General features: G+C 47.1%; 55 protein-coding genes and 3 tRNA genes (2 of these 58 cut by a window edge). 49 read left to right on the top strand and 9 right to left on the bottom strand.

Going from position 1 to position 57,671, the window contains the following annotated elements:
* The 5 genes from C3B52_RS06020 to C3B52_RS06000 all read left to right on the top strand — a co-directional run.
* Nucleotides 1–41, top strand: partial view of an RluA family pseudouridine synthase gene (locus C3B52_RS06020; RefSeq protein ID WP_103105179.1) — the 3' end only. It extends 865 nt beyond the left edge of the window; only the last 41 of its 906 coding nucleotides appear in the window; its start codon lies beyond the left edge, outside the window; the stop codon is at nt 39–41.
* 62 nt (nt 42–103) lie between these two features.
* Nucleotides 104–1,222 carry a YheC/YheD family endospore coat-associated protein gene (locus tag C3B52_RS06015; protein WP_103105178.1) on the top strand — a complete coding sequence of 373 codons (1,119 nt, stop codon included), beginning with the start codon at nt 104–106 and terminating at the stop codon, nt 1,220–1,222.
* 271 nt (nt 1,223–1,493) lie between these two features.
* Nucleotides 1,494–2,006: a hypothetical protein gene (locus C3B52_RS06010; RefSeq protein WP_103105177.1), complete on the top strand. Its 513-nt coding sequence runs from the start codon at nt 1,494–1,496 to the stop codon at nt 2,004–2,006.
* Nucleotides 2,007–2,038: 32 nt separating this feature from the next.
* Nucleotides 2,039–4,231: an ABC transporter transmembrane domain-containing protein gene (locus C3B52_RS06005; RefSeq protein ID WP_103105176.1), complete on the top strand. Its 2,193-nt coding sequence runs from the start codon at nt 2,039–2,041 to the stop codon at nt 4,229–4,231.
* Complete coding sequence (locus C3B52_RS06000) at nt 4,215–4,745, top strand: GNAT family N-acetyltransferase (protein ID WP_103105175.1); 531 nt, start codon at nt 4,215–4,217, stop codon at nt 4,743–4,745. The genes C3B52_RS06005 and C3B52_RS06000 overlap by 17 nt, the downstream gene beginning before the upstream one ends.
* Nucleotides 4,746–4,916: 171 nt before the next feature.
* Here the strand turns inward: C3B52_RS06000 and C3B52_RS05995 are convergent, their stop codons facing one another.
* A complete protein-coding gene (locus C3B52_RS05995) occupies nt 4,917–5,837 on the bottom strand; it encodes a LysR family transcriptional regulator (RefSeq protein ID WP_103105174.1) in 921 nt (306 codons plus the stop codon).
* Between the two features lie 167 nt (nt 5,838–6,004).
* On the opposite strand from C3B52_RS05995, the gene C3B52_RS05990 reads away from it, so the two are divergent.
* Together C3B52_RS05990 and apgM are read left to right on the top strand one after the other, a co-directional pair.
* Nucleotides 6,005–7,492, top strand: a complete 1,488-nt coding sequence (locus tag C3B52_RS05990; protein WP_103105173.1) for an SLC13 family permease — start codon at nt 6,005–6,007, stop codon at nt 7,490–7,492.
* Between the two features lie 14 nt (nt 7,493–7,506).
* Entirely contained in the window at nt 7,507–8,748 is a 1,242-nt protein-coding gene (gene apgM / locus C3B52_RS05985; protein WP_103105172.1) for a 2,3-bisphosphoglycerate-independent phosphoglycerate mutase, read from the top strand.
* A 65-nt stretch (nt 8,749–8,813) separates the two neighbouring features.
* On the opposite strand, the gene C3B52_RS05980 is transcribed toward apgM, so the two are convergent.
* Nucleotides 8,814–9,266 (bottom strand): GNAT family N-acetyltransferase, encoded by a 453-nt coding sequence (locus tag C3B52_RS05980; RefSeq protein WP_103105171.1) that lies wholly within the window; start codon nt 9,264–9,266, stop codon nt 8,814–8,816.
* Between the two features lie 316 nt (nt 9,267–9,582).
* On the opposite strand from C3B52_RS05980, the gene C3B52_RS05975 reads away from it, so the two are divergent.
* The 4 genes from C3B52_RS05975 (at nt 9,583) to C3B52_RS05960 (ending at nt 14,871) form a co-directional block, all read left to right on the top strand.
* Nucleotides 9,583–10,947 carry a D-serine ammonia-lyase gene (locus C3B52_RS05975; protein WP_103105170.1) on the top strand — a complete coding sequence of 455 codons (1,365 nt, stop codon included), beginning with the start codon at nt 9,583–9,585 and terminating at the stop codon, nt 10,945–10,947.
* Nucleotides 10,948–11,147: 200 nt separating this feature from the next.
* Complete coding sequence (locus tag C3B52_RS05970; RefSeq protein ID WP_164684712.1) at nt 11,148–12,737, top strand: serine hydrolase domain-containing protein; 1,590 nt, start codon at nt 11,148–11,150, stop codon at nt 12,735–12,737.
* Between the two features lie 293 nt (nt 12,738–13,030).
* Nucleotides 13,031–13,480, top strand: a complete 450-nt coding sequence (locus tag C3B52_RS05965; protein WP_103105168.1) for a hypothetical protein — start codon at nt 13,031–13,033, stop codon at nt 13,478–13,480.
* Between the two features lie 173 nt (nt 13,481–13,653).
* Entirely contained in the window at nt 13,654–14,871 is a 1,218-nt protein-coding gene (locus tag C3B52_RS05960) for a hypothetical protein (RefSeq protein WP_373419713.1), read from the top strand.
* Between the two features lie 88 nt (nt 14,872–14,959).
* Here C3B52_RS05960 and C3B52_RS05955 read toward each other — a convergent pair whose 3' ends face one another.
* Nucleotides 14,960–16,408 carry an amidase family protein gene (locus tag C3B52_RS05955; RefSeq protein WP_103105167.1) on the bottom strand — a complete coding sequence of 483 codons (1,449 nt, stop codon included), beginning with the start codon at nt 16,406–16,408 and terminating at the stop codon, nt 14,960–14,962.
* Nucleotides 16,409–16,560: 152 nt separating this feature from the next.
* The gene (gene trhO / locus C3B52_RS05950; RefSeq protein WP_103105166.1) at nt 16,561–17,505 is read right to left on the bottom strand and encodes an oxygen-dependent tRNA uridine(34) hydroxylase TrhO; all 945 of its coding nucleotides are present in this window, start codon (nt 17,503–17,505) and stop codon (nt 16,561–16,563) included.
* A 219-nt stretch (nt 17,506–17,724) separates the two neighbouring features.
* Between trhO and dut the strand changes: the two genes are divergently transcribed.
* On the top strand, nt 17,725–18,261 hold the full coding sequence (dut, locus tag C3B52_RS05945; RefSeq protein ID WP_103105165.1) for a dUTP diphosphatase: 537 nt from the start codon (nt 17,725–17,727) through the stop codon (nt 18,259–18,261).
* A gap of 96 nt (nt 18,262–18,357) precedes the next feature.
* Here the strand turns inward: dut and C3B52_RS05940 are convergent, their stop codons facing one another.
* Nucleotides 18,358–18,654, bottom strand: a complete 297-nt coding sequence (locus C3B52_RS05940) for a DUF3846 domain-containing protein (RefSeq protein ID WP_235615626.1) — start codon at nt 18,652–18,654, stop codon at nt 18,358–18,360.
* Nucleotides 18,655–18,777: 123 nt separating this feature from the next.
* On the opposite strand from C3B52_RS05940, the gene C3B52_RS05935 reads away from it, so the two are divergent.
* The 8 genes from C3B52_RS05935 to C3B52_RS05900 all read left to right on the top strand — a co-directional run bounded on the left by C3B52_RS05935 (nt 18,778) and on the right by C3B52_RS05900 (nt 28,888).
* Nucleotides 18,778–20,019, top strand: coding sequence for an NAD(P)/FAD-dependent oxidoreductase (locus C3B52_RS05935; protein WP_103105163.1), 1,242 nt, complete (start codon nt 18,778–18,780; stop codon nt 20,017–20,019).
* Nucleotides 20,020–20,111: 92 nt separating this feature from the next.
* A complete protein-coding gene (locus C3B52_RS05930) occupies nt 20,112–20,480 on the top strand; it encodes a cytochrome-c oxidase (RefSeq protein ID WP_103105162.1) in 369 nt (122 codons plus the stop codon).
* Between the two features lie 315 nt (nt 20,481–20,795).
* Nucleotides 20,796–22,730 carry an FUSC family protein gene (locus tag C3B52_RS05925; RefSeq protein ID WP_103105161.1) on the top strand — a complete coding sequence of 645 codons (1,935 nt, stop codon included), beginning with the start codon at nt 20,796–20,798 and terminating at the stop codon, nt 22,728–22,730.
* Nucleotides 22,731–22,984: 254 nt separating this feature from the next.
* Nucleotides 22,985–24,040 (top strand): sulfate ABC transporter substrate-binding protein, encoded by a 1,056-nt coding sequence (locus C3B52_RS05920; RefSeq protein ID WP_103105160.1) that lies wholly within the window; start codon nt 22,985–22,987, stop codon nt 24,038–24,040.
* Between the two features lie 30 nt (nt 24,041–24,070).
* Nucleotides 24,071–24,907 carry a sulfate ABC transporter permease subunit CysT gene (cysT, locus tag C3B52_RS05915; protein ID WP_103105159.1) on the top strand — a complete coding sequence of 279 codons (837 nt, stop codon included), beginning with the start codon at nt 24,071–24,073 and terminating at the stop codon, nt 24,905–24,907.
* Between the two features lie 12 nt (nt 24,908–24,919).
* Nucleotides 24,920–25,786: a sulfate ABC transporter permease subunit CysW gene (gene cysW / locus C3B52_RS05910; RefSeq protein ID WP_103105158.1), complete on the top strand. Its 867-nt coding sequence runs from the start codon at nt 24,920–24,922 to the stop codon at nt 25,784–25,786.
* Nucleotides 25,783–26,904: a sulfate/molybdate ABC transporter ATP-binding protein gene (locus C3B52_RS05905; RefSeq protein WP_103105157.1), complete on the top strand. Its 1,122-nt coding sequence runs from the start codon at nt 25,783–25,785 to the stop codon at nt 26,902–26,904. Before cysW ends, C3B52_RS05905 begins: the two co-directional genes overlap by 4 nt.
* 370 nt (nt 26,905–27,274) lie before the next feature.
* Entirely contained in the window at nt 27,275–28,888 is a 1,614-nt protein-coding gene (locus C3B52_RS05900; protein ID WP_103105476.1) for an ABC-F family ATP-binding cassette domain-containing protein, read from the top strand.
* Nucleotides 28,889–28,973: 85 nt separating this feature from the next.
* Here C3B52_RS05900 and C3B52_RS05895 read toward each other — a convergent pair whose 3' ends face one another.
* Complete coding sequence (locus C3B52_RS05895) at nt 28,974–29,156, bottom strand: hypothetical protein (protein ID WP_103105156.1); 183 nt, start codon at nt 29,154–29,156, stop codon at nt 28,974–28,976.
* A gap of 176 nt (nt 29,157–29,332) precedes the next feature.
* Here C3B52_RS05895 and C3B52_RS05890 point away from each other — a divergent pair, with 176 nt between their 5' ends.
* The 15 genes from C3B52_RS05890 (at nt 29,333) to C3B52_RS05825 (ending at nt 42,502) form a co-directional block, all read left to right on the top strand.
* Nucleotides 29,333–30,598 carry a M20 family metallo-hydrolase gene (locus C3B52_RS05890; protein ID WP_103105155.1) on the top strand — a complete coding sequence of 422 codons (1,266 nt, stop codon included), beginning with the start codon at nt 29,333–29,335 and terminating at the stop codon, nt 30,596–30,598.
* Nucleotides 30,599–30,713: 115 nt separating this feature from the next.
* Nucleotides 30,714–31,571, top strand: coding sequence for a carbon-nitrogen hydrolase family protein (locus tag C3B52_RS05885; protein WP_103105154.1), 858 nt, complete (start codon nt 30,714–30,716; stop codon nt 31,569–31,571).
* A 37-nt stretch (nt 31,572–31,608) separates the two neighbouring features.
* A complete protein-coding gene (locus C3B52_RS05880; RefSeq protein WP_103105153.1) occupies nt 31,609–32,274 on the top strand; it encodes a GNAT family N-acetyltransferase in 666 nt (221 codons plus the stop codon).
* A gap of 50 nt (nt 32,275–32,324) precedes the next feature.
* The gene (locus tag C3B52_RS05875; protein ID WP_103105152.1) at nt 32,325–32,996 is read left to right on the top strand and encodes a GNAT family acetyltransferase; all 672 of its coding nucleotides are present in this window, start codon (nt 32,325–32,327) and stop codon (nt 32,994–32,996) included.
* A gap of 109 nt (nt 32,997–33,105) precedes the next feature.
* Complete coding sequence (locus C3B52_RS05870) at nt 33,106–33,351, top strand: hypothetical protein (protein WP_103105151.1); 246 nt, start codon at nt 33,106–33,108, stop codon at nt 33,349–33,351.
* A complete protein-coding gene (locus C3B52_RS05865; RefSeq protein ID WP_235615613.1) occupies nt 33,348–34,460 on the top strand; it encodes a sigma-54 interaction domain-containing protein in 1,113 nt (370 codons plus the stop codon). The genes C3B52_RS05870 and C3B52_RS05865 overlap by 4 nt, the downstream gene beginning before the upstream one ends.
* On the top strand, nt 34,375–34,650 hold the full coding sequence (locus C3B52_RS38150) for a helix-turn-helix domain-containing protein (protein ID WP_373419712.1): 276 nt from the start codon (nt 34,375–34,377) through the stop codon (nt 34,648–34,650). Before C3B52_RS05865 ends, C3B52_RS38150 begins: the two co-directional genes overlap by 86 nt.
* 180 nt (nt 34,651–34,830) lie before the next feature.
* Nucleotides 34,831–35,700 (top strand): energy-coupling factor transporter ATPase, encoded by an 870-nt coding sequence (locus C3B52_RS05860; RefSeq protein WP_103105150.1) that lies wholly within the window; start codon nt 34,831–34,833, stop codon nt 35,698–35,700.
* Nucleotides 35,697–36,563: an energy-coupling factor transporter ATPase gene (locus C3B52_RS05855; RefSeq protein WP_103105149.1), complete on the top strand. Its 867-nt coding sequence runs from the start codon at nt 35,697–35,699 to the stop codon at nt 36,561–36,563. Before C3B52_RS05860 ends, C3B52_RS05855 begins: the two co-directional genes overlap by 4 nt.
* A gap of 11 nt (nt 36,564–36,574) precedes the next feature.
* Complete coding sequence (locus tag C3B52_RS05850) at nt 36,575–37,411, top strand: energy-coupling factor transporter transmembrane component T family protein (protein WP_103105148.1); 837 nt, start codon at nt 36,575–36,577, stop codon at nt 37,409–37,411.
* 60 nt (nt 37,412–37,471) lie between these two features.
* A complete protein-coding gene (locus C3B52_RS05845; RefSeq protein ID WP_103105147.1) occupies nt 37,472–38,029 on the top strand; it encodes an ECF transporter S component in 558 nt (185 codons plus the stop codon).
* A 4-nt stretch (nt 38,030–38,033) separates the two neighbouring features.
* Entirely contained in the window at nt 38,034–38,993 is a 960-nt protein-coding gene (locus C3B52_RS05840) for a P1 family peptidase (protein ID WP_103105146.1), read from the top strand.
* Nucleotides 38,994–39,044: 51 nt separating this feature from the next.
* A complete protein-coding gene (locus C3B52_RS05835) occupies nt 39,045–40,262 on the top strand; it encodes a M20 family metallopeptidase (protein WP_103105145.1) in 1,218 nt (405 codons plus the stop codon).
* 111 nt (nt 40,263–40,373) lie between these two features.
* Complete coding sequence (locus C3B52_RS05830) at nt 40,374–42,161, top strand: M3 family oligoendopeptidase (protein ID WP_103105144.1); 1,788 nt, start codon at nt 40,374–40,376, stop codon at nt 42,159–42,161.
* A 92-nt stretch (nt 42,162–42,253) separates the two neighbouring features.
* Nucleotides 42,254–42,502: a hypothetical protein gene (locus tag C3B52_RS05825; protein ID WP_103105143.1), complete on the top strand. Its 249-nt coding sequence runs from the start codon at nt 42,254–42,256 to the stop codon at nt 42,500–42,502.
* 118 nt (nt 42,503–42,620) lie between these two features.
* Here the strand turns inward: C3B52_RS05825 and C3B52_RS05820 are convergent, their stop codons facing one another.
* Entirely contained in the window at nt 42,621–43,526 is a 906-nt protein-coding gene (locus C3B52_RS05820; RefSeq protein ID WP_103105142.1) for a C40 family peptidase, read from the bottom strand.
* 189 nt (nt 43,527–43,715) lie between these two features.
* On the opposite strand from C3B52_RS05820, the gene C3B52_RS05815 reads away from it, so the two are divergent.
* The 3 genes from C3B52_RS05815 to C3B52_RS05805 all read left to right on the top strand — a co-directional run bounded on the left by C3B52_RS05815 (nt 43,716) and on the right by C3B52_RS05805 (nt 44,004).
* Nucleotides 43,716–43,792, top strand: a tRNA-Asp gene (locus C3B52_RS05815).
* A 43-nt stretch (nt 43,793–43,835) separates the two neighbouring features.
* Nucleotides 43,836–43,911 (top strand) — tRNA-Thr (locus C3B52_RS05810).
* A 6-nt stretch (nt 43,912–43,917) separates the two neighbouring features.
* A tRNA-Leu gene (locus C3B52_RS05805) sits at nt 43,918–44,004 on the top strand.
* Between the two features lie 157 nt (nt 44,005–44,161).
* On the opposite strand, the gene C3B52_RS05800 is transcribed toward C3B52_RS05805, so the two are convergent.
* Nucleotides 44,162–44,941: a nuclear transport factor 2 family protein gene (locus C3B52_RS05800; RefSeq protein ID WP_103105141.1), complete on the bottom strand. Its 780-nt coding sequence runs from the start codon at nt 44,939–44,941 to the stop codon at nt 44,162–44,164.
* Between the two features lie 287 nt (nt 44,942–45,228).
* On the opposite strand from C3B52_RS05800, the gene C3B52_RS05795 reads away from it, so the two are divergent.
* The 8 genes from C3B52_RS05795 (at nt 45,229) to C3B52_RS05760 (ending at nt 53,554) form a co-directional block, all read left to right on the top strand.
* Entirely contained in the window at nt 45,229–45,825 is a 597-nt protein-coding gene (locus C3B52_RS05795) for a TetR/AcrR family transcriptional regulator (RefSeq protein WP_103105140.1), read from the top strand.
* 394 nt (nt 45,826–46,219) lie between these two features.
* Nucleotides 46,220–46,834, top strand: coding sequence for a VanW family protein (locus C3B52_RS05790; protein WP_103105139.1), 615 nt, complete (start codon nt 46,220–46,222; stop codon nt 46,832–46,834).
* Nucleotides 46,835–46,988: 154 nt separating this feature from the next.
* Nucleotides 46,989–47,510, top strand: a complete 522-nt coding sequence (locus tag C3B52_RS05785) for a hypothetical protein (RefSeq protein ID WP_103105138.1) — start codon at nt 46,989–46,991, stop codon at nt 47,508–47,510.
* Nucleotides 47,511–47,704: 194 nt separating this feature from the next.
* Nucleotides 47,705–48,901 (top strand): serine hydrolase domain-containing protein, encoded by a 1,197-nt coding sequence (locus C3B52_RS05780; protein ID WP_103105137.1) that lies wholly within the window; start codon nt 47,705–47,707, stop codon nt 48,899–48,901.
* 101 nt (nt 48,902–49,002) lie between these two features.
* The gene (locus C3B52_RS05775; protein WP_103105136.1) at nt 49,003–49,629 is read left to right on the top strand and encodes a fumarylacetoacetate hydrolase family protein; all 627 of its coding nucleotides are present in this window, start codon (nt 49,003–49,005) and stop codon (nt 49,627–49,629) included.
* A 286-nt stretch (nt 49,630–49,915) separates the two neighbouring features.
* Nucleotides 49,916–50,821 (top strand): C40 family peptidase, encoded by a 906-nt coding sequence (locus C3B52_RS05770; protein ID WP_103105135.1) that lies wholly within the window; start codon nt 49,916–49,918, stop codon nt 50,819–50,821.
* A gap of 202 nt (nt 50,822–51,023) precedes the next feature.
* Entirely contained in the window at nt 51,024–52,628 is a 1,605-nt protein-coding gene (locus tag C3B52_RS05765) for an acyl-CoA synthetase (RefSeq protein ID WP_235615612.1), read from the top strand.
* Between the two features lie 107 nt (nt 52,629–52,735).
* Nucleotides 52,736–53,554 carry a transglycosylase domain-containing protein gene (locus tag C3B52_RS05760; RefSeq protein ID WP_103105133.1) on the top strand — a complete coding sequence of 273 codons (819 nt, stop codon included), beginning with the start codon at nt 52,736–52,738 and terminating at the stop codon, nt 53,552–53,554.
* Between the two features lie 128 nt (nt 53,555–53,682).
* Here C3B52_RS05760 and xerS read toward each other — a convergent pair whose 3' ends face one another.
* Entirely contained in the window at nt 53,683–54,795 is a 1,113-nt protein-coding gene (gene xerS, locus C3B52_RS05755) for a tyrosine recombinase XerS (RefSeq protein ID WP_103105132.1), read from the bottom strand.
* Between the two features lie 167 nt (nt 54,796–54,962).
* On the opposite strand from xerS, the gene C3B52_RS05750 reads away from it, so the two are divergent.
* The 3 genes from C3B52_RS05750 to C3B52_RS05740 form a co-directional block, all read left to right on the top strand.
* Nucleotides 54,963–55,340 carry a (2Fe-2S) ferredoxin domain-containing protein gene (locus C3B52_RS05750; protein WP_103105131.1) on the top strand — a complete coding sequence of 126 codons (378 nt, stop codon included), beginning with the start codon at nt 54,963–54,965 and terminating at the stop codon, nt 55,338–55,340.
* 308 nt (nt 55,341–55,648) lie between these two features.
* The gene (locus tag C3B52_RS05745; RefSeq protein ID WP_103105475.1) at nt 55,649–56,842 is read left to right on the top strand and encodes a glycine C-acetyltransferase; all 1,194 of its coding nucleotides are present in this window, start codon (nt 55,649–55,651) and stop codon (nt 56,840–56,842) included.
* Nucleotides 56,839–57,671 carry the 5' portion of an L-threonine 3-dehydrogenase gene (locus C3B52_RS05740; protein WP_103105130.1) on the top strand. The gene runs 130 nt beyond the window's last position, so only the first 833 of its 963 coding nucleotides appear in the window; it begins with the start codon at nt 56,839–56,841; the stop codon falls past the right edge of the window. Before C3B52_RS05745 ends, C3B52_RS05740 begins: the two co-directional genes overlap by 4 nt.

Below are 57,671 nucleotides of genomic sequence, written 5' to 3'. Positions count from 1 at the left end.
CTTTGCCAGAAGACCTGTTAGCCCTGGAAAATAAGCTGTAGGAAGCGCCAACTGGTGAGTAGCTGAATAAACTGCCAGGGAGGAAACGAGAGAGGGTGCAATCATGAAACGACCCATCATCGGAATCCTGACCTGGCGAGAAGGCAAAAAATTTGCAGAGCCAGCTTACTTTCGGCGTCTACTCCGGGCAGGACATGAGCTGGGCAGTACAGTTTTCCTGTTTTCCCCAAAAGATGTGCTAGCATCAGGCAAGCAGGTCAGGGGGTATGTACTGGATGCTGGCGGAAAATTTAAGGGACGTATTTTTGATCGGCCGGATGCGGTTTTTGACCGCTATCGGTACACGCCCACCCAAGCTTTCAAAGATTATGTAGCTTTTCGCCGTACGAGCAATTTTTTGTATGCGAATAACCGCTTGGCTAACAAATGGCGGGTCCATGAGGTTCTTCATCGTGATACCCGTATGCATCGGTGGCTACCGGAAACCTGGCTGTACAACCGAACCAATCTGGTCAAAATGCTGGGAAGGCATTCACTCCTCTATGTAAAGCCTTTGAATGGAACAGGCGGGCGAAACATCCTCAGCATTGAGAAGACGTCGGAGGGGTATCGCTTGTTAGGCAGGGACAAACAACGGGCAAAGGTCGCGACGGTGTTAAAGCAGGCATCATCTGTTCAGCGTTGGGTCGATCGTTGGACGAGAAGCGAGAAGTACATCGTTCAGCAAGGGTTGAGACTGCAGCTCGTTCCGGCTCGTGCAGTAGACATGCGTCTTTTGATCCAAAAGGATGGCCAAGGCGACTGGCGAATTACGGGTCATGGGATTCGGGTAGGCGGTGAGCGCAGCGCAACCTCCAACCTGCATGGCGGTGGCAAAGCCATTCCTGTGGCCACCTTTTTGCAGCCCAGGTTTGGAGCGGAGCGTTCTACCCAAATTGTAGAGGATTGTGAACAGCTTGCTTTTCAGACAGCAGAGACGCTAGAGAACCACTTTGGGAGAATGGTGGAATTCGGGTTGGATATCGGGATTGACGTCAATGGGAGAGCTTGGCTAATCGAAGTCAATCCGAAGCCCGCACGGGAAATATTCCGCGAGATGGGAGCTGTGCAGCAGTATAAGCAAGCCATTTCCAGACCACTTGAATATGCGATGTACTTGGCGAAAACGAAAGGGCAGGACAGCCGTGAGACCAGGCTCTCCGCGAAAGCAGCCAATCGCTAATGAAGAATGGGTAGAGTATCAGTAAAATCTGAGCTCTATCCATTTCCTTTTTACAAAAAAATCGAAAAATGTAACATGGATCACAATAACAAAAAACATTTGCCATTATACTATTAACAGGAAGGATACAAGATGGGCTAAGGCGAAGAAGAATGTGGAATCTGGTACCTAAGTCCCACTGTACGTTTGGAACTACTGACAAAACGGGTAATAACATGTCAGGGAGAAATGACCGCTTTGGCTAGTGAAAGACTGAGGGAGTAGAAATGAGATGAGCTATTATTTTTCGATTTGTGCTTCAGAGTTTTATCAGCAGAAATACGTTGAATTTCTGTTGGAGAATTACGAGCAGTTGCAGCTGCCATATGCTTTCCCTGTGGCACTTAGTTATATTGTCAGTCCTATTTTGATGACCCATGAATCCTTTCTCTGTTTCAATGACGATGATGAAGTAGTCGGAGCATTTGGCTGCATCTATGGAACGGGAGAAAAGGGGTATGAAGATACCGATATTGTACAAATCCAGGTAATTTTTTTAGCAAACCAATATAGGGGAACCCTTCTTTTCGCTCGAGCGCTTCAATTTTTCACAGAATACCTCGAACAATTGGACAGGGAAGTAAAAGAATTGCATTTCTGGGCCCCTGCGGATGCTTACTTACAAAAGCTTTTTGTAAAAATAGCTACAAAAACAGCATCCGCCCACACCGAGCATGGGATGCTGGACGAATATCGCTGTTCGCCATCCGATCTACTCACGTTCGTACAGAAAATGCGTCAATAAAGGTTTATTGCTAGCTCGAAGGAGACTACTAGATGATCTTCGTTATTAAAAATCTGCTTACTTACATCAGACCTTATAAAAGACTGACAGCTTTCTTCTTAATTACTCTTTTACTCGATCTTGCTTTCGTCTCTTTGGCGCCTCTTAGCTTTAAATACATTATCGACAACGCAATCGAACCCCGAGATTTCCAATACTTTTATCTTTTCTTGACTGTGTTTGGAATCTGCGCAGTCATTTGTATTTCCTCCGGGCTGGCTAGTGATGTATTTTTGGCCAAATTAATCACAAAAGTACAAACAGATTTGCGAAAACGCTTATTCGAACACCTGCAGCACATACATGTAGGATATTTTCAAAAAAAGCGGTCAGGGGAACTAGTCTCGCATTTCACCGTTGATTTACCGGCGATTGAAAGCGCCTTGTCCGTGGTGCTTACAACGGGAATTCAGTCACTTGTCGTGGTCGTGTTCAGTACAGCGGTCTTGTTTACGTTGGAGTGGAGAATGGCACTTTTGATTATAGCAGGGGCCTTCATCATTTTCACCGGACCTTACTTCCTGAACAGGCGAGCGCATGAGGCAAATAATCATTACTTTGAGCAGGTTGGCCTCTTAGTGAGTGACGTCAATGAAAATATAAAAGCCCAAAAGGTAATCAAAGGCTATCATTTGCAGGCATCGATGATTCATAAGTTTCAATCAAGGCTGCAAGCTTTCTCGATTGCGAATTATCACAAACAGGTAATGGATGCACGTCTGGAACGATTTCCGATGGCAAGCCTGCTTCTTGTCAACTTCGCTATCGTCGCGTTCGGATCGTATTTGGCACTGCAAGGCCATATTACCGTTGGCGCTTTGGTCGGGTTTTTCACGATGTACACCTCTATGGGAAATGCGGTCTTTAACCTGACGTATACGATACCGGCTGTGACGGAGGCATCTGTCAGCTTGGAGCGCCTTGCGCAAGTATTTGACCAACCAAAGGAAAAGACAGGCTCAATTCATGCCATGGGCGACAACGACAGTGGGCAAATGGTACTTTCGGCAGAAAATGTAACTTTTGGGTATGATGAGAATCATCCTGTACTCAAGCAAATCACCCTGGATATTCCATTCGGGTCAAAGGTCGCTTTCGTTGGTTCGAGTGGTTCTGGTAAAAGCACTCTGCTTCAGCTGTTAATCGGATTTTATCATCCGGAGCAGGGTCAAATTCGAATCAACGGTAAGGAAATGCAACACATAGATCAAGGCACATATCGCGAACGAATCGGGATCGTTTTTCAGGATAACTTCTTATTCAAAGGTACCATCTTGGAAAATATTCACTTGGGTCGTCCCGAAGCATCCTTGGAAGAGGTCATGGAAGCTGCAAAAATGGCGGAAATTCATGAATATATTACGAGCCTGCCAGATGGTTATCAGTCAGAAGTGCTGGATGAGGGCAGTAATTTCTCGGGTGGGCAAAGGCAGAGAATTGCGATTGCCAGAGCCATTCTGCGAAATCCATCGATTTTGTTTTTGGACGAAGCGACTTCTGCTTTAGACCCAATCGCTGAGTCCTCTCTGAACCAAACGTTTCATGATCTCTCACAGAACAGGACAGTCATTTCCGTTACACACAGGCTCGCATCGGTCACAGAAATGGATCAAATTTTTGCCTTTGACAAAGGGAAGCTGGTCGATCGTGGAAGTCATCATGAAATGATTGCAAATGGCGGTTTTTATCAGGAGCTTTGGGAAAAGCAAAATGGTCTATCTATCTCCGAGAGCGGCAAGGAAGCTACGATTGATGGCGAGCGACTCTCAAGACTTCCTTTTTTTCGTGGCGTGGATCAATCTGTTCTGGATGATATCGCCGGTCTATTTCAAACAGAAGCTTTTTCAACGGGTGAGGTGATCATTCGTGAAGGGGAAAAAGGCGAGAAGTTTTATGTCATTGTAAGGGGTAGAGTAGAAGTCACCAAAGCCACAGCCGAAACAGAAAATGGCTCAATCCAAGTGGCTGTGTTGGAGGATGGTGATCATTTTGGAGAGATTGCCCTACTCGATCATATTCCGAGAACCGCTACCATTACAGCTCTGACGCCGTGTATTTGCGTATCGTTGCAGCGCAAAGTACTCCAGTACATTTTAGCAAGCAATCCAACAATCGATGAATACGTTAGGGAAAAACTGAAGGGACGTAGAACGACGGAGGTACTAAGCCATGCGGGCGACATTTAGAAACTGTGTAAGCGCTGAAGACTATGCCCAGTTCACCTTATATTTTATTCGAAATCGACAGGATTTTAGCGTGGAATTCACCTTGTGCGATACCTTGTTTCATATCATTGATTCGATCGATCAATCCCAGATCATTTTGATTTTCGATCCGATGAACACCGTCATCGGCTGGGGGCATTACCGCTATGTCAATACACAAAACCAACACGATCCAGCAGGAGAGATCGTATTTGTGGAGTCAGTGATCGTGTCTAAAGAATATCGAAGCACTCGTTTGTTTGTAACGGGGCTGTGTTACTTGGTTAATCAAATTGCGAGAGAGAATACACACATCAAGCTGGTTCAATTTCGTGCACAGGAGCAGAACGTGTATCTGAATCGTCTCTACTCCAAATTTGCCCAAATAAGTGGTCAGCATGAGGGCAATTATGGAATGGAGAATCTATATTCTAGTGAATTCCAACGATTACAGAGCTACTTGAATAGAGTGAATAAAGCACCGATACTGAATTGACCGAAGAAACGGTGAAGGGAGGTGACATACATGATACCAATGATCCCAAGATTGGACAAGAAAAACGGCACAAAACTCACTAAGATTCTCATGATGAATGAGCAACTGAGAGCAGCTGGTGCTGTTGCTGCAAAGTAAAAAGTCAGGCAAATGAAAACAAGCTGCTAACGGTCAAATCGTTGGCAGCTTGTTTTTGTATGCCATTTCATTGCGCTCATCCAGCAGCGTGATAAATTGTTGGGCCGCTGGGGAAAGATGCTTCCCCCGATGAAACACGTAACGAATTCCTCTGAGAAATTGTACCCCTTTGATGGGAATCTCCTCAAGTAATCCGTGCTTGATTTCCTGACTGATCGCAAATCGCGAAACGATCGACACGCCAAGACCATGGATGACCCCTTGTTTGATCGCCTCTAGATTGCTGATCTCCATAAAGTGTGGAAAGCTTATGCCATACTCTTTGAATTTTCCTTCCAAATAGACGCGTGTAGCCGATTTATTCGGTTTTAATATCAAGGTTTCATGGACCAAATCAGTCAACGTACACTGCTCTTTTTGTGCCAGTGGATGCTCACTACTCGCGATGAGAACCAGCTCATCCTGATAGAACGTTTTCGACTGAAAGCGTGTTTCATCAATTGGAATGCGGTCAGAGAGTATGAGAAACTCGACTCTGTTTGACTCCAGCATGTCTAGCAAATGGCTGGAGGAGGTAATATTCATATTGACCTTGATGCCGGGGAACTTTTTCGTAAAAATGCCAAGAATAGCGGGGAGCAGGTAGACTCCGACAAAATTACTCGCCCCATAAGAGAGAGTACCAGCAGCCAGGTTATCCAGCTGCTTTATGTGCTCTTTTGACGAATGGTAGAGATTAATGATTTGCTCGGCATACGGTTTAAAATGCTCGCCATACGTAGTTAAGTAAAGCTTTTTGCCGATACGATCAAAAAGGGGAAAGCCTAAATCACGTTCAAGGCTCTGGATTTGCATACTGACGGCGGGCTGTGAGCAGTAGAGCAGCTCTGCGGCTTCGGTAAAGTTTAGACAATCCGAGAGAGTGAGGAAGGCTTGGAGCTTTGTCAGGTTCATCGTTTTCGTCTCCTTCTCTGAACAGATAGGGCTCTTTTTTGTATGATATCAAATTTTTCCGAACAATAACATTATCTTATGATTATTGAAAATAAATCAAATTGTTTTATGGTATGTGGTTGAATAAGATGAAATCGTATACATTTCATGGGGCAAGGGGGATTTACATGAGCGATAATCTGGCAGCCACAGACAAGGAAGGAAAAGGACCACCTATCAAAAAGAAGAGTAGATTTGAGGAACGCATGAAAAAGTGGGGAATACCGATCGCCATCATCCTCATGCTATTGCTACTGTTCATGCCTACTCCAGAAGGAATGGAGCCGGCTGCACAAAAATCAATCGCTATTTTTACAGGGGCGTTGGTGCTCTGGATTACCACTCCTATTCCGATTTACTTGACGTCCATCATCGCAATACTTCTGCTGCCTTTGATTGGTGCTGTAGAAGATCAGGAAGTGGTCTTTGGTACATTAGGGTTTGATGTTATCTGGTTGATGGTTTCCGCCTTTATTCTTACTTCCGCGATGATCAAATCCAATCTGGGTCGGAGATTTGCTTTGTGGATGGTAACGAAATTCGGTAAAACTCCGAAAATGACGCTATTGGTTTTAATTGCGATTAACTTTATTTTGGCATTCTTCGTACCTTCTACGACAGCAAGAGCGACGCTCATGGTGCCCATTTGCTTGATTCTGCTCGAGGTCTACAAGGCAATTCCGGGAAGAAGCAATCTTGGACGAGTGATGATGCTCCAAGGCGTGCAAGCAGATGCGCTCGCGACTTCCGGTGTCATGACAGCGACCTCGGGAAACATTATCGCGGTCGGGTTTATTAATGAGCTGGCAGGCGGACAGATTGGCTACATGGATTGGCTGCTGGCGTCCATGCCTACAGCGATCATCACGATGCTCATCACCTTTTTCATAGGGTTCAAGCTATTTTCGATTAAGGATGAATCGAATTTCCAAGATGTGATGGGAACGCTGCATGATGAATTGAAAAAGCTGGGTCAATTCTCGCAGGATGAGAAAAAAGCTACAATCATTTTCATCTTGACGGTCATTCTGTGGGCAACAGGAGACTATCACAAGGATTGGTTCGGCTTTGAAATAAGCACGGAACAGACAGCAGTATTGGCTGCATTGCTTTGTTTGCTTCCGAGAGTAGGTCTTCTGACTTGGAAAGATACGAATATCAAATGGGAGCTTATGATCTTCGCGGCGGGTGCGTATGCGGTAGGAAACGCGCTGGATAAATCAAAGGGCGCGGAATGGATTATCAAGAATGTGGTCAGCACATTAGGACTGGAACAGATGAGCCATGCCATGGTTGCGGTTGTGGTTATCTTCCTGAGTATGTATAGCCACCTCATTTTTACGAGCAAGACGGTGCGAGTTACAATCTTGATACCAGCTTTTATTGCCCTCGCGAAGACGCTCGGCATGGACCCGGTGCCACTTGCTTTGGCTGCAGCCATGACGATGACGTATACAATTACACTGCCGCCGCATTCGAAAGTGAATACGATCTATTTTGGAACCGGTTATTTTTCCGTGCTGGATCAGGTCAAATACGCGATTGTTACCTGCTTCATCGGGGCTTCGATAATCAGCCTGGCGTACTTTACCTGGTTTAAAGTACTGGGATTATAACAGTAGGAGGATGTATGTTACGAAGAAAAGTAATTGTCGCTATTGCAGACGGTGTAGGTGACCGTCCGCATCCGCTCATAGACAACAAGACCCCCTTGGAATATGCACACACACCAAATCTGGATCGGCTGGCTGCTGAAGGCATTACGGGGATGATGAATTTGATCAGCGCCGGGATTCCAGTCGGTACAGACATGGGACATTTAATCCTGTTCGGGTATCAGCCTGAGCAATATCCGGGTCGTGGACCGATTGAAGCGCTGGGAGTCGGGATGGAAGTCATGCCGGGGGATATTGTCCTGCGCTGTAATTTTGCTACCGTAAATGAGGAGGGAATTGTCCTCGATCGTCGTGCCCAGCGCATTCGCGAGAGAACCGATGAAATTGCCGCTGCGATTCAGGGAACGGAGCTTGCGGACGGTGTGGAAGTTCATTTCAAGCAGGCGACCGAGCATCGGGCTGTCCTTATTTTGCGGGGAAGTGGTTTGAGTGATCGAGTCAGTGACTCTGATCCGAAAGCGCCGAATGACGGCAAACCGTATCTGCCGATAAAACCGCTTGATGATTCTAGAGAAGCAGTACATACCGCTTCTCTGCTCAATCTCTTTTTGCAAAAGACACATGTCATGCTGTCGGAGCATCCCGTCAATTTGCAACGTATAGCAGAAGGCAAGCTGCCCGCTAATTTTATATTGACCAGAGGAGCGGGGCAGATGGTCGATCTGAAGCCGATCACCGAAGAGCTGGGGATAACAGGAAGCTGTATCGCTGGTGAAAGCACGGTATTGGGAGTAGCCCAGCTTGCGGGCTTCCAAACGTTTACCAATCCCGCAATGACGGGGAACATCGATACGGATATCGCCTTGAAGGCACGCCTGGCGATTCAGGAAATAAAAGAAAAGGACATGGTGTATGTGCATGTTAAAGCGCCTGATTTGATGGGGCACGATAACAAGCCGATAGAGAAGGCAAAATCGATTGAGCTTTTCGATCAAATGGTAGGAATGATTGCACAGCAGCTGCCTGATGATGTGTATCTGGCTTTGGCAGCCGATCATTCGACGCCTTGCGAGGTAGGAGAGCACACTGGAGATCCGGTTCCAGTGCTCATTTACGGACCGAGTATCCGCAGGGATCGCATTACGCAATACAACGAGCTGGATTGTGCGCATGGCGGCCTTGGCCACTTGAGCGGAAGCGATTTCGTCAGAACACTACACGGCTTCATGGGGTATGTAAAAAAGCAAGGAAACTGAAAAGAGCCATGATTTTTCTACGCAGTAGTAGGAAAATCATGGCTTTTCGTTTTACAGTCTTGCCTCTATAGATCCTGGGAGAGACGAACCATGTCAAAGAGCTGGATGCCGTTTTCGTATATCGGTTCATTGTAATGTCTAATGAAGAAATCTTTATCGATCCACGTCATCCGAAATCCGCATTTTTGGTAGAGCGCCAGTTGATCCAGGCTCGAATTGCCCGTGCCGATCTCAATAGTTTTATAGCCGGATGCTTTTGCCTCTTCAATCGCGTGCAGTACCAGCTTTTTGCCAATGCCTTGTCCTTGCTGACCTTCATCGACGGCCACGTTCACAAGCTCAATCGTATCCGGTCTGGTTTTTATGAGAACATAGACGCCGACGATTTCTTCTCCTTTTGCGGCGACAAAACAATCGCCTCTTTGCAAATACTCTTCTACGAGTTTTTGCGAAGGGTCAGCAAGCAGTAACAAATGCATGGGGGCTTTTTCGTGTGGAGCCAGTTTTCTAATTTCCATTGGTTATTCTCCTTTTGCCAGAGCATACTCTCCCACGTCAAGCGAGGGGAGATAATGACTGGGGCAATCTCCTAAAGCAAATTTGTATTGTTGCTATTATAGCAATCGTTGCGAAACTTTGTAAAATATGCCAATCAGTGAGAAGGAAATCTCCCTTGTCTGTTTTTTCATCGTTTAGGAGTTGATTCCAGTGTTCTTGTTGCACTATCATACAGAGGACAAGTCTCGTTGACATAAGCAGCTTTTGATGAAGGAAGATACGGAATATTCCCTCATGTCAAGAGATTCCAAATGCAGGATGGAGGGCTTCGTTACGATGGAAAACAGTGTGAGAGTCGAGGGGCAAACGATCGAGCAGTGGAAAATGGAATATCCGTTGCTACAGGCAATGATGGACACAAAAGAAGTTTTTTGGACAAATCCCAGCTATGATCAGCTCGCAAAGGCTACCCTTTCTGTGACAACAGAGGACGTCCGTGATGCAGAAGAGCGTTTGCGACGCTTTGCTCCTTTTATTCAGAAGGCTTTTCCAGAGACAGAGGGTGCCGGCGGGTTGATCGAGTCTCCTCTCGCATCGATCGAGCAGATGAAAGAATACCTGGAGTCTCGCTTCCAGATAAAGATCCCCGGCAGGTTATGGCTGAAGTGCGACAGTCACTTGCCAATCGCTGGCTCGATCAAAGCGAGGGGAGGGATTTATGAGGTACTGGCGCATGCGGAGGATTTGGCCCAAAAACACGGCATGCTGCCATCAGACGGCGACTACTCCGTTTTTGCCTCCGATGAGTATCGCCAGTTGTTTTCACGTTATTCCATTGCTGTAGGCTCGACGGGGAATCTGGGGATGAGCATTGGGGTGATCAGTGCCAAGCTAGGCTTCCAAGTTACAGTTCACATGTCGGCAGACGCCAAGACCTGGAAGAAGGAGCTGCTTCGATCAAAAGGTGTACAGGTGATGGAATACCAATCCGACTACGGAAAAGCTGTGGAAGAGGGAAGAAAACAGGCAGAAGCGGACCCTCAATGTTATTTTATCGATGATGAAAACTCCAAGCGCTTGTTCCTCGGATACGCAGTCGCAGCAGAACGGCTACGTAAACAACTCGAGGAGGAGCAAATTACAGTGGACAGCGAGCATCCGCTGTTTGTTTACTTGCCGTGCGGTGTAGGAGGCGGTCCAGGGGGTGTCGCGTACGGGCTGAAGCTCGTCTATGGCGACAATGTGCATTGTTTTTTTGCCGAACCAACTCATTCTCCATGCATGCTGCTTGGCTTGATGACTGGGCTCCACGATAAGCTAGCTGTCCAAGATTTTGGCATAGACAACAAGACAGATGCGGACGGATTGGCTGTTGGTCGTCCTTCTCGCTTTGTCGGAAAGGTAATGGAAACGTTGCTCAGCGGTATTTATACCGTTGCTGACGGGGAGCTGTATACGCTGCTGCGGGCGCTGCGCGATAGCGAATCCGTACGTCTGGAGCCATCTGCCTTGGCCGGGATGCCAGGGCCTGTCCGTTTGCTTACACAAGAGGCAGGACAAAATTATATTAAGCAGCAGGGCCTTGAAGGCAAGCTGAAAAACGCGACGCATATCGTTTGGGCGACAGGAGGAAGCATGGTACCTGAGCATATCCAGGAAGAATACTATGCCAAAGGTCTGCAAAATACCACCAGCAACTAAAGAGCTGTACTTTCCAATAAAAGTGCGAGAACGCCATCGGCCACCCAGGTCGATGGTGTTTTTTCTTTGGCTATACAGGGAACGTACATATGGATGAACTGGAAAACGCCGTCCAATTGATATTGTGGCTTTTATTGAAAGATTCAATCAGAATTGGTAGAGTTAGGAAAAAGACGTGGAGAGGAAAGGGTGTGCTTGGCATGAATGCGATGATGGCTGCAAAAATCGATTCTATTTTTTCTCGTTGGCAGGATGGGGTATGTCCTGGTGGGCAGGTTTTGGTGCGCAAGGACGGAGAAATTATATACGACAAGTGCTTTGGCTATGCGAGTCTGGAGCACAAGCTGCCAATCACAGGCGAGACGGTTTTTCACGTTGCGTCAGTTTCTAAACAAGTAACTGTCATGTGCGTCCTTCTCCTGCATGAAGACAAGCTGCTCGACATTGATGATGACATCAGAGGGTATATCGCGGATCTCGTTGCTTTTACCGAGCCGGTGTCTATTCGCAATCTGATGAACAATGTAAGCGGCGTCCGGGATCAATGGGAGCTTTTGATGCTACAAGGAGTCAGAATCGATGATACCATCACACAGCAAGACGCCAAGGATGTCATTGCCTCGCAAACTGAACTGAATTTTCCGCCGCTTTCCCGTTATATGTACAGCAACGCCAATTTTACGCTGCTCGCAGAAATCGCGGAAAGGGTTTCTGGAAAAAGCTTGAATGAGTTGGCTAGCGAGAGGATTTTTGCACCGCTAGGCATGTCGCAAACCTGCTTCAAGGATCGCTACTGGCAGATGATTCCGAATCGCGCTGAATCATATAAAGTGGTCGGTAGTGAGTATGTGCATGCTGTGCTCAACTACGGGACGTATGGGGCAACTTCACTGAATACGACAACAACAGATTTTATGAAGTGGATGGAAAATCTGAAGACGCCGGTCATTTGTAACAAAGAAACGCTCTCTCTCATGCTGTCTTGCCCGACACTTCTGAATGGAAGCACAAGTCATTATGCAGGGGGAATTCTCGTCAACGATCCGCAGATGTACAACGGTCGTCCATTCTTCATGCATGACGGCGCGGATGCCGCTTTCAGAAGCACTGCTGTACGCTTTACAGAAGAGGACCTCGATATCATTATTTTCAGCAATACAGAAACTGTTTCGCTGGGGAGTGCCGTAAATAAAATTGTTGATATCGTGCTGGGCGTAGAGACAAGTCAGGCTGTGGCTGAAGAAGTACCAGAGTTTTATCGTGCGGAATTTGACGAAGGAGACGCTGAGGGTCTGTACTTTACGCGTGGAGAAAGTGCGTTTATCGTGGAGGTCACGAAGCAGGGCGATCAACTGTACATGCAGGGAGAATATGGTGCCTCGCCGCTTACTCATCTGGATGGAAATCGCTACCGACTATCCACATTTGATTCCGACCTTTTCCTTGGAAAAAGTGCAGGCATGCGCTTCGGCCCCCGATTCTTCAAGATGGAGAAAAGGGAGCATGGCTCAGGCAACATGGAAGAATGCTCACGATATACAGGCAAGTATGTGAGCACAGAGGTGAAGACAAGCTACGAGGTGCTGACAGAGGGTGGGGAGCTTTATGTCTCCCACCACAGAAATGGCAAGCATCTGATGATACAGATCGCTCCCGATCAGTTCATTGCAAACGTCGGACAAAATCTGTTCTGCATAAACATTGCCTTCACGAGAGGTTCCGACGGTGAAGTGACCGGTTGTCTGTTCTCGACCGGCAGAATGTCCAATGTCGCTTTTTCCAAAGTGTAGCTGCATATCTGATCAGCTGAAAAAGGTTGGCGTGAGAATGTTGGGTACTGTACATCCCCTTTCTCTTAAGGGCAGGATTTTACACAGCGATGTCGAATGATGTAAAATAGGGAAGCGTGAAAGTTTTTCCAGGAGGGGCCGCCCGCACTATTGCAGCGGTTTTTTTTGCGGAATCAGATCGGAGTACTCTCACATATCCGAAACCTGATTTACGGAACAATCCCTTTTCGCTTTTGCTATGATTAGGCACTGCCCTTTCTTGGCGAGACTGAAATGGTGAAGGAGTGGTGAGGATGGAGCAAGTTCTTCAACTCGTAAAAGACTACTGGCCGGTTGTAGTTTGTATCATAGTGGTAATTTTGCTTGCGCAATGGGTCGTTCGCAGCTTGATTCGGATTATTTCACTCGCAGCAATCATCGGGGTTGTGCTGGTGCTTTTTTTTCAATTCACTCCTGATGAAGTCATCCAAATGGGGCGTCAAGCAGTTGTGGCTACACAAGAAGTGGTTGATAAAACGATTACCCCTGTGCTCAACAGCGAGCTGAAAGATGCGGATGTTACATTTCAGCCAGATGGCACATATGAGGTGAGAACATCAAGTATTCGAATCGTAGGGAAAAAAGGGGAAACGAAAGCCACAGTTTACTATAAGGATGATAAGTGGGAAGTCGACATCGGTCAATTAGGGCAGGTATTCCAGGACCGTCTAGGAAAAGCAGAGCAGCAAGAGAAAACGATGTAAGGACGAATTAAAAAACGCATGGCCCCAGCAATGAGGCATGCGTTTTTTGTTTGGTTATGGCTAAATTCCTCAAGCAACTACAAGCCTGGCTTTATATGGTATATTTTAAGTAAGCACCAAGGTATTGAGTGGTGTTGATACATAGAGAAGAAGGCAGGAGTTAAGAAGGAAGGATGAAGGAAATGCCACATCATACACAAGCTGGTTCTATTCGTGAAGATGGTCGTTATCCTATCGATCTGACTGGTCCTCACAGCCATACACTTGTTATTAAGCCTGGCGTAGGCAGTCTCTCCATTGGGCCGTCACAATCGGACACTAAAGTAGACTTGCATGTCGATCCGTATACACCTATCAATTGGAACGTATTCGATTCCTTTGCAACACCGGCTGGATCTCCCTGGCCACGATTTCTGTACTACAAAGGGAGCGATACTGGTTTCTTTGATTGGGCCAAGGAACGCCCCATTGAAGAAATGTCATGGGTTCCGATTCTCCCTGAGGACATTGTCGTGGACGCCAGCCAGTCCAAATTGTATGGCTTGTCTATCAGTTTGGACAAGCTTGAAAGTCGTTTACATTTGAAACTCCCAAAATCGCAGGTCTCTGAATATTTTCGTCTGAGTGTAGATGGCGATCTAGAGCGCTTTTCTGTCGATGGCGACATGCCATCCTCTTTGACACTGAAGCCGCGCACCAGCCGGCGCAAGAATGATAATCCCTTCTTGCTACCGGATCTTGGCGAGCTGCACCAGGTCACGAACCTGACCCTTCAAAACGAACCGCTGGCGCAGCCTATCTCATTGGAGTGTCTAACGAGATTTCAAAATATTACATCGCTGAGTTTGTGGGGGAATTTTTGCGATCTGGAACTACTAGCTCGTCAGACCCAGCTAACGAATTTGGAGCTACGCTTCATGCCTGATCTGAGTGACTTGCCGTCATTAGCTGTGTGGCCGTTGCTAGATAGATTTATCGCCTATAATGTGGAGGAGATTACGGGCAAGCGATTGAGGCAGCAAATGAAATCGCGAGCTAACACTCGACCATGGACGAGCTACGCTTCAGTGAGCCAATTACGGAAGCCAGAGTGGTGGACGAAAGAGTTTGGCCGCCCCTTTTCGTCGTGGCCGAAACGTCTGGCCAAACTGGCTAATGAAGCCTATGACGCTGCACAAGCAGCCTTGGCTCAAGCCCGCAGTCTTGCTGACGCGGAGGCAGCCATTACCGCCTTCACGGTACGTTTCAATAACCTCAAAGGCATCGAAACCATTGAACGAGAAGATCTTGGTGAAGCCGTATGGCAACTAAGTCAGTCTGACCACCTAATCGGCCAGGCTATAGCGGAGGAGATGGCTCAACGCTGGTTCGATGCAGCACGCGATTACTGAAGTGAAGCAATGTTGATAACAAGTTTTAAGGCCATCCTTTGGGGGATGGCCTTTTTTGAGTTCGTTTTTTTATTGATTAGGAAACAAGTTAGGAGGTCAAATTAGGAGCAACCCTCAATTGGCTCGCCTGCTCATAGGCATAAGCCAGGCGAATCAAGACATGCTCTTGGAAGGCAAGTCCAGTAAACATGATGCCAAACGGCTTGCCTGTACCGGTATAACCTGCTGGAATGGCAATGGATGGGTAGCCTGCCCGCGCGGCAATTTCGTCACCCGTACAACCCGGGAACAGCAGGGCATCCAGCGAATGCTCTTTCACTACAGCATCTATGCCACCGGCCTGTGACATTTCCAAATTGAACAACAAGTCCTGCAAATATTCTGGTTCCGTCAACGTACCGCTTGTTTGCTCCGAACTTTCCAGCAAGCTTTGACCGTAACGTAGCGCTTGTTCCTCGTGAGCGCGGTTAAAGTCGATTACGTCTTTAAGTGTTCGGATGGGGTAGGAGGCAGGCAAGGTCCTGAGATAAGCATTCACCCCAGATTTGAATTCATGCAAAAGGACACTACGACCCCATGCAGCATTCTCAGAAGGAATCGTGACGGAATCGATGAGGATGGCACCAGCTTCTTTTAACTGGGCAATCGCTGCTTCGAACAATTGGATCTCATCGGCATCACATTCAGCTTGAAAATGGGAGCGAATGACTCCAATACGTGCAGCTCGAAGTCCATCGCGATCGAGAAAAGAGCGATAATCGGTGTAACCAAGACCTTCGCTTTTTCCTGTGACGGGATCGCTTACGTCTACTCCTGTGAGAGTGCCGAGCACGATTGCAGCGTCAGACACGGTACGGGTCATCGGGCCAGCCGTATCCTGCGTATGGGAGATCGGGATGATCCCACTACGACTGATTAAGCCAACGGTAGGCTTGATGCCAACCAATGAGTTTTGAACAGACGGATAGAGAATCGAACCGGATGTTTCTGTCCCGATTGCCGCCACCGCAAAGCCGGCTGCCACGGCAGCAGCAGAGCCTGAGCTGGAGCCGCCAACATCAAAGATTCCCGGACCATACGGGTTTTGAACTTGTCCACCGCGTGAGCTATATCCGTTTGGCATGTGATCAGATATAAAATTTGCCCATTCGGTCAGGTTCGTTTTGCCCAGAAGGACGGCACCAGCTTCACGCAAACGAGCAGCTACAAATGAGTCCGCAGAAGCATAAGAATCGGCAAGTGCCAATGCTCCTGCACTCGTATGCATACTATCACCTGTAGCGATGTTGTCCTTGAGCAGGATAGGAATTCCATGAAGCGGACCTCGACTGCCTGATATGATCCGTTCCCGGTCGAGCGCTTCTGCTATTGCGAGGGCATCTGGATTAATCTCACAGATCGCATTAATAGTTAGACCTTGCTTATCATGGGCTGTAATTCGCTTGAGAAAGGCGAGAGTCAGCTCGCGGGAGGTCGTCGTATTCGCATCCATTGCCTCTTGCCATTCGAGTATGGTTGATTCATGATTGGGTACCATCGGACTCCACCTTTGTCATATGGTTTTGATCCTTTTTAGTTTACCAAAAATATACATAGATGTAATCAGACAGTACGAGCGTGGTTGTCGAGAGAAAGAATTTCAAAAAAGAGCTGGCCTCCGTATGGGAAGTCAGCTCTTTGACCTTGTTATTATGCTTTAGCTCCTGCTGCTGCAAGCTTTGCTTTCTTTTCAGCCTCTACGAAACGGTTGCGAGGATGCTCACGGCATTCGTCCGAGCAGGAACGCTTATAAGTTTGTTCACATTCCGGGCAGCAAAAATGCTGTTTGTTGCAGAACGGGTTCGCGCAATTGAGGTAGCGGTCTTCCACTTTGCCGCAATAGTGGCAGCGACCGATCACAACGTCTTCCTCTGTGTGATTGATTGGCACCGAGATACGCTCATCAAATACGTAGCATTTTCCGTCCCAGAGACGACCTTGTACTTCCGGATCTTTTCCATAAGTCACGATACCGCCATGCAGCTGGTAAACGTTCTCGAAGCCTTGGTCCATCAAAACACCCGTCAGCTTTTCGCAGCGAATGCCGCCAGTGCAGTAGGTGAGGACTTTTTTGTCTTTAAACTGGCTCATGTTTTCACGAATCCACTCAGGGAATTCACGGGAAGAATCTACTTCTGGGCGAATTGCGCCGCGGAAATGGCCCAAATCGTATTCGTAGTAGTTGCGTCCATCGAGAATGACAACATCCTCTTCCTGCATCATTTCGTAGAATTCTTTTGGATTCAGATACGTGCCCGTTTTTTCATTCGGGTCAACATCATTTTCCAAGCGCCAGGTAACCAGCTCTTGCTTTGCGCGGACAAACATCTTTTTAAAAGCATGCTCCTCCGACTCATCTATTTTAAACCACATGTCCGCAAACCGAGAGTCGCTGCGAACATAGTCCATATAGGCTTCTGTTTGTTCGATGGTTCCGGATACCGTTCCGTTAATCCCTTCTGGAGCAACGATGATCCGACCTAGCAATCCGTTATCTTTGCAATACTTCAAGTGCTGCTCTGCATACTCCTCATAATTCTCCAAAGGAGTATACTTGTAAAATAACAAAATGCGATATGGTTTTTGTACTTGCAATGTACAATCCACCCTTTCTTTATCCTATATTAAATTTAGATGCAACGGTGATTATAGCATATTTTTTCGTAGAAAGCGCTGAAAAGGAAAGGGAATTGTGAGCTTTTTATGAAAATGAGTGATTGCCAATAGGATTGGGTCTTATCATTACCTTGATGAGGAAGAGGCGTTCTTGTACACTAGGTGAGGATGAAAGGCTAGATAGGGGAGAGACTTCAGATGAAAATGACCAATGAACGCCTGGTAGCACAGGTGAAAATTAAAAAACTGCATGATGATGCTGTGATCCCAAAATACGCGCGTGCCATGGATGCAGGATTTGATCTTGTCGCAGTAGAGGATACATTGATCGCGCCTGGACAATCAGCGAAAATTCCGACAGGGCTGGCGTTTGCGCTGCCAGAAGGCTTTGAACTGCAAGTTCGTCCGCGGTCGGGAATCGGTGCGAAAACAAAGCTGCGTTTGTCCAATGCGCCTGGTACGGTTGATGCCGGTTATCGTGGAGAAGTATGCGTATTGATTGACAATATTCGTTTTCCTTCTGAGCAAAAAGGCCATGTGTGCCTGGATGCGAGTGAAAAGGAAGTAGCTGTCGAGCAAGAGGTAGATGCACACAGCTACTTGATCAAAAAAGGCGATCGTATCGCCCAAGGTGTCATCGGAATTGTACCGGTAGCACGATTTGAAGTAGTGGATGAGCTGGATGAAACAGAACGCGGCTCTGGCGGTTTCGGAAGCAGCGGAATAAAAGGCTAACCCTTCCCCCAAAAAAGGGAAGAAAGACCCTTCCATCATGTTTAGCGGCCAATGCGGCACGCTACGTGGTGGTGAGGGTCTTTTTCTTTTTGGCGGCTACACTTTTGCAGCCAAAAACTGATCAATCAGCTGAATATCTTTATCGGTTAGCGAAAGCCCATCTGCTTTTACGAAGACACAAGGACCGTACACCCAGTCTAGGTAGCCCTCCGAGGTGATAGGGAAATTATTTGCGAGTACACCCCGTGCGTCTTCGTTTACGATCAAGGAAATCCCAGTCAGCTTGTCATCCGCAGCCACTTCAAAATCTCCATCCACCAGCTCGGTTAAAGCGTCTGTATCGGCAATTTCCGTTTTATATGCGTCTTCGTGTGGTCGCTTTACATAAACCATAATCAAGATTCATCACTCCTCCTTCTTCATCATAGCGCAAATCAAACACCCGTGGATATAGCGTGGATGGACAACATTTCATTGGATACCCTAATTGGGAATCAGTGATGAGGGGACATGTCCATGAACCTGGTGACAGGAAAGCTGTATTGGCCAGAAACATTGCCAAACCCGCACCGATACGCACCATTAACCGAAGATATCACATGCGATGTCGCCATTGTTGGGGGTGGGGAGGCAGGTGCACTTTGTTCTCATTTTTTATTGAAGCAGGATGTCGATGTGGTTTTGCTCGAAAAACGAAAAATTGCAAAAGGGAGCAGTAGTGCCAATACCGGCTTGCTTCAGTTTGCCAACGACAAATCGCTCACCTCGTGCATAAATTCTTTTGGAGAGAAAAAAGGTCGACGATTTTATGAGCTGTGCTGGCAGGCTCTTGACCGCCTCGAAAACATCTCACGCGAGCTCGACGATTTTCCTGAATTTGTACGACGTGACAGCTTGTATTTTGCTAGCAAGGCAGAGGATGTTAAGGATTTGCGTGTAGAATACGAGAGCTTGATGAGGGCTGGATTTCCGGTTACGTACTTGACACAGGCAGAGGTTGAGCAGCGTTTCTCGTTTTCTAAGCCAGGGGCAATCTATGCGACAGGCGATGCTCAGCTCAACCCGTACAAGCTCACACATGGAACCATAGCCGATGCTGTTAAAAAAGGGATGCGGGTCTTTGAGCATACGGAAGTGGCAGTGACCAAAATGGACGCAGGTGATCTCGTGCTCATCACAAAGGCAGGACACCGGATTCGCTGCAAAAAAGCCGTTTTTGCTTCCGGATACGAAACACAGTCGATGAGACGCAATTCCAATGCGATGATGTCCAGCTCACATGCGATTGTTACGAATCCAGTGAAGGCGTTTCTGGGTTGGCCAAAGGCTTGCTTAATCTGGGAGACGGCTCGCCCTTATCTCTACATACGCACGAGTCAGGACGGTAGAGTCATAGCGGGTGGTCTCGACGATACAGAGAGGGACCTCCGAAAAAGGGATGCCGCCGTATTCAACAAACGCGATCAACTGCTGGCAAAAATTCAGGCGCTGTTTCCTCAGCTGTCGCTACGAGCAGAGTATTATTGGTCAGCGACCTTTTGCGGCACGCATGACGGGTTACCGTTGTTTGGGGAGCAGGAGGGTTATCCGAACTGCCTGTTTTGCCTTGGCTATGGGGGGAATGGAACTGTCTATGCAACAATAGGCGCCCAGATTGTTGCCGATCTCATCACCAAAGGCAGCCACTCTGACGCAGATTTGTTTGCTTTTGATCGAGTCAAAAACCCCAGTATTGTTAACCAAAATATTATTATGTAAACGGATTGTCGAGCAGACAGTCCGTTTTTTAGTACTCACATGAGCTGTAGGAAAATAGTCATAAAGTGAAGGGCGAAGGGAGGTGAGAGAAAGTGGCAGCACGTTGTTTACGAATTGCCGCCGTATATTTTGTCATTGCGATTATTCTGGGGATTGTAATGGGTATTACGAAAGCATTTGCCTACGCTTCGGTTCATGCACATCTCAATTTAGTGGGCTGGGTCTCGCTTGCGATTATTGGCCTTATTTATCGAGCTTATCCGCAAGCGGCAAAGACTGGACTTGCAAAATGGCATTTTTGGTTGCACAACCTTTGTCTGCCAATTATGCAGGGCTGTTTGTTCCTCATGCTTTTTACACAAATGGAATCCTTCGTCGTGGGAACGATCATCGGCTCGTTAGGATTGGGGGTAGGGATCATTTTATTTGCGTGGAATTTATTCCAGCATGTCCGTGAATAGCGTGTAACAAGACTATGTAACCAGCATGTTCGGTAGCCGCCGTAGCATGCTGGTTTCTTTTGGCGCTAGAAATAGCTGAAGAGGCGAAGCAAGGAAACGAAGCTATCCTGAATGCCATCCCGCAATTGAATGTGATCAATCAGTTGCTCTAGCGATAAAAAGTGGTCATTTCGATGACTGCTTTTTTCATTTTTGGGAGAAGCAATCGAACGAATAGAACAAGAAGCAATGAGTAATGATAGGCATATTCATTTTGTCTGTGAATGGGTATACGGGTACCGATTATCAGCTTAAAACGGGGAGGAAGACGCCGTAATGAAGTCCCCTGAGTCGATATTTTCTGCGATGCTTTCGATGTTTACTCAAGCTTTTCAAATGAATCGCAATCCGCTTCCGTGGACAAGAGCTATCAATGCGGGCATATGTGCGGGTCTTCCGATCGTCATTGGCGTCATCTTCGGGAATCTATCCTATGGCTTGTTATCAGGGATCGGGAGCTTTACTTACTTGTACGTTTTTCACATTCCGTACGTGCAAAGGGCTAAAAGGCTGTTTTTTGTTGCAGCTGCAATGACACTCTCAGTCGGCTTGGGAACACTTCTTGCCGCCCATCCACTCGCATCAGCCATTATGGTAGGGATTATCGGTTCCGTAGCGACGTTTGTATTTGGCGCGCTGCAAATCAAGGGACCTGCAGCGATCTTTTTCATACTTGGCTTCACGATGGCTACAGGAATGCCACTCGATCCTTCGCTTGCTCCCCTGCGTGCAGGGCTTGTTTTTTTAGGAGGAGCATTCGCGTGGGTAATGGGCATGGCAGGCTGGATTACGAATCCGCATGGACCTGAAGCTGTCGCGGTGCAAAAGGTTTATAAGGAACTAGCAGCACTGATTCAGGCAACGGGTACAGACAACTGGATGGAAGTCAGGCAAAAGCTTGTATTGACCTTACGTACTGCAGAAGAGACCCTGCTGGCAGGAAAAGTGCCGTGGGACAGCCGGGAGCATTATAAACGTTTGCTTTTGTTAAACGACCAAGCGAATGCGATTTTTGTTTATCTTCTGGAGCATTTTGAAGGATGTCAAACGGCGCTCCCTTCTGAACTCGCTGATCATGTAAGGGCGATTTCCGATTCATTGACGAAAAAGCGCAAAGAGATGGACGTTGCTTTGCTTCACTCTCATGAAGAAAATAGGGTTGTCCAAACGTTGATTGATAAACTAAATGAGGCAAGCGCTATGATTGATATGCCGCCGGGCCAAACGAATCGGGAAATCTCGCTCCCCAGACAATCGCTTGCCAGTATTTTCGGTGGCGCTTTTGATAAAAACTCGATCGTCTTCTTGACCTCCGTACGATTTGGTGTCGTGCTGATGATTTCAGCCTTTGTGGCCTACTCCTTCGAATTCAACCGCTCCTACTGGATCACGTTGTCCTGCGCAGCAGTCATGTCGGGCTCGACGATTATTTCGACCTTTCATCGTGCGCTACAGCGTTCTTTTGGGACGATCGTAGGAATTATGGTCGCAAGCATTATTCTTTCCGTACGGCCAGAAGGGCTGGTGATCGCACTTATCGTCTTCTTCCTGACTGCGTTGACAGAGCTTTCGATTGTCGTCAACTATGGGATCGCTGCCTTCTTTATCACGCCAAATGCACTTCTACTTGCTGAAAGCACAAGTCAGATTCACGACCTAGCCTTCTTTGCTACAGCCAGAGTGATTGATGTAGTCATTGGGAGTGGGATCGGATTGATTGGCACCTCTTTGATTGGACGGAGAAAGGCTTCGAGCTTACTCCCGCATTTGATTGCGAAAACGATACGCAGTCAGCAGCAATACTTGTTTACTCTGTTCTCGGAGCATAGAAATGGCGTGGATGTAATCGAATCGAGTGAGAGAAGGAAAATGCAGACGAACATCACGAACCTAAAGCTTGTTTACGAAACAGCAATTGGCGAAATTCCGAGCAATAAAGTTGCCTTAGATATGATCTGGCCTGTCGTTTTCTCAATCGTACAGGTAGGCTACTTGCTTGAATCATGCCTAAAATCATCGAATTGTCCCATCCTCTCTGACCAAACGCTTTCGCAGCTGCTCCTGGTTTTTGAGACGATGGCCAAGTCCGCTGAGCAAAAAGCAGTAATCCCGATGAAGCATGTGCCTCAGATCAGAGGATTTACCAAGCTGCAAAAGGAAATTACCGATTTGCAGGATGCCCTGCAGCTGAGTAAGAGAGCGTACTCGTGATAATCACTTGAATAACGAAATGGAGGAATGTGTGATTCGGCTAAATCCGGGGCACACTTTTTTCTTTTTTGTTAGGACATCCAGCTTGTGCCCAAATTTCCCTTCTAGGCATGTGTCATCAGAACCTAGCCCGCGTCTTGGGCATACGGTAGATTGAAATATCGTTGACAGAGTTAAAAAGGGATGTATAATTCAAAATATCAAAGTATTCCGATTAAACTAGTAGAGATTATAAGGGAGTGAAAAACAACCACATGAGAAAGAAAACCAGCATGATCCAATCCACACTGAAGCGGTTGGGAATAATTGTTTTGGCTGCGACTATCGGGGGATGCTCCGCAGCGACAGATGGGGGTGGCAGTGCTTCAGAGGCTGGCCCCACATTGGATCTGCTGAATGTGTCGTACGATCCGACAAGGGAATTTTATCAGGATGTGAACAAGGAATTCGCACAGGAGTGGAAAGAAAAAACAGGGCAAAACCTTACCATCAAACAATCGCATGGAGGATCAGGCAAGCAGTCTCGCTCCGTGATTGACGGTCTCGAAGCGGATGTGGTGACACTCGCGCTCGCCTATGACATAGATGCTCTCGCAGAACGAGGACTCATTCAGGCGGATTGGCAAAAGAAGCTCCCTGACAACAGCTCTCCCTATACGTCAACGATCGTCTTTCTCGTGCGCAAAGGAAACCCAAAACAAATCAAGGATTGGGACGATTTGATTAAGCCTGGCATTTCCGTCATTACCCCTAATCCGAAAACGTCTGGCGGTGCTCGTTGGAATTATCTCGCTGCGTGGGGCTATGCGCTGAAAAAAAACAACGGCGATGAAGTAAAAGCAAAGGAGTTCGTAACCAGCCTGTTCAAAAATGTCCCTGTGCTAGACTCTGGAGCGCGTGGTTCGACTACAACCTTTGTTGAGCGCGGAATCGGGGATGTCTTGATTGCTTGGGAAAATGAAGCGTATCTGGCCGTCAACGAGCTGGGCAAAGACAAATTTGAAATTGTAAACCCGTCGATCAGCATTTTGGCAGAGCCGCCAGTGACGCTAGTCGACAAATATGCTGATAAGCACAAGACTCGTGAGGTAGCAGAAGCCTACCTGCAATTCCTCTACACGAAAAAAGGGCAAGAGATTGCTGCAAAGCATTACTATCGTCCACGCTCAGTAGAAGTACTTAAAGCTCATACACCAGCATTCCCGGAAATCAAGCTGTTTACGATTGACGAGTTGTTCGGTGGCTGGACCAACGCCCAAAAGGTTCATTTCTCCGATCAAGGCGTTTTTGATCAGTTATATAAGCCATAAACATACAATCCCATCAGAGGAGTTATCTCCATGAGAAAATCACTGCATAACAGAGGGTTCTTGCCTGGGTTTGGCATGACGATGGGGTATACGATCATTTACTTGAGTCTATTGGTATTGATCCCTCTGTCCGTTCTGTTTTTAAAAGCGACAACGATGAGCTGGGAGCAGTTCATCGGAACCATTTTAGATTCTCGAGTACTTGCCTCGATTCGCGTCAGTATTGTCTCGTCCTTTTTCGCCGCTTGCGTGAATGCAGTATTTGGAGTGTTGGTGGCTTGGGTTCTCGCTCGCTATCAGTTTTTTGGAAAACGCATCATTGATGGGATTGTTGACCTGCCGTTTGCTTTGCCGACTGCGGTGGGAGGCATAGCCTTGACATCGATTTATGCCGAGAACGGCTGGATTGGACAATATTTGGCAGAGTGGGGGATTAAGGTAGCCTATACACCGCTCGGAATATGGGTAGCGCTGACCTTTATTGGCTTGCCCTTTGTCGTCCGGACCGTTCAGCCTGTTTTACAGGACTGGGATTTGCAGATGGAGGAAGCTGCGGCTACACTCGGAGCTACCCGATGGACCACATTTACTCGGGTCATTTTGCCGCATTTGTTGCCCGCAGTCATTACCGGCTTTGCTCTTGCTTTTGCCAGGGCGCTAGGTGAGTATGGCTCTGTCGTGTTCATTTCGGGGAACATGCCACTAAAGACGGAGATTGTGCCTCTGTTGATCATGACGAAGCTGGAGCAGTTTGACTATGCCGGAGCAACCGCGATTGCGACTGTTATGCTGGTAGCTTCGTTTATCATGCTGCTGATCATCAATTATTTGCAGTGGAGAATTAACAAATTTGATGCAGCCAGATAGGAGGCGCCTGTAGTGAAGCATTTGACGGAACCGGCCTACGTGCGCTGGATTTTGATTGGTGTAGCTCTCTTGTTCCTTGCACTGTTTCTGATCCTGCCGTTGATTGCGGTATTTACCGAAGCCTTTAAACAGGGGGCAGGTGTTTTTGTTGCCTCGATTGCTGATCCGGAGACACTCTCGGCTGTCAAGCTGACGCTCTTGGTTGCAGCGATCAGTGTTCCGCTTAATGTGACCTTTGGGATAGCTGCTGCCTGGGCGATCGCTAAATTCTCGTTTCGCGGGAAAAACGTGCTTCTGACCTTGATCGACCTGCCTTTTGCAGTTTCTCCTGTTATCGCAGGTCTGATTTTTGTGCTCCTGTTCGGCAGCCAAGGAATCTTGGGTCCGTGGCTTGATCTGCATGATATGAAAATTATTTTTGCAGTGCCGGGCATTGTACTGGCGACTACGTTCGTGACGTTTCCGTTTGTTGCCCGTGAATTGATCCCGATCATGGAAGCACAAGGCAAAGATGAGGAGGAGGCTGCCGTTTCGCTTGGAGCAAGTGGCTGGAAGACGTTCCTTCGAGTGACACTGCCTAATGTCAAATGGGGGCTGTTATACGGCGTGATTTTGTGTAACGCCCGGGCTATGGGGGAATTCGGTGCTGTATCAGTGGTATCTGGACACATACGCGGCATGACAAATACGCTTCCGCTGCATGTTGAGATTTTGTATAACGAGTACCAATTTGCCGCTGCCTTTGCTGTAGCGACCCTGCTTGCAGCCTTGGCATTGGTGACGTTGATTGTAAAAAGCTTCATTGAGTGGAAGACAGAAAGGCAGTCAGGCGTAGAAGAGGAACCTTATATTGACGTGACAGGGGAGAGAGCCGGATGAGCATTGAGGTAGATAACATAAGCAAGTCGTATAAAAATTTTACCGCCTTGAAAAATGTCAGTCTGCAAATCCCAGAGGGGGAACTGGTGGCGCTTCTCGGACCATCTGGCTCGGGAAAAACGACTCTGCTGCGGCTGATTGCAGGCTTGGAGCAGCCTGAAGAGGGAAGAATCCTGTTTAACGGTGAAGACAATACAGATCGTGATGTGCGCGAGCGGCAAGTAGGATTTGTATTCCAGCATTACGCCCTTTTTCGTCATATGAATATTTTTGATAATATCGCTTTTGGTTTGACTGTTCGTTCTCGTAAAACCAGACCGAGCAAAGAAGAAATCCGGGAAAAGGTGCACTCCCTGCTAAAGCTGGTGCAGCTGGAGGGTCTTGCCCATCGCTATCCGTCACAGCTCTCCGGTGGGCAGCGTCAGCGTGTGGCTTTGGCACGGGCATTGGCTGTAGAGCCCAAGTTTTTGCTGCTTGATGAACCGTTTGGAGCGCTGGATACAAAAGTGAGGCAGGAGCTTCGCAGGTGGCTCAGGCACTTGCATGGAAAGCTGGGCTTGACGATCTTGTTTGTGACGCATGATCAGGAAGAGGCGATGGAGCTGGCGGATCAAGTTGTCGTTATGAATGAAGGAAAGGTGGAGCAGGTTGGTTCACCCGAAGAGATTTATCATCATCCAGCGAACCCGTTTGTTTACAGCTTCTTGGGGCGCGTTAATCTGTTTCGCGGGAGAATTCATGAAGGGAGGATCAAGCTGGGAGAGGCAGAGTTTGAAACCGAGTGGGAGAACAAGACAGTCGAGCTTCCAGCGGTTGGTTACATGCGCCCGCATGATGTAGAAGTATCGCTTCATGCTCCAGCTGATTCGTCGATCCAGGCTGTACAGGCGCAAGTCAGCCGTATTTCTCTGTTAGGTCCAATCGTTCGCCTCGATTTAAAACGACTGGATACAAACGAAGTATTTGAGGCTGAAATGAGTCGACAGCGCTTCGCAGAATTGGCTTTAGTCGAGAACGGAACCGTGTACGTAACCTTAAACAATTTATCCTTTTACGTAGAGGAAGGACAGTCTGTCACGCCGGCACCTATCTTTATTCCCCTACAGGTCGGCGTATAAAGAAGACATAGCAAAAAGAACAAACCGGTCAGCACGATGCCAAGACCGGTTTGTCGTTATGGAATGGATTATTCTCCGCGTTGCTTGGAGCGGGTTTCTTCTTTGCTTAACGTTGTGGAGGACCTTGTCTGGGAAGGATTTTCTTTATTACCCATCTCGTTTTTGACGCCATTCTTCTTGGACATTGCTTCGACCTCTTTTCTCAAAGGATGACTGTTCACAGGTAGCTTTCCCTATGTGCGGGCTTTCTATTTTTCAGGTAAGCACTCCCAAGACCAGTTTCGGAACCTGGTCCTTTCTTTTTGCAAAATGAGGCTTTCTCTGGTAAGATAAGTGTTTGAACGATTCAAAAAAGGCAGGTATTGCGACGATGATAAGCACTCAGAACGTGACGCTGCGCTACGGCAAACGCGCACTGTTTGAAGATGTATCCATTAAGTTTACCCCTGGTAACTGTTACGGCCTCATCGGTGCGAACGGTGCAGGGAAGTCTACATTCGTGAAAATCCTCTCTGGAGAGATCGATCCGACCAGTGGTCACGTTTCGGTTACACCAGGAGAGCGTATCGCTGTATTGAAGCAAAATCACTTTGAATTCGACGATTTCGAAGTGTTGAAGACAGTCATCATGGGTCATAAGCGTCTGTATGAAATCATGGAAGAGAAAACAGCTCTGTACATGAAAGAAGACTTCTCGGAAGAAGACGGAAATCGTGCTTCCCAGCTGGAAGGCGAGTTCGAGGAGCTGAACGGCTGGATGGCTGAGGCAGACGCAGCGAGCCTGTTGATCGGCCTGGGCATTCCGACCGATCTACATGACAAGCTCATGAAGGACCTCTCCGGTACGGAAAAGGTACGGGTTCTTTTGGCGCAAGCACTTTTCGGTAACCCACACATCCTGCTGCTGGATGAGCCTACGAACCACTTGGACATCGAGTCGATTCGCTGGTTGGAAAATTTCCTGGCTGACTATGAAAACACCGTTATCGTCGTTTCCCATGACCGTCACTTCTTGAACAAAGTGTGCACACACATCGCTGATATCGACTTCGGCAAGATTCAAATGTATGTGGGTAACTACGATTTCTGGTATGAATCCAGCCAATTGGCACTGAAAATGGTTCGTGATCAGAATAAGAAAAAAGAAGAAAAAATGAAGGAATTGCAGGAGTTTATTGCGCGCTTTTCCGCCAATGCCTCCAAATCCAAGCAGGCGACCTCCCGGAAAAAGCTGCTGGAGAAAATTACGTTGGAGGATATTCGTCCGTCCAGCCGTAAATATCCATTCATTAACTTCAAGCCAGAGCGCGAAGCAGGCAAAAACCTGTTGACTACAGAAGGCCTGAGCAAAACCATCGAGGGCGAAAAGCTGTTTGAAAACCTCCATATCACCATCAACAAAGGGGATAAAGTGGCATTTGTCGGTCCAAATGAGCTGGCTAAAACCACGTTCTTCCAGGTGGTAACAGGTGAAGTTCAACCAGATAGCGGTTCTTTCGAATGGGGCGTTACGACTTCACAAGCGTATTTTCCGAAAGACAATGCAGAGTATTTCAACTCGGATCTGAGCCTGGTTGACTGGCTGCGCCAATACTCCAAGGACCAAGACGAGACGTTCATTCGCGGCTTCCTCGGTCGCATGCTCTTCTCAGGTGACGAGGCTCTGAAAAAAGCCAACGTACTTTCCGGGGGAGAAAAGGTTCGCTGCATGCTGTCCAAGATGATGCTCGCTAGCGCCAATGTGCTGATCATGGATGAACCTACGAACCACTTGGATTTGGAATCCATCACAGCATTGAATAACGGTCTGATCGACTTTGACGGTACACTGCTTTTCGTGTCCCATGACCACCAGTTCGTGCAAACGATCGCAAACCGCATCATTGAATTCACGCCAAAAGGCATTATTGATAAAATGATGACGTACGACGAGTACCTGGAAAGCGATGAGATCAAAAAGCTTCGTGAAGAGCATTACGCTTAATTGCTAGCATAAGATGAAGAAAAAGCCTTTGGCAGCGCTATGTAGCGACGAGCCAAAGGCTTTTTTGTAGTGCAAAGATCAGGTATTACGGTCTTTCTTCCATAAACTCGATTTTATTCAGAAATGACTCCTTGCTTGAAAAGATAAGACGCTCCTTGCGAGGGATTGTAAAAAAGACAACAATGTATTGATCATCAATATATTCAACAATACCGCGTTTTTTGGGTCTGTCGATGGTTTTGACTGGCTTATTTAACCATTCTTGCATGCGTGTTCCTCCTACGTAACTCTTCCCCCTCATTATAGCAGTACCTGGGACAATCCCAAAGGATAGAAGCCATCCTGAATGTGTTTTTTCATAAAGAGTGAAGTGGGGTGCTAGGAGCGGGACGAGTCGAATACCATTTTGGAAAAGGCTCAAAAAAAGTGAGGAGGTCAGGGAAGGTGAATAGAAATGCCAGAAATTTAACGATAAACGAGCAACGTCTGCAAAGCAGGATCGAGGAATTGTCCCAAATCGGAAAAATCGGAGAAACAGGTGTATGTCGGTTAGCCTTGTCCAGAGAAGATCGGGCTGGTGTCGAGCTGGTACGTGGCTGGATGGAGGAGGCCGGCTTGCAAACCCGCCTGGATCACTTTGGCAACCTGATTGGACGTATGCAAGGTGCCTATGAGGATGCGCCCGTGCTCATGATTGGCTCTCATATTGATTCGCAGCCTTATGGGGGACGCTTTGATGGTGTGATTGGCGTGCTGGGTGGACTGGAAGTCATTCAGACCATGAATGAGCAGGGAGTAGTTCCCCAACAGCCGATAGAGCTAGTTGCGTTTTGTGATGAAGAGGGATGTCGTTTTCAAAAAGGTTTGTTCGGTTCATGGGGGATGATAGGTAAAATCGATCCAGAAGATTTGGAGCGTACAGACAAAAATGGCATCTCGCGCAGACAAGCACTCATTGAGTTCGGCTGCGATCCTGAGCGTCTGGAGGAGTCTTGCTACGCGGAAGGAAGCATCGGAGCGTATTTGGAGCTGCATATTGAGCAGGGACCGATCCTTGACAATGATGAAGAGCCTGTTGGCATCGTATCTGCGATCTCTGGCCCCTTGTGGTGGACAGTAGAGATGACGGGCTTCGCCGGGCACGCAGGCTCTGTTCCGATGTATATGAGAAAGGATGCGCTGTTAGGGGCAGCAAAGGTGATCACGGCTTTAAATGAGCTGGCAAAGCTGGATGCTTCAGCGCCAACAGTAGGTACTGTCGGACATTTGCAGGTGTTTCCTGATTCCCGCAATATCATTCCGGAGCGGGTCCGGTTTACCGTAGATTTACGCGATATTGATTTGGAAAGACGCGATGCGCGCGAGCAAGCCCTTCGTGAGGTGATTGAACTCGCAGCAATGGAGGGCGGGCTGACCTATACCATCACAGAGGATACAAATAGTGAGCCGCGCTACTGCGCAGAATGGATAAAGGAAATCATGCGTGAACAGAGCAAAGACATGGGAATAACGCCACCAGAGCTGATGAGCGGTCCGTTCCACGATGCGCTTGCGCTTTCCTATGCATGTGATTACGGAATGATTTTTGTCCGCTGCAAGGACGGAATCAGCCATAATCCGCAGGAGTATTCCACATACGAGGATATCGCACTCGGAACCGAGCTTTTGTACAGGACTGCAGTGCAGATATCGTGCCGAGAATATCAGTAAAAACGAGTCATCCATCTTGTGAAAGGTGGGTGACTTTTTCGTTCAATTGAAAGGCGACTTTGCTGCTCGTTTTTGATATATTTTAATAATAGAATAATGGAAGGGAAGAAATGGGATGAAAATGCGCGTTTCTGCTGTGCAGTATCACTTGCACACCATACATAGCTTTGATGAATTTGCTGCACAAGTGGAGCATTACGTAAAAAATGCTCAAGAGTACGATACAGAGTTTCTTCTATTCCCAGAGTTGTTTACGACCCAGCTGATGTCGATTGGGGATGAGAATGGCAATGCGCTGCCCATCACAGCCTTGCCGACCTTTACCGAGCAATACATAGAGTTGTTCAAAGCACTTGCTGCCAAATACGAGATGTACCTAATTGGCGGCACACACATCATTGAAGAACAAGGAAAGCTATACAACACAGCATTCCTGTTTTACCCGGATGGTCGTGTCGGCCAGCAAAAGAAGATTCACATCACACCGTGGGAAGTCAAAGGCTGGAATATGGGAGCCGGAGACTCTTTGCAAATTTTTGAAACCGACAAAGGCAAGGTAGCGATGATCATTTGCTACGATATCGAATTCCCTGAGTGGGTGCGGATTGCGAAAGCACGAGGAGCAGATGTGATTTTCTGCCCATCCTGCACGGATGATCGCCATGCCTTCCATCGCGTACGCTATACAAGCCATGCACGCACGATCGAAAACCAGGTGTATGTCGTTTTGACAGGTACGGTAGGTTCGCTGCCTACAGTCGACTTTATGCGCGCGAATTTTGGACAGGCTGCCATTTTGACGCCAAACGATATTCCTTTCCCGCCTCGTGGAGTACTAGCTGAAGGAGAAATCAACAACGATATGCTCGTTACTGCTGATCTGGACATCCAGCTGTTGTATGATGTACGGGAAAAAGGCTCGGTAACAACCTGGCGTGACCGCCGCACCGATTTGTACACAGATTGGAAGTAGGCTACGTACAGAAATAATCGGGAACAGGAGGATGGTCATGTACCGTAAAGAGCTGTATGTGTTTGAAGGAGAAAAGCCTCGCCGGGCCATAATCCGCAACTATACACAATCGGATTTTTTCGAGCTGATTCAGATACAGGCAGAAAGCTTCCCACCGCCGTATCCTTCAGAGCAATGGTGGAATAAAGAGCAGCTGACCAATCATGTCACGCTTTTTCCAGAAGGAGCGATTTGTGTTGAAATAGACGGTGTGTTGGCTGGTTCGATGACGGCCCTGATCGTTTCGTTTGACCCTTCGCACCCGGAGCATAGCTGGGGAGAGGTGACGGATAATGGCTATATCCGCAACCACAATACGAACGGAGATACGCTGTACATCGTAGATCTATGTATTCGACCAAGCCATCGCAAGCTGGGGTTGGGACAGCTAATGATGCAGGCCATGTACGAGCTAGTTATACATAAAGGCTTGAAGCGGCTTCTAGGCGGTGGACGGATGCCAGGCTACGGGCGTCATGCAGCCACACTGACCCCCGAGCAATACTTGGAGAAAATCGTTTCCGGTGAGCTCAAAGACCCGGTGATCTCCTTTCTCATGCGCTGCGGTCGAACCCCTGTTCAGGCTGTAACCAATTATTTGGAGGACGAGGAGTCACGCAATTGCGCAGCGCTGATGGAATGGAAAAATCCATTCCAGAGCTAGTAACGGCACAAATAGACAAATTCACTTATACCTTATAGGAGGCTTTATTCATGGAATTCGTACGTATTTCGCACATTGACAACCCGCTTTTCGCAAAAATGCACCGATTGATGCAAGAAGTATTCCCGCCAGAAGAAGTACTCGACTACGATCTGTGGAAGGAACCGTTGGAAGACCCAGGTATTCGCGTTTTCGTCGCAGTCCATGAAGGAGAAGTCGTAGGGGCCACCGAATATCGTTATTACACAGATATGAATGTAGCCATGACGGATTTTACGATCATCGGCAGGGAAGGACTCGGAGTAGGGCGTTTTTTGGCGAGAGAGCGTCAAAAGGATCTTCTCTCACTCGCTGCTGAGAACGGCAAAGAGCTGTACGGTATGTTCGCGGAAATCTATGATCCATACCGTGTAGAAGAGCATGCATTTGGTGGAATCAAGCCGATGGACCCGTTTGTTCGCCGGGAAGTGCTCTCCCATCTGGGCTACAAGCGTACCAACTTCACGTACGTTCACCCGTCCTGGCAAAATGACGGGGAAGCAGTAGCTGGACTTGATTTGGGCTTCATGCCGACAAATGAGGAGCAAACGGCACTGGAAGCAGATCTGATCGTGACCTTCCTCAAGCGCTACTACGCTGTTCTTCCACAAAAACCGCAAGCGTGGCTGGACATGGTGGCAGAGCTAGAAACAAAACAATCTGTAGAGCTGCTCCCAATTTAATAACGACATCACGAACCGACTCTCCTGTGGAGCTAAGCATTATTTAGTTTCACGGGAGATTTTTTTCTCCATTCCTTCATACATTTGGGCTCGCGAGGAGTGATCAAAAGTGAATGCACAAAATGTGGCCGCTATTCTACTGTACATGGCGGTCATCCTACATCTGCTCAGCATGAGTGGCTGGGTCGTAGCCAAGCTGACCCAGCCGATTCAGCTCGTCATTCTAGGTTTCATGCTGACTGCTTTGTTTGTTTTGCGTAAGAAGAAACGAAAAACGAAAAGGAGACCACGCAAACCACCTGTAGAAGTCGATGTCATGCTCGATCGGGCACAGGAAGGAGAGGCTGGTAAATGATCAACGATATACACATTCAAGCCATTTTGGATGCTTCCCATGATGGGATCATTGCAGTTGATCGTGATTCGAATATCATCTGGGTGAATTCCATCGCAAAGGAAATACTCGGTTTGCCAGCCAACATAGTGGGACAAAAAATTACTCGTTATATCCCCAATTCGGACATGCTGCGTATCCTAGCCACAGGAAAGCGCGAAATCGGCGATATTGCTACGATATTGAATCGCCAAATTATTATTAACCGGCTTCCCATGGTTGTTGAGGGAGAGATCGTGGGTGCGGTCTCTACCTTCAAGGAAATAACAGACATTCAAAAGATGGAGCTGCGTATCCGTAAACAAAGCATGGAAAGTGGATTGGAAGCGAAGTATCGTTTAGAGGACATCATCGGTCAAGCTCCTGCCATGCGCGAGGCAAAAGAATGGGCTGAAACATTTGCAAGAACGGATGCAACGGTATTGATCCAAGGAGAGACAGGGACAGGCAAGGAGCTGTTTGCACAAGGCATTCATTTGAGCAGCCAGCGTGCTGCTGGACCGTTTATTGCGGTCAATTGTGCTGCATTGCCAGGGAATCTACTGGAAAGCGAGCTGTTCGGATATGAGGAAGGAGCCTTTACCGGTGCGCGCAAAGGAGGAAAGGCAGGCTTGTTTGAGCTAGCGCACGGGGGAACGCTGTTTTTAGATGAAATCGGAGAGATGTCTATTCCGATACAAGCACTTCTTTTGCGCATTTTGCAGGAGAAAAAGGTCCGGCGAATCAGCGGAGAGCGGATTGTCCCTGTTGACGTGCGCATAATCGCTGCAACGAATCGCGATTTGGAAAAGCTGATGGAAGAAAAGCTGTTTCGCTCCGACCTGTATTATCGTTTGAATGTATTGACCTTGGAATTGCCGCCGTTGCGTGAGCGTACCGAAGACATTCCCTTGTTAGTTGCTTCTATTGTGGAGGAATTGGCTGAGCGTGGAACACGAAAATTGCGAATCACAGATGAGGCTGTCCTGCATTTGTTAAAACAGCATGATTGGCCAGGGAATGTTCGGGAATTGCGAAATGTGGTTGAACGGATGGTTCTCTTGTGCAAAGCGGACGACCGACATACGTAGCGAAGACATTGCTTTTTTCGCGAAAAAGCTCAATCAACGCAGACAAATCAGGCGACAAGAAAACCAGGAGGTCGAATTAATCAGGAAAGTTTTGGAAGAAACGAAAGGAAACAAAGGAGAAGCGGCGAAGATTTTGGGAATGGACCGATCAACACTATGGAGGAAGATCAAACGGCAAAAAGGAGAATAACCCTGTTGCACATGCAACATATTTCGTGCACGATGCAACAAAGAAAAGGAAAAAGAGAGTATAATTAACAGAAAATTTAAAACATACAGACTTGGCATGGTTGTTGCTATTATTTTTACATGGAAACAAGTCCATTGATTTTGTACCACACGATAATCCCGTACAAAGTGAGGGGAGCACATGTCAACAGACCCAATCATTCGTGTTGAAAACGTCTCGTTTGCGTATCAGTTAAACCAAGATCAGCAGGTACCGGTGCTGCAAAACGTCTCCCTCGAAGTGTTTCCCGGAGAGTATGTAGCAATTATTGGTCATAACGGCTCAGGAAAATCGACCTTGTCCAAGCATTTGAATGGAATTTTGAGCCCAAAAGAAGGGGATGTCCTCGTAAACGGGATCAATACCCGTGACAAGGCACGTATTCATGAAGTGAGAAGTCGTGTAGGGATGGTGTTTCAGCATCCGGACAATCAGATCGTGGCAACGATTGTCGAGGATGATGTGGCTTTTGGGTTGGAGAATATTGGAACAGCAGAGGAAGAGATGAAGGAGCGGATTGATTTTGCTCTGGAAGCAGTCGGAATGAGTGCATTTCGCCACCGACCGCCTCATCATCTGTCAGGCGGTCAAAAGCAGCGGATCGCCATCGCAGGTATTTTGGCGATGAAGCCGCAATGCCTGGTGCTCGATGAAGCGACGAGTATGCTGGATAGCTACGGTCGACAGGACATATTAGCAGTTGTTCGCAAGCTGCACAGCGAAGGGATGACGATCGTGACGGTCACTCATCATATGTCTGAGGTAGCGGAAGCGGATCGTGTCATCGTGATGGAGGGTGGAAAAATCGTTTTGCAAGGTACACCACGAGAAGTATTCTCACATCAGGAGAGGCTCCAGGAGCTGCACTTGGACGTACCGGATGCGAGTCGTGTAGCAGCGCTGGTTCACTCAGAATATCCTTCGTTTTCTCCCGATTTGATCCACAACGAAGAGGTAGTAGCCGAAGTCAATCGCGTATATATCAGACGAGCGGAGGCGAGTGGATCATGACGCAAAACAATCCGATGGTCTCGGTAAAAAATCTTACGCATGTCTATATGCAAGGAACGCCTTTGCAGCATCGCGCCCTAGATGAGGTCAATCTCGAGGTCGCAGAAGGAGAGTGCCTTGCAATCATCGGCCACACAGGCTCTGGAAAATCAACGTTAATCCAGCATTTTAACGGGCTGATTCGTCCTCAATCCGGCTCAGTCATCATCAATGGGTTGGACGTGTCCCAGCCCAAACTGGATATTCGCACCTTGCGACGTCAGGTCGGTCTGGTGTTCCAAAATCCTGAGGACCAGCTCTTTGAAAAACTCGTGGGCGATGATGTTGCATACGGTCCATTCAAAATGGGCTTGCCGCTGGAAGAGGTAAGACGCCGCGTCCATTGGGCGATGGAGCTGGTTGGCCTTTCGTTTCAAGAAATGAAGGACCGTCCCACATTCGCACTAAGTGGTGGTCAGAAGCGCAAGGTCGCTTTGGCAGGTGTTCTATCCTTGCAGCCAAAGGTATTGGTGCTGGATGAGCCGACAGCGGGACTCGATCCACGCTCGCGAAAAGAATTGCTGGAGCGAATTCGCAGGCTGAATCAGGAGGAAAAACTGACTGTCATTTTCGTCTCTCACAACATGGAAGAAGTGGCGCAGCTAGCTGACCGTGTGTATGTCATGGCAAATGGCAAGGCCGTCCTCGATGGTACTCCTCGCCAAATATTCGGGAATCAGGAATTGCTTCGCGAGCATCATATCGGCACACCCGAATCCGTGCATATTTTGTACAGACTGCGAGAGGAAGGCTATGAAATTGATCCAGGCGCCTATTTACCTGAAGAAACCGCTCTGGAAATTTTAAAGCTGATCAAGCGATAGGAGGGATCAACATGTCAGCGGAATTTGAATTGACACGCAATATTACCATTGGCCAATACTTGCCCACAGGATCAGTCGTTCATCGTCTGGACCCACGATTCAAGCTGGCTGCTTTTGTCATCATGATCCTGGCTATCGCTATTTGCAATACGTACGTTGGCAATTTGTTTGCTTTAGCGATCTGCATCTGGATGTTCTCCGTCTCCAAGATCCCACTGCACTATGGGATATCTGGAATTAAGCCAGCGGTTCCGTTCATTATAATCCTCGCTATCATGCAGCTTCTTTTTTACGGTGAAATCGCCAATGGGGGAACGATTTATTTAAAATACGGTTTTATTACCATTTCGAGTGAAAGCATTCGGCTGGTTGTCGTGTCTGCGATGCGCTTTGTTGAAGTCATTTTTCTATCCAGTGTATTGACGCTCAGTACGTCTACTACAGAGCTTACGCATGGGATGGAGAGACTCTTGGGCCCACTTGAAAAAGTGAAATTTCCGGTACATGCATTCGCTCTGATCATCACGATTGCGATTCGCTTTGTGCCGACGTTTGCCATGGAAATGGAGAAAATGATGAAGGCGCAGGCCTCTCGCGGAGCAGACTTTGGGACCGGAGAATGGTGGCGGATTGTTCGCAGAACCAAGGACATGTTTCCGATCATCATCCCACTTTTTAATGTTGCACTGGCCAGAGCGGAGGACCTAATTCTCGCGATGGAAGCCAGATGCTACGTGCCAGGGGCTTCACGAACTCGGTTTGCACATTACAAAGCAAACAGCAAAGATTATCTCGCTCTCCTTTTCAGTATTGTCATTTCTGTTATCATGCTTGGAATACCGTTTTAATAAGCGGGAGTTCTCCCTTTTTGGGGATTCCACATAGATCAAGAAAAAGGAGGAGTACGCATGGAAAAGGGCTTGACGGTACGAAGGATCGTAATTGCAGGTGTCCTGGGAGCGATAGCGATTTTGCTAGGGGTGACGCGTCTAGGATACATCCCGGTTCCGACAGCAGCAGGGAACGCTACGATTATGCACATTCCGGCAGTAATCGGCGGTATCATGGAGGGCTGGGGCGTTGGTATGATCATTGGTCTTATTTTTGGAGTATCTTCTTTTTTAAACGCCACCGTTCCTTTGTTTAAAGACCCCCTGGTAGCGATTTTGCCGCGCTTGTTTATCGGGGTTACCGCTTATTTGACTTATGTGGGGTTAAAAAACGTTAACCAGTACCTGGCGATTGGTGCTGCTGGCTTCATTGGCGCGATGACGAATACGATCTTGGTGCTCGGAATGGCTGTTATTCGCGGGTATATGCCATTTGGTGTAGCGACAACTGTAGCAGTCACCAGTGGCTTGCCTGAAGCGATCGTCTCTGTTATCGTCACTCTGGCAGTAGTGGCAGCATGGAAAAAGATTGGTTCAGCAGGTAAGCAAAAGTCGAAAATTTCAGGAGATTTTTAAGTAGATGAATGGAACGATTATTGATGTGCCTGGAGTAAAAGTAGGGCACGCTCAAAACGAAGAAGCATTAACAGGATGCAGTGTGATCATACTTGAGCAACCGTCTGTATGCGGCGTGGATGTCCGGGGTTCTGCCCCGGGCACACGCGAGACGGATTTGCTCGATCCGGTGAATCTCGTCAATGCAGTTCATGCCATCTGCCTATCAGGTGGCAGTGCTTATGGACTAGATGCAGCGACAGGCGTCATGCAGTATTTGGAGGAACAAGGCATTGGGCTCGAGGTAGGGTATGGTGTTGTCCCAATCGTGCCTGCAGCTGTGCTGTTTGATTTGGCAGTCGGTGATTACCGGATTCGTCCTGATCGCGCAATGGGCTTTGAAGCGGCAGCAGCAGCTAACAGAGAAGACTGCGCCCAAGGCAATGTAGGAGCAGGAACGGGTGCTTCCGTAGGCAAACTGAACGGATTTGACCATGCCATGAAAAGCGGGGTGGGAACAGCCTCGATCAGCTTGCCAAACGGATTGGTAGTGGGTGCACTAGTCGCAGTGAATGCAGTTGGACATGTGGTAGAGCCGCAGACGGGAGAAATTTTGGCTGGACCGCGCGATGAAGAAGGGCAAATTCAAGACAGTGTGGAGATGATGAAGGCTCGCGCATTTTCCCCCAACCCCCCAGGAACGAATACGACGATTGCGGTTGTGGCCAGTAATGCTACATTCACAAAGGCAGAAGCAAAAAAAGTAGCGCAAATGGCTCATGACGGGCTCGCCCGTACTATCAGACCGATCCATACGATGTTTGATGGGGACACCATTTTTGCCGTCGCGACTGGAGGAATCGAGACTTCTGTAGACCTCGTCGGTACCCTATCCGCGGATGTGCTCGCCGAGGCCGTTATCAGGGCAGTAAAATCGGCAGAAGCAGCGGGGGGACTTCCTTCTCACAGCAGTATTCACAAATAGCTTATCGCTTTTCCTTTCACACAATTGGATGCAAAAGGAGAGGATTTTCCAATGAACCAGGTTGTTTCCTTTGTAGACGAACAGGAAGTTGTCCGCTTGACGCAGGAGCTTATTCGGATTCCAAGTGTATTCCGCCCTGAGCAGCCAGGAGCTAACGAAGAACGAGTCGCTCTTTTTGTAGCCGATTATTTACGAAATATGGGGATGCAAGTGTTCTACGAGGAAGTAGTGCCAGGCAGGCCAAATGTGATCGCCTTTTACGATTCAGGCAGACCAGGAAAAACCTTGCTGTTCGAAGCACACACGGATGTCGTTACCGAAGGAGACCGCGATGCATGGAGCTACGATCCGTTTGGCGGGCAGATTTCAGGTGGTCGTATTTATGGGCGTGGTTCTTGCGATACCAAAGGTAATTTGGCTGCGGCGATCTGTGCGGTTAAGGCGATACAGCGATCCAAAGAAACCTTTACGGGAAAAATTCTTTTGTGTATTCCATGCGATGAAGAAGGAATGATGATTGGCATTAAGGATTTTATTCGCCGAGGCTGGGCGAACAACGTAGACGCAGCGATTATTTGTGAGCCAGAAGAAAATCAGCTTTGCATCACGCAAAAAGGGGCGATGCGGGCAATTTTGCGAACGTATGGAAAAATGGCGCATGGGGCCATGCCCTTGACTGGAATCAACCCAAATACACGCATGGCACGTGCGATCGTGGCACTGGAAGAGCTAGAGCGAAAAGAAATGGCACGTCTCGGACAGCATCCGATGCTGGGGTGGCCGAGTATCACACCGACCATATTACAAGCCCCAGTAAAAGGTGATGCTCAAATCAATGTCGTTCCCGATCAGTGCATGACGACACTGGATATACGCACAGTGCCCGGTCAAGATCATGATGAGCTGCGTCATGAAATGCAGGAGCTGCTTGAGAGATTGGGCAGAGAGGATGACAATTTTAAAGCTACGCTTGAAGTGATTGAAGAGCGTCCGTGGACGCTGACAGGGATGGAGGAGGAAGTCGTACAAGCGGTTGCCAGCTCCTTTCGTGATATCACAAAGAAGGAGCCTGTCTACAATGGTGTCCCTGGTGCCACTGATGGAACCTTCTTACACAAAGCAGGCATCCCTATTTTGACGACGGGTGCGGGAGATCGCCATATCCCGCATCATGCTGACGAGTACGTCGACATCGATCAGCTCGTAGAGTCAACACAGCTATTTGCCTTGTCTGCCTTAACCTACCTCACTCAGCCTGTGCGTGCATAATAAGCATTCCCTGCCAAATTGCTGGCAGGGTTTTTTTGCTAAAAACTTGCTCAATCCATCCAATTTTTTTTACAATGGAATGGTTACATAAGCTGAAGGAGGTATGCGCCCATGGATATGCGATGGAACCTGGACGTATTGTATACGTCATTTGACTCGCCTGAATGCAAGGCTGATTGGGAAAAATTATGCCGCGAGATGGACGAGGTAAAAAGCTGGGCCGGGCAAAATCTGCAGTCAAAAGAAGATGCAGTTGCCAAAATGGAGACCTATCTCACAAAATTGACCTCCGCCTTGCAAACACAAGCACGTTTATACAGCTTTGCAGAACTGACTGCGAGCGTTGACGCGAAAAACACAGATGCCCTACAACTGATTGAGCGTATTCAGGATCAGTCTGTAGAGCTGGTGGAGCCAGAGGTACTCTTCCAAAAATGGTTAGGATCTTTGGAAAATTTGGAAGCGCTTATTAGCGAGTCCACTCTATTGGAGACGCATCGTTTTTATTTGAGTGAATTGTCCGAGAAGAGCAAGTATATGCTCAGTGAAAGAGAAGAAATCATTCTCGCGAAAATGAAAAATACGGGTTCAAACGCATGGACCAAGCTTCATGAAATGTTGACGTCGACCCTTTTGGTGGATATCACCGTTGACGGTGAGAAAAAACAGCTGCCACTGCCAGTTGTGCGCAACATGGCGTATGAAAAAGATGCAGCGGTACGTAAAAATGCCTATGAAGCAGAGCTTGCAGCATACAAAAAGATTGAAGAATCTTCTGCAGCAAGTCTGAATGGAATTAAAGGCGAAGTCATCACAGTGGCGAAGCTGCGTGGCTATGACTCGCCATTGGACAAAACGCTCAAAGATTCGCGGATGGACAAAGAGACTTTGGACGCGATGCTTACAGCCATGCGCGAAAGTCTGCCAGCATTTCATACCTATTTCCGCAAAAAGGCAGAGCTGCTTGGACATGAGAATTCTCAGCTCCCGTTCTATGACCTATTCGCTCCGGTAGGGGAAGCTGACATGCGCTTTAACTATCAAGAGGCACGCGATTTTATTGTGAAGCATTTCGGTAGCTTTAGCGAAAAACTGGCGAATTATGCAGCACATGCCTTCGACAACAAATGGATTGATGCCGAGACACGGGAAGGAAAGCGGGGAGGAGCATTCTGCTACAACCTGCACTTCGTAGGAGAAAGCCGCATCATGGCGAACTACACAGGCAGCTATAACGATGTCAGTACACTTGCACATGAGCTCGGACATGGCTACCATGGCGATTGCCTGGTTGATGAAGCGTTTTTGAACAGTGATTATCCGATGCCAATCGCTGAAACCGCATCGATTTTATGTGAAACGATTATTGCCAAGGCTGCACTTGCGCAAGCCACACCAGACGAAGCATTTGCCATTCTCGAAAACGATATTTCTGGTGCTAGTCAGGTTATTGTGGACATCTATAGCCGTTACTTGTTTGAAACGGAGCTGTTTGCTAACCGCGAAAACGGATCGTTATCTGTACAGGAATTGAAGGATATGATGCTTCAGGCACAAAAGGACGCGTATGGCGAGGGATTGGATCCGTCTATTCTTCATCCGTACATGTGGGTATGTAAGCCTCATTATTACAGTGCTGATTATAACTTCTACAACTTCCCGTATGCGTTTGGTCTGTTGTTTGCAAAAGGACTGTATGCGGAGTATTTGAAGCGTGGCGAGTCTTTTGTCGAGCAGTATGACCAGCTTCTTTCTGTGACTGGTAAGCAGAGCATCGCTGATGTGGCTGCGATCATGGATGTAGATGTTCGTTCTGTGGATTTCTGGCGTAACTCTCTTGCGCTGGTCGCCAAAGACATCGAAACCTTTGTAGAGCTGGCATCCTCCCGTCAGCAATAGTTTCCAAACCGTCCGATCGATTCGGACGGTTTTTTTACGCATAGTCAGGTGACTGGGTGGAGAAAGTAAGTAAAAACGAATGAGGTGATATCGTGGTAAACGGATTGCAGTTGCTCGACCTACTACGGGAAACGGAAAACAAAATGCTGCATTTACATAGAGCCATCGATAGGGTGAGCAGTGAACCGGATTTCAAGGAGTCCGTCAGCGTACTGACCGTAGTGGTTAGAGATTATCAGCTTCAGCTCGACAAAATGAAGCAGGCTCTAGGGAAAATTGAAATAGGAGCCAATCAGCAACAGGGAGCACAGCAAACGTCTCAGAGCACAGAAACCCATTAAAGCACTGTCAAAAGCCCACATTCTCTTTTGCAAACGAAAAGAGAAGCGGGCTTCTTCTTGTACAATGAAAACGGAAGGCACTGCCAGCGAAGAAGCATGGCAGTGCCTGATCGTTCGATTATTGGAACTGTATATAGCGTTTTACACCGTAAAATGGATAAAGCTTGTGCATGTACTCGACTTTTCCATAACGAACATCGTCACCGTTTGCGTGAACAATGGTTCCGTTTCCAAGGTAAATGGCTACGTGAGAGACACGTCCTTTTCCAAGTGCATCGTAGAACAGAAGGTCTCCAGGCTGGGCTTCATCCAAGGAAACAGCTTGTCCGCTGTTGAACTGATCTTCTGATGTGCGAGGAAGTGTAACTCCGAGCTGGTTAAAAACGTATGAAGTAAAGCCACTGCAATCAAAACCACTTGGAGTTGTACCACCTAAAACATAAGGGGTTTTGAGCAATGGGGTGAAGATCGTTTCCAGACGTCCCAGGCTAGCGGAGTCTACGTCACCAGACATTTGTGGCAAAGAAGACAGCTTAGCGCTCAAAAATTCGGTAGCGACATAAGCCTCGCGATCTTCAAATTCAATTTTTGTCCATTCACTACCCGTTTCCAGAACTTCTACAAGCGCGCCGAATTTTAATTTTCCTAGAACTTTGGCATCTACGGAAGGCTTCTTCCGAACATTCAGTACATCGCCTGTAACGCGGGCTTTTTCTCCTGCCGTAATCGCTTCGACTTCTCCTTGAGCATGGCTATTGCTTGCTGCCACATCAGGTGGCGCTGATTCATCCGCAGAGACCGACAAGTCTGTCGATGGTAACGACAAGGTTTGACCAATCGACAACTGATCTGTATGGAGCTGATTCACTTGCATAAGTTGGTCCACAGTCGTATGGTTCTCGCGGGCAATTTTACTGAGCGTATCACCTGCTGACACCACATGCATGGGAGAAGCTGCGTGGGCAGCTGTAGGCAGCAGAGTGAAGAGGGCGAGGAGGGTGAATAGCTTCGAAGTACGTTTCATGTCATCGTCTCCACCAATCTACTATTTTCTGCATATCTAGATAAAATTTTAGCGGATTTTGGTTGGTAAATCTATGAAAAAATAATCTTTTAAAAAAGTTTTTGTGAACTCTTGCAATCTGAATTACGATCATGCTATATTACAAGAGTCCCGTTAAGAGAAACGCCATACGGAAGACATGAAAACCATGGAGCTGTGGTGAAGTTGGAGTTCACGCCGGTCTGTCACACCGGAGGTCGCGGGTTCGAGTCCCGTCAGCTCCGCCATTCTTTTCTTCGAGAATGAGCGAAGAATAAATATGTAAATCGTGCCGGTGTAGCTCAATTGGTAGAGCACCTGACTTGTAATCAGGGGGTTGTGGGTTCAAGTCCTATCGCCGGCACCATTTTTTGCGGTCGTGGCGGAATTGGCAGACGCGCTAGATTCAGGTTCTAGTGGTGGCAACACCGTGGAGGTTCAAGTCCTCTCGACCGCACCATCTCTTCAATTTCAGGTTTCTGATCTGCTTTTTATGGCAGAGCAGGAACCTTTTTTGTTTTTTAAAATAGTTAGGCTGCTATCACTCATTTATTTGCAATGCGAAAGACATCACCATTATTTAAAGTGGCGATGTCTTTCTTGCAGATGTCCAAACTTTAAAATCTGCTGTTCGAATTTTTCCGCTTTTCTGGGGGCAGTATGGCTTCGATTACGTCCCAATGCTCGGCAATCTTTCCGTTCTCTACGCGGAACAAGTCGTAGAAAGCGTTAGGCTCTCCATTAATGAGACCTTCGCTTATCGTTAGAACAAAATCGCCTTGACCGATTACCTGATGAATATGTGTGTATTGCATTTCAATATGTTGCTCCTCCATTGCCCGAACTGCAGCACTAAGACCGGAAAGGCCGTCTGCAATATGTGGATCATGCTGAATATAATGATCCCCATCAAAGTAGGTGGTAAGCAGTCCTCGATTCTTCCCGATCATGATATCTTCGACAAAGCGTTTGACATATGTTTTATTCGCATCCGTCTTATCGATATCCTTAATCGTGACCGGTCCGTCAATCATCGTATGATTGCTTGGTGTTTTCTTCACCATCTCTTGCAAGTTGTCCCAATGCTCGACGATTCGTCCATTCTCAAAACGAAAGATATCAAAGCCGATTTTGGGACCGTGAAAATCATATACAGAATGAAGAGCCACGTAATCTCCATCGACTAAAGCGCGCTTAATGCTAACCTTTAGCCCCAAATCCTTCAGATGATCAAGTGCACTAAGCATGGCCGCACGACCATTGGGCAAAGCCTGGTTATGCTGAATGTATTTATCGGGATGAACGTAATTCATAATCGCTTCAGGGTTGCCGCTTTCTAAGCTTTCCAGTACTGCAATTGCTTTTTTGACAAGCTCATTCTGAGTGTTTAGATCCATTAGAATTGCTCCTTTATTTATCAGAGGTTGAATTTTCATTTAAGAGGCTGACACCTAATGATGGACTTGCTTAATCATGAAATTGTCTTCATCTAGACATACCTCTTTTCATTGGATTAATGGTCATTAGATAAATAATAGGCATCTGTTGTTTATTTATCTTTCGCTCATTATAATTGGAGTGAATACAACGCTCAATATTCAATCATTTTGATTTTGAAGGATAAAATACAATTCAGATCACTTTGTCGCATAACGACTCAAATTTTTTTCTAGGAGAGAAGACAATGAACAAGAAAGTCGATTTACGAATACGGCGCACAAAGCAATCGATTCGAACGGCTTTTTTTGAACTTATTCAAGAAAAAGGATATGAAGCGATAACGATCCAGGATATTGCCGATCGGGCTATGATTAATCGAAACACGTTTTATCTTCACTACGATAATAAACCTGACTTATTACATACTTGTATAGATGGGCTGTTGAGCGAAGTGAAGAATGTAATCGTTCAATGTCCGATCAACGAGAATCCATACAGTATTTCGAAGCTCGAGACAGTCATGCGAGCTATATTGGAACATATTACGCGTAATACATCTTTTTACCGTGCTATGTTAATTGAAGAGAATAGAATCTATCAGTTTCGAGAGAAAATGGAGAATATCATAAAAGATAAACTAAATGAGGGGGTCCATCCTAATGCAGGAAAATCCCCTGTCCCCATAACCAAGGAATTGCTGCTTGAATATCTTGTATCGTCCTTCATGGGCGTTATTATTTGGTGGATTAAGAACGATCAGCCTCTTTCTGCGAGTGAAGTTTCCTCGCAGTTTAGTAGATTGGTTGCCTACGGTCATTTGAAAAACGAGGGTATCGAATAATAGTGGCCTAGAGGAAGCAAAGGAGAGCATGAGGGGTTGGATGGTTCAATTGTTGCGTTCACAGAGCTCCGACCCTTCGGCAGAACAAATGGCTTACGTTTCCTCTCATAATGTACGCTTTAAAAAGACAGAGCACTCGGTGTGATCGACGACGAGGAATAACACCATAGAAAAAGGAAGGCCAATGAATTGTTGGTCTTCCTTTTTCTATGCCTGCCTTTCTTACCATAAGTACCTGTGTAAAAAGACCAACATTTTCAGGTTGATCTAAATTTTAATCGTACGTAACATAATATAGGTAAAGTGAAAAACGCTTGTGTAAGATCGAAATCAATCGGTTTCCATATATGACTCATCCCAATTAGTAAAATCGTAGAAGCGAGGGAGAACTTACATGAAGAAATTCAAGTCTTTAGCGGCTTGCATCGTTGCTACAGCATTGCTGTTTTCTTTGGGCACATCAGTCTTTCCAGTCTCAGCCTCTGCCAAAAGCTCCTCAGAGCTTACTCCGATGGAACTGAGAGCCAAGTATCTAAAGAAAATGGAGATTAATGAAAAAGATGTCCTGGGCTTTTATCATACGACGATGGACACCAGCTCTGAAGCACGCAGACACAATATCGAAAAAGCTCTGAGAAGAATCAACAATGAGAAAATTAAGCCGAGTGAAGTATTCTCCTATAATAAGTCGGTCGGCAATGCGAATCTTGAAGATGAAGGATGGAAAAAGGCAGGAGTGATCTTGAACGGTCAGCTTACAGATGATTACGGTGGAGGGATTTGTCAGGTTTCCAGTACCCTTTTCAATGCCACTGAAGAGGCGAAGATGACGATGGTCGAACGCCATAATCACAGTAAGTCGGTCGGATACGTACCAGCGGGTCAAGATGCGACCGTGGCTTACGGATTACTGGACTTCCAATTCTCTAACCCTTATGATTTTCCTGTGAAAATTAAAGCAAAAGCGTACGATGACAAGCATGTTGTGGTAGCGATCGTACGGGCATAAAAACGAGACATGGACCAAGAAGCAGGGTGTACCCGTGAGGGAAGCCCTGTTTTTTTATGTCTGAATTAACTTCCTAAAAAATGGATGAAAAAGTTTTGATGGATGGTTTTTAGTCAAGCATTCCGGACCATACTTTGGAGAGGGAGGTGCCGTGATGTATATAAAGGTGACAGGAGACAGCGAGGATCGAAGGGTTCTTGTAATGGGAGAGCCTCTGATTCGTCATGAACAGGATGACTATTATCTTTTGCCAGGCAGATTGGTTCGCGCATTGAAGCCGGATGATCTGCCTATAGGAATTCGATTTAAACTCGCTGGTTCACTTCCCTCCGGGTACGGTTTTTATCGCGAAGACACTGTCGTTTTTCGCAGATGGAATGAAACATCAGCACTCTGGATTGATGTGACTTCATCTTATCTCGTTTCGGAGTGGGATGGATTATTTCCTTTGGAGGCGACAGTTCTCGCGCGAAAAACAACGCTTGAGCAGCAGGAGCGCTTTTGCTCGATCGCGTGTGAAACGGGCGAGCAACTCATGAAAATCCGCTATGCTTTTTCATGGAGTACGGAGGAGGAGCTTGACTTAGAGAGAGCACTGGAAGACATTTGCGATACTGTTTTTGAAGTCGAAGCGAAAGGAAATGCCCGTCTTTGGCCTGGCTATGGGCATTGTTAGCTGTTCGTAATCAATACCGGAAAAAAGCGTACAAGAAAAAGGAAAGATTATTTTGAGGAAGAGCTGCTTGCTGATAGCAGCTTTTTTTGTTGAGCATTACTGGAATCTGCTATCATAAAGGTAAGTTTTGGTAATGAGGAAGCAAGATATTATGAAAGAAAAAATGAGTTGATCCGAGAGGGAGTGGCGCACCGATGGAATCAAAAGGTTTCTCGAAGCTGCGGCTTCAGCGTATGCATGATGTTTTAACAGGCTTTGTAGATCGAGGAGAATTACCTGGAATGGTAACGTTAGTAAGCCGAAAGGGAGACGTACATGTTGAGGAGCTCGGTATGCATGCATTCAACGGAAATGCGCCCATGCGCCGAGATACGATATTTCGTATTGCTTCGATGACGAAGCCCATAACCGCAGTAGCGGCGATGATTCTCGTAGAACAATGCAAGCTGCGATTGGACCAGTCACTGGATCATCTCTTACCGGAACTCGCCAATCACAAGGTTTTGAGATCACTCAACAGCCCTCTCGATGACTTCGTACAAGCGAAAAGAAGTATCACTTTACGCGATTTACTGACGTTTCGCCTAGGTATTGGTGCAGTGATGGCTCATCCCGATACATACCCAATTCAGACAGCTATGGACGAGGCTGGTCTTTCCCCAGGTCCAAACCCACCAACACTTCGTTCAGACGAATGGATGAAGCGTCTTGGCAAGCTGCCTTTCATCCACCAGCCAGGTGAATCGTGGATGTATCATACTGGTTCCGACATTCTTGGGATTGTTATCGAACGTGCATCTGGCAAAAAGCTGGAGAATTTTTTCCATGAGAGTATTTTTGAGCCACTTGGAATGAAGGATACAAGCTTCTATGTGCCACATGAAAAGCTGAACAGACTACCTCCGAGCTACATGCGAAATCGCACGACAGGCGAACTGACCGTGCACGATGATCCTAATCATAGCAGATGGGGCAGAATACCCGTTTTTCAATCGGGAGGCGGAGGGCTCGTCTCAACGGTGGACGACTATCACAGCTTTTGCCGGATGATGGTGAACAAGGGTAGTTATGGACGCGAGCGCATCCTATCCCGACCGAGTGTCGAGCTCATGACCACCGATCACTTGACGTCAGCACAGAGGATGTCATCACGTACATTCTTTGGTGACAGCAGCAGCTGGGGCTTCGGTGTTGCTGTAAATATACAGCGTAACGATCTTTTCTCTGTTCCGGGGCGTTTTGGGTGGGACGGAGGGATCGGAACGTCAGGGTATTCTGATCCGGCAGAAGACATGATTGGGATCTTGATGACCCAGCGCCTCATGGATTCGACAGCACCTTCAAGCGTTTACCAAGATTTTTGGACATTGGCATACCAAGCGATAGACTAGGAGAGCACATCGAAGCCAAGTGGCGAAACTTTTTTCATAAAGACAGGGCATAGCCATGATATAGTAACAATGAGTGAATAGCTGCCAAAGGAGAGGACACAATGGAAACGATTCAAAATATTTATTGTGTAGGCCGCAATTATCGCCTTCACGCCGCTGAACTGGGCAATGACGTACCTACGAAACCGATGATTTTTGACAAGCCGACTCATGCATTGGCTGAGGCTGTTGGGAACGTAATCGAGCTTCCAGGCACACGGGGAGAGCTACATTATGAAGCAGAGCTCGTTATACATATTGCCAGACCGTATGAAGCTGGCGTTACACTTGAGCAAATGGTTGATAAGATTGCGCTTGGCATTGATTTTACGCTTAGAGATGTACAAAGTGACTTGAAAAAGGCTGGTCATCCATGGCTGCTGGCAAAAGGCTTTAGAAACTCCGCGATTTTAACACCATTTCATGCCTTTCCAGGAGTGGATGCTCTACAAAATACCGACTTTTCATTGTTGAAAAACGGGGAGCAGGTACAACGCGGGAAAATTAGCGATGTTATTTTCGATTTGATGACAATCATAGCGTATATTTCAGACAATTTTGGTTTGGATCAAGGCGACATCATTTATACAGGTACACCAGCAGGGGTAGGACCTATTGCAGACGGCGATGTCATGACACTCGTTTGGGGTGAGGAAAACTGGGGTCAATTTACAGCGAAGCTGAAATAGGCGACCCAACTATTAATTGGAACAAAAGAACCATCTTCTGACATGATCTTGCAGAAGATGGTTCTTTTTTAGGTAAGCAGTGCGATTGAAAGCGATTATCAGCTTATCTGGTTCTATGGTACTATAAGGCAACTGCGGCATAGTTTACAGCTTGTTTTCAGACTAGTCCGATGCTACCAAATCCGTGATTGGTAAATTTTACGGTCTTATCCTCCCGTTTCCTCTTGAGGTAATCTGTCCATGTACCCGACGACGGGTTCCACAACATGGCAAGGAGGAAAAGAAAGTGACGAAACGAGATTGGGTAATGAAGTCAACAGTAGCAGTCATCCTGAGTACGTCCCTGTTAATGGGTGGTCAAATTGGACAAGCGGCCGCTAAGACACAAGATTCACAACAATCAAAAATTGTGGACATTGCGACTTCATTGATTGGGAAAGATTATGAGTACAAGGCAAAAGGACCGAAACAGTTTGGTTCAGCCGAACTGGCAACCTATACTTACAAACAAGTGGGTATTTCCATCGGAAGCACCATTGCAAACCTGTCCAAGGCAGGGAAGAAAGTCTCCCAAAGCAGTGTAGAGCCAGGGGATCTAGTATTCTTCTCATCCAATGGCAGCAGCAATGCTTCCTTTATGGGCATCTACATAGGCAATGATCAATTCGTTTATTCTTCGCAAGGGGAAGACGCAGTTGTACTGAAAAGCTATTCTGAGTATAGCAAAAAATTCGTCACAGCACGTCGTATCCTTGATGGGTCTGGCTCCTCTGACAATTCTTCCAGTACACCAGAAAAACCAGCAAGCGACATTGCCAGCAAGGTTATCAAAAACGGTGAAAAGTACATGGGCACGAAATACAAATATGGCTCAAGCAGCAGCACAACCAAAACATTTGACTGCTCATCCTTCACTCAACGCGTCTTTAAGGAAGCAGGCATCACCTTGCCACGCGATTCCCGTCAGCAATCGACTGTAGGCAAATCTGTATCCAAAAAAGACTTGCAAAAAGGTGATCTGATCTTCATGAAGGCTTCCGTCAATAGCTCTTCAGACCGGATTACACACGTTGCCATTTACGCAGGAAACGGTAAGATTCTACATACCTATGGCAGTCCTGGCGTAACGTACTCCAAGTTCGATGGCACGAACTGGGAGAAACGTGTGGTAAAAATCAAGCGAGTTATCTAACCTGCTTCCATAAGAAACGCGATGATCTGGCTCTCGTGCATAGCATGAGAGTCTTTGTTATTATGTAAGACGCAAATGGTGTGCAATAGTTACGCGATTAGTCGTTGCCAATTATTTCATTAGTATGCTAATAAATTTGCGTTTAAAATAGACAGAATAGAGGAAAAATGTAAAAAACGTCGAATACTATTTTTCTGTATATATGAAAAAACTGGAGGTGTGTCATTTGCAATTGAACATGCCAGCATTTTATAACTTTGCTGCACAAGTGGATGAATGGGCGAGGAAAAATCCGGACAGACGGGCAGTCTGGGAGCTGGACGAGCAAGGACACGAGCATATATTGACATACGAGGAGCTGCGCCGTTATTCCAATCGGATTGCCAACGGTCTTTCCTCCATCGGGATCGGGCGCGGAGATAAAGTATTGGTCCTTGTGACACGGGGAACGCTGGCGTATGGTCTTTATCTGGCATTGCTAAAGGTAGGGGCAGTCATCCTGCCGGGCTCAGAGATGCTGCGTCACAAAGATATTGAATACCGTGTCAATCACGCAAAAGTGAAAGCAGTAATCGGATTTGATGGCGTGCAGGATGAAGTAGAGCCTACTCGCGGGAGCTGTGCCTCGCTTAGCCACTTCATTACAGTCGGAGATGCCAAAGAGGGCTGGATTTCTCTCGGTAGCCTGCTGGCTGATCAGGACGACGAATTCACTGTTGTGAACACAGCTTCTGACGAGCTAGCCTTTCTTTCCTATACATCGGGAACAACGGGTGGACCTAAAGGCGTCATGCATGTACACGGCTGGCCTTTCGCTCATCTGGCAGTAGCAGCGTCGCAGTGGCTGGATGTCCGCGAGGGAGATGTGGTTTGGGCGACGGCAGGGCCAGGCTGGGCAAAATGGATTTGGAGTCCTTTTGTCTCCACACTTGGTATGGGTGCAACAGCGTTTGTATATAAAGGAAGATTCAGTGCGGAAAATTATTTAACTATTTTGCAAGATTACCCGGTTTCCGTATTGTGTGCGACTCCAACCGAGTATCGTCTGATGGCAAAAGTATCTGACTTGAATCAATACAAGCTGCATGCATTGCGCTCGGCATGTTCGGCAGGTGAGCCGCTTAATCGAGAAGTAATTGATACATTCCGCCGGGAGTTTTCGATTACTGTACGCGATGGCTACGGACAAACAGAAAGTACGCTGTTGGTTGGCACGTTTGTTGGAATGGAGCCGAAACCAGGATCAATGGGCAAACCATCGCCAGTAGTACGAATCGCCATTATCGACGAAGAAGGCGAAGAAGTCGCGGTAGGCAAGGTAGGTGATATCGCCATCGATCGAAATATGGTTGCACTGTTTAAAGGCTATTTGGATGATCCGGTGCGTACAGCCAAAGCGTATCGCGGTGATTGGTTCGTGACAGGCGACCAAGGACGTATGGATGAGGATGGGTATATTTGGTTTGAAGGGCGTTCCGACGATATTATTATTTCTGGCGGGTACACGATCGGGCCGTTCGAGGTGGAGGATGCGCTGGTGAAGCACCCTTCGGTGGCGGAATGTGCTGCAGTCGCCAGCCCTGATCCAGAGCGCGGTAATGTCGTAAAAGCTTTCATTATATTAAAGAAAGGCAACACGCCTTCTGATGAATTGGTGGCAGAATTACAAGATCATGTCAAACGCTTAACGGCTCCATATAAATACCCACGTAAAATCGAATTTGTACAGGAGCTGCCAAAGACGACCTCGGGAAAAATCAGGCGAATCGAGCTTCGTCAGCAGGAATCAGGACAGCATCAATCCTAAAACAACAAAGATTACGGAAATGTAAGGTTACTGTAATTAGATTCGATGGGATCAAACACGCACACCCCCTACAATGATAGTAGAAGCAAGACAAGGGGGATGTGCGCATGAACCAGTATTCCATACCCGTTGTTGGCAATGCGCAAACATATGTTGCGACAAACGAGAGAGAGCGAGTAGAGCAACAGGGCTCGACTTGGAAAAAACGAATCAGAATTGTACTGATTACAATAGTAGCCTGCGTTGTCCTTGCCCCTATTTTTTTAGGCTGGGCAGGGAATCTATGGATTGATGAAAAGAAATTGGCTGCGCTGCATGACACAAAAAGTGCGACGTATGTCAAGCTGGATGAAATGCCTGATTACATGTGGAAAGCTTTTGTCGCGATTGAAGATCATCGCTTCATGCAGCATGGCGGAGTTGACCCAGTCGCGCTGGCTCGGGCGCTTTGGATTGATGTGCGTCAGGGCGGTTATGTGCAGGGTGGCAGCACGATCACGATGCAATTAGCCCGCAATCTTTTTTTGACCCAGGATAAAACGATGCTGCGAAAAGCGAAGGAAATGGCGATCGCCTTACAGCTGGAACAGCGATACAGTAAAAAAGAGCTGCTGGAAATGTATTTAAATGTCATTTACTTTGGGCATGGAAAAAACGGGATCGGTGAAGCGACTGCGTTTTATTTTGGCAAGTCAGCTAAAGCAATGGGGAAGGACGCAATCACTTTGGGTGAGGCAGCAATTCTTGCTTCATTGCCGAAAGCGCCAGAAAACTACTCACCCATTAAGCATTGGCAAAAAGCGAAAGAGCGGCAAAGCGTCGTCTTGAATCGTATGGCTCAGATGGATGTAATCGATCAGGCACAGAAACAAAAGGCTCTGACCGAAAACATCCGTGTGACAAAAACAGTGAAACCAGCTTCGTAAATGAATTTGAATAATGATCCCTTCTGTCACTTGGCAGGGGGGATTTTTCAGTCGATGAAAAAATGAAATACTGACCATCCGTAGACGAGACAAAGCAGACAGTCAGTGTATTTGTCGTGCAACGATGCTTATGTGGTTCGATTGACGGCTTTGCCTAGAGCATCCTCTAAGACATGAGCGTACTGCATGGTTGTTTCGATTTTGGAATGTCCCAGTTGCGCCTGGAGCTGGTGAGGATCGGGGTTCAAGCGCAAAAACTGGGTCGCGAAGCTGTGCCTGAGCTTATGTACGGACAAGTCTGGGATTCCAAAAGCTTTGGCGTATTTTTTCACCAGCTTTTGAACGGAGCGAACCTCAATACGATGACCATTTGGATTGGTCGGGGAGACAGCAAGAAAAACAGCATCTTCCTGGTGTGATGGCATATATTTGTCTCGCTCTTGCAAATAGCGCCCCAAGTATTCTTTTCCCCAATCACTGAAAAAGGGAGCGTCCTCTTTTTTGCCCTTGCGCACCATTTTTAGTTGATTCTTTTCCATAACAATATCGGACAAGTCCAAGCTTACGATTTCTGATACACGAAAGCCTCCCGAGAGAATCAACGCGACAATGGCGGTATCACGATCGCGGTTTTGGAGATGAAATTGCTGCTTTTTCACCGTGTTACAATGCGCAAGGTAACCGTTGTAGACAAAATCGACGAACTGGTAAATTTCATCGTCGATCAATATTTTGGCACGAATAGCATTTGCTCGGGCTAGCGGGGTGAGCTCGATCGTTTCCACTTCTATTTTGGCTAGGACATTGCGAGTTAAATACGATTCGCCATTATCATCCTCAGCCAATGCAGCCAAGTAATGAAACAATGATTTCAGACTGGAAATCTTTCTGCTGATTGTCCGATCACTGTACTCTTTTTTTGCACTGCGGGTAGGCTTGGTCAAAAGAGCAGAGCGCTCATATAGATGTGATTCCTGTAAGTACAGAATATAGCTTTCTACCGTTTCCTTCTTAAGATCATTGAGATCCTGCAAGGGAATATGCTTCATCTCAGCGGCAGGGGTCAAGCCTTCTGTCATCATCCAACGAAAGAAAAACGTAATATCACGCAAATAACCGAGCAGGGTGGAGGGAGAATTTTTCTTCGTTTTTTTATGCTCAATGAATTTCTCCACGTACCAGGGAAAGGAGCCCATTAATTCTAGTAGCTGCAAGGCATCGCGTTGCTTGGTTACGGACATGCTTTCACCACCATCTATCATATTTGTGTACGAACATATATTCTATCAAAAACTAAACGTTCTGGGAATTGCTAATTGCGCTATTTACAGGCATGATGAGAAAAGATATAGTAAAACAGTAGATAAACGTTATCATTACGTTTTGATACAGGGAGGAGTGACAGGAAGTGGCAACTTGGGATTTATCGCAAACGACGCACCATGTATTGATCTGTAATGGCGGCAGCTGTATGCGCAAAGGTGGGGAAGAAGTAACGGCAGCAATTCGGGAATCAATCACAAGAGCAGGGTTGGATGATGTCGTACATACTACCCGCACACGCTGTAATGGGCGGTGTGAGGATGCCTGTGTAGTGATCGTTTATCCAGAGGGGATCTGGTATGAAAACGTGACACCAGAGAATGCAGACCTTTTGGTCGAGCAGCACCTGCGTAATGATGAGCCAGTTGAATCATTGATGACGCATCGCTATATGCCAGGTGGCTTTGCACGGACGGAATCGGCAAGACGTGGCATTTTAAAATCGGAAAAAGCCAAGAAATAAAGCAAAACCACATTCCACTTGAAATGGTGGAGAGTGGTTTTTTGTTTTTTCACCGCTAAGTCTAAGATTGCTCGAGAAGGAGAACTTTATGGGGAGGGACAGAATTTTTTTGTGAAAGCGTGATCATTTATGTCTTTGTCATATGGACATTTTATGAAAATGGTGGTAACCTAATAGCAAATAAGGTTGATTTAGAGCGTTTTAATCAAAAATATAACGTCCATACGGAGTGTACATTTGTTTTTGTGGAAATTACGAAGTCAGTCCGCACGTGTACAGCCCATGGTCGAATGCTGGAGGGATTCACGTTGGCGAGCAAAACATTGGAGCATTTTTTACAAGAAAATTTGACTGATCTGAAAAGCAAAGGTCTATACAATGTCATCGATCCATTGCAAAGTGCAAATGGTCCGGTCATCACGATCTCTGGAAAAAAACTGATCAATCTTTCCTCCAATAACTACCTCGGTCTGGCAACAGATCAACGTCTTATTGATGCGGCTGTAGCTGCTGCACAAAAGTATGGGGTAGGTGCCGGTGCAGTTCGGACCATCAACGGTACGCTTGAGCTTCATACACAGCTTGAAGAAAAGCTTGCAGCTTTCAAGCACACAGAAGCAGCAATCGCTTATCAGTCCGGCTTTAACTGCAACATGGCTGCGATCTCAGCGGTCATGGACAAAGATGATGCTATTTTGTCCGACGAGTTGAACCACGCTTCGATTATTGATGGTTGCCGACTGTCTCGTGCACAAATCATTCGCGTCAATCACTCCGATATTGATGATCTGCGCGCGAAAGCAAAAGAAGCAAAAGAGTCCGGTAAATATAAGAAATTGATGGTCATTACAGATGGAGTTTTCTCCATGGATGGTGACGTTGCCAAGCTCCCTGAAATCGTGGAGGTTGCCGAAGAATTCGATTTGATTACGTACGTAGATGATGCACATGGCTCCGGTGTTTTGGGTAAAGGTGCAGGAACTGTGAAGCACTTTGGCTTGTCGGACAAAATCGACTTCCAGATCGGAACTCTTTCCAAAGCGATTGGCGTAGTGGGTGGCTATGTAGCCGGCCGCCAAGAGCTGATCGACTGGCTCAAGGTTCGCAGCAGACCATTCCTGTTCTCCACAGCGTTGACACCTGCAGATGTGGCAGCATCGATTGCAGCTATCGATATTTTGCAAAACAGTACAGAGCTGCATGACAAGCTATGGGATAACGGCAATTACTTGAAAAAAGGCTTAAAAGAGCTCGGCTTTAACATTGGCGAGAGTGAAACACCGATTACACCATGCATCATCGGTGATGAGTCGCAGACACAAGATTTTAGTAAACGTCTCTATGCAGAAGGCGTATATGCGAAAGCGATTGTGTTCCCAACCGTAGCAAAAGGCACAGGTCGCGTACGAAACATGCCAACGGCAGCACATACAAAAGAAATGCTGGATCAAGCCCTGAGCATCTATGAAAAAGTAGGCAAAGAAATGGGGATTCTCAAATGAAAAAGATACTGGTAACAGGGGCGCTGGGGCAGATCGGGTCCGAGCTGATCACAAAGCTGCGTAATGTGTACGGTGCCGATCAAGTTGTAGCGACCGATATTCGCAAAAAAGAAGACGATCCAGTCGTGCAAGCAGGGCCGTTCGAGATTTTGGATGTAACAGATGGGGAGCGGATGTTTGAGCTAGCCAAAAAACATCAGGTGGATACGATTATGCATTTGGCAGCACTCTTATCCGCCACAGCAGAAGCAAAGCCTCTTCTGGCTTGGAATTTGAACATGGGTGGATTGGTTAACGCTTTGGAGACTGCACGTGAGCTGAACTGCCAGTTCTTCACTCCAAGCTCCATAGGTGCTTTTGGTCCATCCACGCCAAAAGACAATACGCCACAAGATACGATTCAGCGTCCTACGACGATGTATGGTGTAAATAAAGTCTCAGGCGAAATGTTGTGTGACTACTACTACCAAAAATTTGGGGTAGATACACGCGGTGTGCGTTTCCCCGGACTCATTTCATACGTAGCACCTCCAGGTGGAGGAACAACTGACTATGCGGTGGATATTTATTACAAAGCGATTCAAAACAAAGAGTACACCTCTTATATTGGAAAAGGCACTTATATGGACATGATGTACATGCCAGATGCGCTCAATGCGATTGTCGGGTTAATGGAAGCAGATGCATCCAAGCTCATTCACCGCAATGCGTTTAACGTAACTGCCATGAGTATCGAGCCAGAGGATGTAGCAGCATCGATTCGCAAGCACATTCCTGAGTTCAAGCTTTCTTACGAGGTAGACCCGGTTCGTCAAGCGATTGCGGATAG

This window comes from Brevibacillus reuszeri (assembly GCF_002897295.1).
GTDB lineage: Bacteria > Bacillota > Bacilli > Brevibacillales > Brevibacillaceae > Brevibacillus > Brevibacillus reuszeri_A.
The sequence above is the reverse complement of the archived record's forward strand: the minus strand, read 5'-3'. Positions and strand labels throughout refer to the sequence as shown.

Bases quoted from the DNA above. Each gene is read 5' to 3' on its own strand.
- C3B52_RS06015 (WP_103105178.1), top strand. From the start codon at position 104: ATGAAACGACCCATCATCGGAATCCTGACCTGGCGAGAAGGCAAAAAA.
- C3B52_RS06010 (WP_103105177.1), top strand. From the start codon at position 1,494: ATGAGCTATTATTTTTCGATTTGTGCTTCAGAGTTTTATCAGCAGAAA.
- C3B52_RS06005 (WP_103105176.1), top strand. From the start codon at position 2,039: ATGATCTTCGTTATTAAAAATCTGCTTACTTACATCAGACCTTATAAA.
- C3B52_RS06000 (WP_103105175.1), top strand. From the start codon at position 4,215: ATGCGGGCGACATTTAGAAACTGTGTAAGCGCTGAAGACTATGCCCAG.
- C3B52_RS05995 (WP_103105174.1), bottom strand. From the start codon at position 5,837: ATGAACCTGACAAAGCTCCAAGCCTTCCTCACTCTCTCGGATTGTCTA.
- C3B52_RS05990 (WP_103105173.1), top strand. From the start codon at position 6,005: ATGAGCGATAATCTGGCAGCCACAGACAAGGAAGGAAAAGGACCACCT.
- apgM (WP_103105172.1), top strand. From the start codon at position 7,507: ATGTTACGAAGAAAAGTAATTGTCGCTATTGCAGACGGTGTAGGTGAC.
- C3B52_RS05980 (WP_103105171.1), bottom strand. From the start codon at position 9,266: ATGGAAATTAGAAAACTGGCTCCACACGAAAAAGCCCCCATGCATTTG.
- C3B52_RS05975 (WP_103105170.1), top strand. From the start codon at position 9,583: ATGGAAAACAGTGTGAGAGTCGAGGGGCAAACGATCGAGCAGTGGAAA.
- C3B52_RS05970 (WP_164684712.1), top strand. From the start codon at position 11,148: ATGAATGCGATGATGGCTGCAAAAATCGATTCTATTTTTTCTCGTTGG.
- C3B52_RS05965 (WP_103105168.1), top strand. From the start codon at position 13,031: ATGGAGCAAGTTCTTCAACTCGTAAAAGACTACTGGCCGGTTGTAGTT.
- C3B52_RS05960 (WP_373419713.1), top strand. From the start codon at position 13,654: ATGAAGGAAATGCCACATCATACACAAGCTGGTTCTATTCGTGAAGAT.
- C3B52_RS05955 (WP_103105167.1), bottom strand. From the start codon at position 16,408: ATGGTACCCAATCATGAATCAACCATACTCGAATGGCAAGAGGCAATG.
- dut (WP_103105165.1), top strand. From the start codon at position 17,725: ATGAAAATGACCAATGAACGCCTGGTAGCACAGGTGAAAATTAAAAAA.
- C3B52_RS05940 (WP_235615626.1), bottom strand. From the start codon at position 18,654: ATGGTTTATGTAAAGCGACCACACGAAGACGCATATAAAACGGAAATT.
- C3B52_RS05935 (WP_103105163.1), top strand. From the start codon at position 18,778: ATGAACCTGGTGACAGGAAAGCTGTATTGGCCAGAAACATTGCCAAAC.
- C3B52_RS05925 (WP_103105161.1), top strand. From the start codon at position 20,796: ATGAAGTCCCCTGAGTCGATATTTTCTGCGATGCTTTCGATGTTTACT.
- C3B52_RS05920 (WP_103105160.1), top strand. From the start codon at position 22,985: ATGAGAAAGAAAACCAGCATGATCCAATCCACACTGAAGCGGTTGGGA.
- cysT (WP_103105159.1), top strand. From the start codon at position 24,071: ATGAGAAAATCACTGCATAACAGAGGGTTCTTGCCTGGGTTTGGCATG.
- C3B52_RS05905 (WP_103105157.1), top strand. From the start codon at position 25,783: ATGAGCATTGAGGTAGATAACATAAGCAAGTCGTATAAAAATTTTACC.
- C3B52_RS05900 (WP_103105476.1), top strand. From the start codon at position 27,275: ATGATAAGCACTCAGAACGTGACGCTGCGCTACGGCAAACGCGCACTG.
- C3B52_RS05895 (WP_103105156.1), bottom strand. From the start codon at position 29,156: ATGCAAGAATGGTTAAATAAGCCAGTCAAAACCATCGACAGACCCAAA.
- C3B52_RS05885 (WP_103105154.1), top strand. From the start codon at position 30,714: ATGAAAATGCGCGTTTCTGCTGTGCAGTATCACTTGCACACCATACAT.
- C3B52_RS05880 (WP_103105153.1), top strand. From the start codon at position 31,609: ATGTACCGTAAAGAGCTGTATGTGTTTGAAGGAGAAAAGCCTCGCCGG.
- C3B52_RS05875 (WP_103105152.1), top strand. From the start codon at position 32,325: ATGGAATTCGTACGTATTTCGCACATTGACAACCCGCTTTTCGCAAAA.
- C3B52_RS05865 (WP_235615613.1), top strand. From the start codon at position 33,348: ATGATCAACGATATACACATTCAAGCCATTTTGGATGCTTCCCATGAT.
- C3B52_RS38150 (WP_373419712.1), top strand. From the start codon at position 34,375: ATGATTGGCCAGGGAATGTTCGGGAATTGCGAAATGTGGTTGAACGGA.
- C3B52_RS05860 (WP_103105150.1), top strand. From the start codon at position 34,831: ATGTCAACAGACCCAATCATTCGTGTTGAAAACGTCTCGTTTGCGTAT.
- C3B52_RS05855 (WP_103105149.1), top strand. From the start codon at position 35,697: ATGACGCAAAACAATCCGATGGTCTCGGTAAAAAATCTTACGCATGTC.
- C3B52_RS05850 (WP_103105148.1), top strand. From the start codon at position 36,575: ATGTCAGCGGAATTTGAATTGACACGCAATATTACCATTGGCCAATAC.
- C3B52_RS05845 (WP_103105147.1), top strand. From the start codon at position 37,472: ATGGAAAAGGGCTTGACGGTACGAAGGATCGTAATTGCAGGTGTCCTG.
- C3B52_RS05840 (WP_103105146.1), top strand. From the start codon at position 38,034: ATGAATGGAACGATTATTGATGTGCCTGGAGTAAAAGTAGGGCACGCT.
- C3B52_RS05835 (WP_103105145.1), top strand. From the start codon at position 39,045: ATGAACCAGGTTGTTTCCTTTGTAGACGAACAGGAAGTTGTCCGCTTG.
- C3B52_RS05830 (WP_103105144.1), top strand. From the start codon at position 40,374: ATGGATATGCGATGGAACCTGGACGTATTGTATACGTCATTTGACTCG.
- C3B52_RS05820 (WP_103105142.1), bottom strand. From the start codon at position 43,526: ATGAAACGTACTTCGAAGCTATTCACCCTCCTCGCCCTCTTCACTCTG.
- C3B52_RS05800 (WP_103105141.1), bottom strand. From the start codon at position 44,941: ATGGATCTAAACACTCAGAATGAGCTTGTCAAAAAAGCAATTGCAGTA.
- C3B52_RS05795 (WP_103105140.1), top strand. From the start codon at position 45,229: ATGAACAAGAAAGTCGATTTACGAATACGGCGCACAAAGCAATCGATT.
- C3B52_RS05790 (WP_103105139.1), top strand. From the start codon at position 46,220: ATGAAGAAATTCAAGTCTTTAGCGGCTTGCATCGTTGCTACAGCATTG.
- C3B52_RS05785 (WP_103105138.1), top strand. From the start codon at position 46,989: ATGTATATAAAGGTGACAGGAGACAGCGAGGATCGAAGGGTTCTTGTA.
- C3B52_RS05780 (WP_103105137.1), top strand. From the start codon at position 47,705: ATGGAATCAAAAGGTTTCTCGAAGCTGCGGCTTCAGCGTATGCATGAT.
- C3B52_RS05775 (WP_103105136.1), top strand. From the start codon at position 49,003: ATGGAAACGATTCAAAATATTTATTGTGTAGGCCGCAATTATCGCCTT.
- C3B52_RS05765 (WP_235615612.1), top strand. From the start codon at position 51,024: ATGAAAAAACTGGAGGTGTGTCATTTGCAATTGAACATGCCAGCATTT.
- C3B52_RS05760 (WP_103105133.1), top strand. From the start codon at position 52,736: ATGAACCAGTATTCCATACCCGTTGTTGGCAATGCGCAAACATATGTT.
- xerS (WP_103105132.1), bottom strand. From the start codon at position 54,795: ATGTCCGTAACCAAGCAACGCGATGCCTTGCAGCTACTAGAATTAATG.